This window comes from Geobacillus zalihae (assembly GCF_030414215.1).
In the GTDB taxonomy this organism is placed as follows: Bacteria; Bacillota; Bacilli; order Bacillales; family Anoxybacillaceae; genus Geobacillus; species Geobacillus zalihae.
In genome coordinates this window covers 1,031,251-1,088,921 of the sequence record NZ_CP129217.1, presented here as the reverse complement: position 1 = coordinate 1,088,921, position 57,671 = coordinate 1,031,251, and the positions used below count along the sequence as shown (strand labels likewise).

56 protein-coding genes (2 of these 56 only partly in view) are annotated in these 57,671 nt (G+C 54.5%); 10 read left to right on the top strand and 46 right to left on the bottom strand.

The window, feature by feature from the left end:
- The 5 genes from recG to QWV57_RS05620 form a co-directional block, all read right to left on the bottom strand.
- On the bottom strand, nucleotides 1-1,648 hold the 5' portion of the coding sequence (recG, locus tag QWV57_RS05640; protein ID WP_015374396.1) for an ATP-dependent DNA helicase RecG. The gene continues 401 nt to the left of window position 1, outside the view; only the first 1,648 of its 2,049 coding nucleotides appear in the window; it begins with the start codon at nucleotides 1,646-1,648; its stop codon lies off the left edge, out of view.
- Nucleotides 1,645-2,529 carry an L-serine ammonia-lyase, iron-sulfur-dependent, subunit alpha gene (sdaAA, locus tag QWV57_RS05635; RefSeq protein ID WP_015374395.1) on the bottom strand — a complete coding sequence of 295 codons (885 nt, stop codon included), beginning with the start codon at nucleotides 2,527-2,529 and terminating at the stop codon, nucleotides 1,645-1,647. The genes recG and sdaAA overlap by 4 nt, the downstream gene beginning before the upstream one ends.
- Nucleotides 2,530-2,583: 54 nt before the next feature.
- Nucleotides 2,584-3,246 (bottom strand): L-serine ammonia-lyase, iron-sulfur-dependent subunit beta, encoded by a 663-nt coding sequence (gene sdaAB / locus QWV57_RS05630; protein WP_015374394.1) that lies wholly within the window; start codon nucleotides 3,244-3,246, stop codon nucleotides 2,584-2,586.
- Nucleotides 3,247-3,319: 73 nt separating this feature from the next.
- Entirely contained in the window at nucleotides 3,320-4,990 is a 1,671-nt protein-coding gene (locus tag QWV57_RS05625; RefSeq protein ID WP_015374393.1) for a DAK2 domain-containing protein, read from the bottom strand.
- A 17-nt stretch (nucleotides 4,991-5,007) separates the two neighbouring features.
- A complete protein-coding gene (locus tag QWV57_RS05620; protein ID WP_015374392.1) occupies nucleotides 5,008-5,370 on the bottom strand; it encodes an Asp23/Gls24 family envelope stress response protein in 363 nt (120 codons plus the stop codon).
- Between the two features lie 228 nt (nucleotides 5,371-5,598).
- Here QWV57_RS05620 and rpmB point away from each other — a divergent pair, with 228 nt between their 5' ends.
- Complete coding sequence (gene rpmB, locus QWV57_RS05615; protein WP_011230681.1) at nucleotides 5,599-5,784, top strand: 50S ribosomal protein L28; 186 nt, start codon at nucleotides 5,599-5,601, stop codon at nucleotides 5,782-5,784.
- 89 nt (nucleotides 5,785-5,873) lie between these two features.
- Here rpmB and spoVM read toward each other — a convergent pair whose 3' ends face one another.
- From spoVM to QWV57_RS05530, 17 genes are all read right to left on the bottom strand, one after another.
- Nucleotides 5,874-5,954, bottom strand: coding sequence for a stage V sporulation protein SpoVM (spoVM, locus tag QWV57_RS05610; protein ID WP_011230680.1), 81 nt, complete (start codon nucleotides 5,952-5,954; stop codon nucleotides 5,874-5,876).
- An 81-nt stretch (nucleotides 5,955-6,035) separates the two neighbouring features.
- Nucleotides 6,036-6,686, bottom strand: coding sequence for a thiamine diphosphokinase (locus QWV57_RS05605; protein ID WP_013145787.1), 651 nt, complete (start codon nucleotides 6,684-6,686; stop codon nucleotides 6,036-6,038).
- A gap of 108 nt (nucleotides 6,687-6,794) precedes the next feature.
- A complete protein-coding gene (rpe, locus tag QWV57_RS05600; RefSeq protein ID WP_013145788.1) occupies nucleotides 6,795-7,451 on the bottom strand; it encodes a ribulose-phosphate 3-epimerase in 657 nt (218 codons plus the stop codon).
- Nucleotides 7,452-7,453: 2 nt separating this feature from the next.
- The gene (gene rsgA, locus QWV57_RS05595) at nucleotides 7,454-8,335 is read right to left on the bottom strand and encodes a ribosome small subunit-dependent GTPase A (RefSeq protein WP_015374391.1); all 882 of its coding nucleotides are present in this window, start codon (nucleotides 8,333-8,335) and stop codon (nucleotides 7,454-7,456) included.
- A 4-nt stretch (nucleotides 8,336-8,339) separates the two neighbouring features.
- The gene (gene pknB, locus QWV57_RS05590; RefSeq protein ID WP_301101172.1) at nucleotides 8,340-10,310 is read right to left on the bottom strand and encodes a Stk1 family PASTA domain-containing Ser/Thr kinase; all 1,971 of its coding nucleotides are present in this window, start codon (nucleotides 10,308-10,310) and stop codon (nucleotides 8,340-8,342) included.
- A 5-nt stretch (nucleotides 10,311-10,315) separates the two neighbouring features.
- Nucleotides 10,316-11,065, bottom strand: a complete 750-nt coding sequence (locus tag QWV57_RS05585) for a Stp1/IreP family PP2C-type Ser/Thr phosphatase (protein WP_033006246.1) — start codon at nucleotides 11,063-11,065, stop codon at nucleotides 10,316-10,318.
- A gap of 5 nt (nucleotides 11,066-11,070) precedes the next feature.
- A complete protein-coding gene (rlmN, locus tag QWV57_RS05580) occupies nucleotides 11,071-12,168 on the bottom strand; it encodes a dual-specificity RNA methyltransferase RlmN (protein WP_011230674.1) in 1,098 nt (365 codons plus the stop codon).
- 4 nt (nucleotides 12,169-12,172) lie between these two features.
- Nucleotides 12,173-13,507 (bottom strand): 16S rRNA (cytosine(967)-C(5))-methyltransferase RsmB, encoded by a 1,335-nt coding sequence (gene rsmB, locus QWV57_RS05575; protein WP_015374388.1) that lies wholly within the window; start codon nucleotides 13,505-13,507, stop codon nucleotides 12,173-12,175.
- Complete coding sequence (fmt, locus tag QWV57_RS05570) at nucleotides 13,494-14,453, bottom strand: methionyl-tRNA formyltransferase (protein WP_015374387.1); 960 nt, start codon at nucleotides 14,451-14,453, stop codon at nucleotides 13,494-13,496. The genes rsmB and fmt overlap by 14 nt, the downstream gene beginning before the upstream one ends.
- Nucleotides 14,454-14,459: 6 nt before the next feature.
- A complete protein-coding gene (def, locus tag QWV57_RS05565; protein ID WP_015374386.1) occupies nucleotides 14,460-14,933 on the bottom strand; it encodes a peptide deformylase in 474 nt (157 codons plus the stop codon).
- Between the two features lie 16 nt (nucleotides 14,934-14,949).
- Nucleotides 14,950-17,355, bottom strand: a complete 2,406-nt coding sequence (priA, locus tag QWV57_RS05560; protein ID WP_015374385.1) for a primosomal protein N' — start codon at nucleotides 17,353-17,355, stop codon at nucleotides 14,950-14,952.
- On the bottom strand, nucleotides 17,352-18,557 hold the full coding sequence (gene coaBC / locus QWV57_RS05555; RefSeq protein ID WP_015374384.1) for a bifunctional phosphopantothenoylcysteine decarboxylase/phosphopantothenate--cysteine ligase CoaBC: 1,206 nt from the start codon (nucleotides 18,555-18,557) through the stop codon (nucleotides 17,352-17,354). Before coaBC ends, priA begins: the two co-directional genes overlap by 4 nt.
- A 49-nt stretch (nucleotides 18,558-18,606) precedes the next feature.
- Nucleotides 18,607-18,807 (bottom strand): DNA-directed RNA polymerase subunit omega, encoded by a 201-nt coding sequence (rpoZ, locus tag QWV57_RS05550; protein WP_011230668.1) that lies wholly within the window; start codon nucleotides 18,805-18,807, stop codon nucleotides 18,607-18,609.
- Between the two features lie 2 nt (nucleotides 18,808-18,809).
- Nucleotides 18,810-19,427, bottom strand: a complete 618-nt coding sequence (gmk, locus tag QWV57_RS05545) for a guanylate kinase (protein WP_011230667.1) — start codon at nucleotides 19,425-19,427, stop codon at nucleotides 18,810-18,812.
- 11 nt (nucleotides 19,428-19,438) lie between these two features.
- Complete coding sequence (remA, locus tag QWV57_RS05540; protein ID WP_011230666.1) at nucleotides 19,439-19,702, bottom strand: extracellular matrix/biofilm regulator RemA; 264 nt, start codon at nucleotides 19,700-19,702, stop codon at nucleotides 19,439-19,441.
- Between the two features lie 56 nt (nucleotides 19,703-19,758).
- Nucleotides 19,759-20,634 carry a YicC/YloC family endoribonuclease gene (locus QWV57_RS05535; RefSeq protein ID WP_013523365.1) on the bottom strand — a complete coding sequence of 292 codons (876 nt, stop codon included), beginning with the start codon at nucleotides 20,632-20,634 and terminating at the stop codon, nucleotides 19,759-19,761.
- An 88-nt stretch (nucleotides 20,635-20,722) separates the two neighbouring features.
- Nucleotides 20,723-23,395, bottom strand: coding sequence for a cation-translocating P-type ATPase (locus QWV57_RS05530; RefSeq protein WP_301101154.1), 2,673 nt, complete (start codon nucleotides 23,393-23,395; stop codon nucleotides 20,723-20,725).
- Nucleotides 23,396-23,709: 314 nt separating this feature from the next.
- Between QWV57_RS05530 and QWV57_RS05525 the strand changes: the two genes are divergently transcribed.
- The 6 genes from QWV57_RS05525 (at nucleotide 23,710) to QWV57_RS05500 (ending at nucleotide 28,206) form a co-directional block, all read left to right on the top strand.
- Nucleotides 23,710-25,449 carry an Rqc2 family fibronectin-binding protein gene (locus QWV57_RS05525; RefSeq protein WP_301101138.1) on the top strand — a complete coding sequence of 580 codons (1,740 nt, stop codon included), beginning with the start codon at nucleotides 23,710-23,712 and terminating at the stop codon, nucleotides 25,447-25,449.
- A gap of 248 nt (nucleotides 25,450-25,697) precedes the next feature.
- Nucleotides 25,698-26,258, top strand: a complete 561-nt coding sequence (locus QWV57_RS05520; protein ID WP_301101135.1) for a Uma2 family endonuclease — start codon at nucleotides 25,698-25,700, stop codon at nucleotides 26,256-26,258.
- A 274-nt stretch (nucleotides 26,259-26,532) separates the two neighbouring features.
- Complete coding sequence (locus tag QWV57_RS05515; RefSeq protein WP_301101129.1) at nucleotides 26,533-26,985, top strand: Hsp20/alpha crystallin family protein; 453 nt, start codon at nucleotides 26,533-26,535, stop codon at nucleotides 26,983-26,985.
- Between the two features lie 180 nt (nucleotides 26,986-27,165).
- Nucleotides 27,166-27,516: a hypothetical protein gene (locus QWV57_RS05510; RefSeq protein WP_301101127.1), complete on the top strand. Its 351-nt coding sequence runs from the start codon at nucleotides 27,166-27,168 to the stop codon at nucleotides 27,514-27,516.
- 29 nt (nucleotides 27,517-27,545) lie between these two features.
- Nucleotides 27,546-27,980: an Hsp20/alpha crystallin family protein gene (locus QWV57_RS05505; RefSeq protein ID WP_301101125.1), complete on the top strand. Its 435-nt coding sequence runs from the start codon at nucleotides 27,546-27,548 to the stop codon at nucleotides 27,978-27,980.
- A 19-nt stretch (nucleotides 27,981-27,999) separates the two neighbouring features.
- Entirely contained in the window at nucleotides 28,000-28,206 is a 207-nt protein-coding gene (locus tag QWV57_RS05500; RefSeq protein WP_301101123.1) for a hypothetical protein, read from the top strand.
- On the opposite strand, the gene QWV57_RS05495 is transcribed toward QWV57_RS05500, so the two are convergent.
- Nucleotides 28,201-28,449: a hypothetical protein gene (locus QWV57_RS05495; RefSeq protein ID WP_301101121.1), complete on the bottom strand. Its 249-nt coding sequence runs from the start codon at nucleotides 28,447-28,449 to the stop codon at nucleotides 28,201-28,203. The two genes, QWV57_RS05500 and QWV57_RS05495, sit on opposite strands and share 6 nt — an antisense overlap.
- 12 nt (nucleotides 28,450-28,461) lie before the next feature.
- A complete protein-coding gene (locus QWV57_RS05490) occupies nucleotides 28,462-28,707 on the bottom strand; it encodes a hypothetical protein (RefSeq protein WP_301101119.1) in 246 nt (81 codons plus the stop codon).
- 96 nt (nucleotides 28,708-28,803) lie between these two features.
- On the opposite strand from QWV57_RS05490, the gene QWV57_RS05485 reads away from it, so the two are divergent.
- Nucleotides 28,804-29,274 (top strand): hypothetical protein, encoded by a 471-nt coding sequence (locus QWV57_RS05485; protein WP_301101117.1) that lies wholly within the window; start codon nucleotides 28,804-28,806, stop codon nucleotides 29,272-29,274.
- A gap of 30 nt (nucleotides 29,275-29,304) precedes the next feature.
- Entirely contained in the window at nucleotides 29,305-29,625 is a 321-nt protein-coding gene (locus QWV57_RS05480) for a hypothetical protein (RefSeq protein ID WP_301101115.1), read from the top strand.
- 97 nt (nucleotides 29,626-29,722) lie between these two features.
- On the opposite strand, the gene QWV57_RS05475 is transcribed toward QWV57_RS05480, so the two are convergent.
- The gene (locus tag QWV57_RS05475; protein ID WP_301101113.1) at nucleotides 29,723-30,835 is read right to left on the bottom strand and encodes a lactonase family protein; all 1,113 of its coding nucleotides are present in this window, start codon (nucleotides 30,833-30,835) and stop codon (nucleotides 29,723-29,725) included.
- A 72-nt stretch (nucleotides 30,836-30,907) separates the two neighbouring features.
- Nucleotides 30,908-33,637, bottom strand: a complete 2,730-nt coding sequence (acnA, locus tag QWV57_RS05470; protein WP_301101111.1) for an aconitate hydratase AcnA — start codon at nucleotides 33,635-33,637, stop codon at nucleotides 30,908-30,910.
- A 208-nt stretch (nucleotides 33,638-33,845) separates the two neighbouring features.
- Here acnA (QWV57_RS05470) and QWV57_RS05465 point away from each other — a divergent pair, with 208 nt between their 5' ends.
- Nucleotides 33,846-34,715 (top strand): LysR family transcriptional regulator, encoded by an 870-nt coding sequence (locus QWV57_RS05465; protein WP_301101109.1) that lies wholly within the window; start codon nucleotides 33,846-33,848, stop codon nucleotides 34,713-34,715.
- Nucleotides 34,716-34,759: 44 nt separating this feature from the next.
- On the opposite strand, the gene QWV57_RS05460 is transcribed toward QWV57_RS05465, so the two are convergent.
- The 20 genes from QWV57_RS05460 to ileS all read right to left on the bottom strand — a co-directional run.
- Entirely contained in the window at nucleotides 34,760-35,371 is a 612-nt protein-coding gene (locus QWV57_RS05460) for an RraA family protein (protein WP_020959283.1), read from the bottom strand.
- The gene (locus QWV57_RS05455; RefSeq protein ID WP_301101106.1) at nucleotides 35,368-35,976 is read right to left on the bottom strand and encodes an MFS transporter; all 609 of its coding nucleotides are present in this window, start codon (nucleotides 35,974-35,976) and stop codon (nucleotides 35,368-35,370) included. The genes QWV57_RS05460 and QWV57_RS05455 overlap by 4 nt, the downstream gene beginning before the upstream one ends.
- On the bottom strand, nucleotides 35,897-36,478 hold the full coding sequence (locus tag QWV57_RS05450) for an MFS transporter (protein WP_301101104.1): 582 nt from the start codon (nucleotides 36,476-36,478) through the stop codon (nucleotides 35,897-35,899). The genes QWV57_RS05455 and QWV57_RS05450 overlap by 80 nt, the downstream gene beginning before the upstream one ends.
- Nucleotides 36,478-36,708, bottom strand: a complete 231-nt coding sequence (locus QWV57_RS05445; RefSeq protein WP_301101102.1) for a hypothetical protein — start codon at nucleotides 36,706-36,708, stop codon at nucleotides 36,478-36,480. The genes QWV57_RS05450 and QWV57_RS05445 overlap by 1 nt, the downstream gene beginning before the upstream one ends.
- A gap of 476 nt (nucleotides 36,709-37,184) precedes the next feature.
- A complete protein-coding gene (gene prpF, locus QWV57_RS05440) occupies nucleotides 37,185-38,342 on the bottom strand; it encodes a 2-methylaconitate cis-trans isomerase PrpF (protein WP_301101100.1) in 1,158 nt (385 codons plus the stop codon).
- A gap of 163 nt (nucleotides 38,343-38,505) precedes the next feature.
- Nucleotides 38,506-41,232 (bottom strand): aconitate hydratase AcnA, encoded by a 2,727-nt coding sequence (gene acnA / locus QWV57_RS05435; protein ID WP_301102017.1) that lies wholly within the window; start codon nucleotides 41,230-41,232, stop codon nucleotides 38,506-38,508.
- Nucleotides 41,233-41,576: 344 nt separating this feature from the next.
- Complete coding sequence (locus tag QWV57_RS05430; RefSeq protein WP_020959278.1) at nucleotides 41,577-42,443, bottom strand: LysR family transcriptional regulator; 867 nt, start codon at nucleotides 42,441-42,443, stop codon at nucleotides 41,577-41,579.
- Between the two features lie 282 nt (nucleotides 42,444-42,725).
- The gene (pyrE, locus tag QWV57_RS05425) at nucleotides 42,726-43,349 is read right to left on the bottom strand and encodes an orotate phosphoribosyltransferase (protein ID WP_301101096.1); all 624 of its coding nucleotides are present in this window, start codon (nucleotides 43,347-43,349) and stop codon (nucleotides 42,726-42,728) included.
- On the bottom strand, nucleotides 43,346-44,065 hold the full coding sequence (pyrF, locus tag QWV57_RS05420; RefSeq protein ID WP_301101094.1) for an orotidine-5'-phosphate decarboxylase: 720 nt from the start codon (nucleotides 44,063-44,065) through the stop codon (nucleotides 43,346-43,348). Before pyrF ends, pyrE begins: the two co-directional genes overlap by 4 nt.
- Entirely contained in the window at nucleotides 44,037-44,978 is a 942-nt protein-coding gene (locus QWV57_RS05415) for a dihydroorotate dehydrogenase (RefSeq protein WP_081133239.1), read from the bottom strand. The genes pyrF and QWV57_RS05415 overlap by 29 nt, the downstream gene beginning before the upstream one ends.
- Complete coding sequence (locus QWV57_RS05410) at nucleotides 44,975-45,748, bottom strand: dihydroorotate dehydrogenase electron transfer subunit (protein WP_081133240.1); 774 nt, start codon at nucleotides 45,746-45,748, stop codon at nucleotides 44,975-44,977. Before QWV57_RS05410 ends, QWV57_RS05415 begins: the two co-directional genes overlap by 4 nt.
- A complete protein-coding gene (gene carB / locus QWV57_RS05405; RefSeq protein WP_301101087.1) occupies nucleotides 45,745-48,942 on the bottom strand; it encodes a carbamoyl-phosphate synthase large subunit in 3,198 nt (1,065 codons plus the stop codon). Before carB ends, QWV57_RS05410 begins: the two co-directional genes overlap by 4 nt.
- Nucleotides 48,935-50,029 (bottom strand): carbamoyl phosphate synthase small subunit, encoded by a 1,095-nt coding sequence (locus tag QWV57_RS05400; protein WP_301101085.1) that lies wholly within the window; start codon nucleotides 50,027-50,029, stop codon nucleotides 48,935-48,937. Before QWV57_RS05400 ends, carB begins: the two co-directional genes overlap by 8 nt.
- A 2-nt stretch (nucleotides 50,030-50,031) precedes the next feature.
- Nucleotides 50,032-51,318 carry a dihydroorotase gene (gene pyrC, locus QWV57_RS05395; protein WP_301101083.1) on the bottom strand — a complete coding sequence of 429 codons (1,287 nt, stop codon included), beginning with the start codon at nucleotides 51,316-51,318 and terminating at the stop codon, nucleotides 50,032-50,034.
- A complete protein-coding gene (locus QWV57_RS05390; RefSeq protein ID WP_033006049.1) occupies nucleotides 51,281-52,207 on the bottom strand; it encodes an aspartate carbamoyltransferase catalytic subunit in 927 nt (308 codons plus the stop codon). Before QWV57_RS05390 ends, pyrC begins: the two co-directional genes overlap by 38 nt.
- Before the next feature lie 166 nt (nucleotides 52,208-52,373).
- Nucleotides 52,374-53,672 carry a solute carrier family 23 protein gene (locus QWV57_RS05385; RefSeq protein ID WP_011230648.1) on the bottom strand — a complete coding sequence of 433 codons (1,299 nt, stop codon included), beginning with the start codon at nucleotides 53,670-53,672 and terminating at the stop codon, nucleotides 52,374-52,376.
- A gap of 156 nt (nucleotides 53,673-53,828) precedes the next feature.
- Nucleotides 53,829-54,368, bottom strand: a complete 540-nt coding sequence (gene pyrR / locus QWV57_RS05380) for a bifunctional pyr operon transcriptional regulator/uracil phosphoribosyltransferase PyrR (RefSeq protein ID WP_301101079.1) — start codon at nucleotides 54,366-54,368, stop codon at nucleotides 53,829-53,831.
- 251 nt (nucleotides 54,369-54,619) lie between these two features.
- Nucleotides 54,620-55,534, bottom strand: a complete 915-nt coding sequence (locus QWV57_RS05375; RefSeq protein WP_011230646.1) for an RluA family pseudouridine synthase — start codon at nucleotides 55,532-55,534, stop codon at nucleotides 54,620-54,622.
- The gene (gene lspA, locus QWV57_RS05370) at nucleotides 55,535-56,026 is read right to left on the bottom strand and encodes a signal peptidase II (RefSeq protein WP_301101076.1); all 492 of its coding nucleotides are present in this window, start codon (nucleotides 56,024-56,026) and stop codon (nucleotides 55,535-55,537) included.
- An 85-nt stretch (nucleotides 56,027-56,111) separates the two neighbouring features.
- Nucleotides 56,112-57,671, bottom strand: partial view of an isoleucine--tRNA ligase gene (gene ileS, locus QWV57_RS05365; protein WP_301101074.1) — the 3' portion only. It continues 1,215 nt past the right edge of the window; only the last 1,560 of its 2,775 coding nucleotides appear in the window; its start codon lies beyond the right edge, outside the window — the gene reads right to left on this strand; the stop codon is at nucleotides 56,112-56,114.

The following is a 57,671-nucleotide window of genomic DNA, read 5'->3' as shown; positions in this document are numbered from 1 at the left end:
CCATCACCGTCGCATTCGGTACATTCACGCCGACTTCAACGACCGTCGTCGAGACGAGCACATGGATGCGGTTTTCGCTGAACGCCCTCATGACGCGTTCTTTTTCGTCGGCCGACAGCCGGCCGTGCATCAAGCCGATCTCATATTTCCCGCGATAATAATGGACAAGCTGGCTATGAACATCGATGGCGTTTTGCACATCCAATTTGTCCGACTCCTCAATGAGCGGACAGATGACATACGCCTGATGACCACGGCGCAATTCCTTTTCGATAAAATCGAGCACGCGGGAGAACTGATGATGCTTCACCCAATACGTCTCGACTTTTTTTCGTCCGGCCGGCATTTCATCGAGCACCGATACGTCCATGTCGCCGAACGCTGTAATGGCGAGTGTGCGCGGAATCGGCGTCGCCGTCATCATCAATACATCCGGTGCATGCCCTTTCTCACGCAAAACGCGGCGCTGTTCGACGCCAAACCGGTGCTGCTCGTCCGTAATCACGAGGCCGAGCCTGTGAAACTGCACTCCTTCTTGAATCAAGGCGTGCGTGCCTACGACGATATCAATTGTTCCTTCTTCCAGTTCGGCAAGCACCGCTTTGCGCTGCTTTCCCTTCACTGAGCTTGTCAAGAGCGCAATCGTCACATCCGTATCGGCAAACAGCTCGGCGAGCGAGCGGGCGTGCTGTTCAGCCAGAATTTCCGTCGGCACCATCAGCGCTCCTTGAAATCCGGACAAAGCGGCGGCGTAAAGAGCGACAGCGGCAACGACCGTCTTGCCAGAACCGACGTCGCCTTGCAAAAGCCGGTTCATTTGCCGCGGCGAGCGCATGTCCGCCAAAATTTCGCCGATGACACGGCGCTGGGCGTTCGTCAAGACAAACGGCAATCCGGAAAGAAAGGACGAAAGCCGCTCTTCAGAAAACGAATGAACGACGCCGCGCCGCTCATCGCGCATCAATCGACGGAGCGCCTGCATTTTCAGCTGGTACAACAAAAACTCCTCATAGATGAGCCGGCGCCGCGCCTGATGCAATTCTTCGCGCGTGCGCGGAAAATGAAGGGCGCGGAGCGCTTCTTGTTTGTCGACAAGGCGATAAGCGCGGCGCAAAGCGGGCGGCAGCGGGTCGGGAATGTGCTCGCCAAACTGTTCGAACGCCGCTTTCATCAACCGGCGCATCGTTTTCACCGTCAGTGGGCTGCGAACGGAGTAAACCGGCTCGATGCCGGTGGTCTCCGGAGCCGGTCCGAACCGAAGCTCGTAGGCGTTGATCGTTTGCCGATGCCGGTCCCATTTGCCGATCACCGTCACCGTCTCGTTCAGGGCGATTTTTTCCTTCAAATAGGGACGGTTGAAACAAACGACGGTGATCAAGTAGCGATCGGCCAGCATGCGGAAGGAAAGGCGCGATTTTTTCTTTCCGTAATACGTCAACAGCGGGGCGCTGTATACTTTTCCTTCCACTGTCACTTTTTCTTCATGGCGGACGACGGCCAAATCTTTTTGTTCGTAATCATCATAGCGGTACGGGGCGTACGCAAGCAGCTCACCGACCGTCGCGATGCCGATGTCGGCAAGCGCGGCCGCCGTCTCTTCACCGATGCCTTTGACCGCCGTCACCGGCTGCTGCATCGCTTCGTTCACTTCGATGCCGCAGAAGCGCCGAAAATGCGAGCCGCAATGGCGCGGCCAGTCGGCGTCGCGGCCACCCCCCCTTGCGCCGTTTCTTTGAGCGCCACCGGCATGGCTGCACCGATGCGATACATCGCTTCAATCACTTCATCGCACGGGATGCGGCTTTTAATGCCGGCTAGCGCCATATCCGCAGCGATCATGGCGTTCGCCGCCCCCATCGCGTTCCGCTTGACGCACGGCACTTCGACCAGGCCAGCAACCGGGTCGCATACTAATCCCAACATATTTTTTAGGGCGATGGCCATCGCTTCGGCCGCTTGGCTCGGCGTCCCACCGGCCAGCTCCACCAACGCCGCGGCCGCCATGCCGGCCGCCGACCCGACCTCGGCCTGACAGCCGCCGGCGGCGCCGGAAATCGAGGCGTTGTTCGCGACGACGTAGCCAAACGCCCCGGCTGTAAACAAAAACTCGATCATTTCCATCCTTGTCGGCCGCAGCTTCTCTTTCACGGCAAACAACGTCCCTGGAACGACGCCGGCCGCCCCTGCCGTCGGGGTGGCGCAAATAACGCCCATCGCCGCGTTCACTTCGTTCGTCGCCATGGCTTTGCTGACGGCGTCCAAAATCGTCTCCCCAGACAAAAAACGGCCGCCCTCAATATAACACTGCATCCGCACCGCATCGCCGCCCGTCAGCCCGGAGCGGGACACAACCCCTTCGAGTCCCCTCTCGACGGCGCGCTCCATGACCGACAAATGGTGATCCATTTGCGCGATCACCTCTTCTCGACTTCTTCCGCTTACCTCCACTTCTTGGCGAATCATCACTTCAGCGATTTTGATGTTGTCCTTTTCTGCCATCTCCACGAGTTCAGCTACATTGCGAAACATATCATTTCCCACCTATCCTCTCTCTATCATGGTGCATCTGAAACCGATTTCTTTTTAATCCACAAGCTTCGCCACTTGAATGATGTTCGGCAGCTGCTCCAATTCTTGAATCAGATCATCGGTCAACGGCTGGTCAACTTCGATCGCCATGAGCGCCTCTTTCCCTTTCTCCTTGCGCGACACTTCCATGTGGCCGATGTTGATCTTCCACTTCGCCAACACGGAAGCCACCGCTCCAATCGTCCCGTACCGGTCGTTATGCATAATGAGCAGCGCTGGATGATGGCCGGACAGCTTCAAGGCAAACCCATTCAATTCGACGATTTCGATTTTGCCGCCGCCGATCGAAATGCCGACGAGCTCAAGCTCGCCTTCATCATCGCCAATCCGCAGGCGTGCCGTATTCGGATGATGCGGAACCGCCTCCTCAGCGGAAAACGACACATCCACACCTTCCGCTTGGGCGATCTCAAGCGCACTCGGAAGACGTTCATCGAACGTGTCAAACCCAAGCAACCCGGCGACAATGGCAACATCGGTGCCATGCCCCCGATACGTTTCGGCAAATGAACCGTAAAACGAAATGCGCGCCCACGTCGGCTTTCGGCCAAACAACTTGCGCGCAACCAAACCGATGCGCACCGCCCCGGCCGTATGTGAACTTGACGGCCCGACCATCACCGGGCCAATGATATCAAAGACGCTTTTGTATTTCATCTCCGCTATTCCTCCACAAAACAGAAAAATAAGAAAAATAGAAGGGAATGCTCCCTTCTATTATTCTAACATATTATTCGACGGAAATGATAAATGGATACAGCGGCTGCTTTCCGTTATGCACTTCCACTTCGACCCCGTCATGTTTCGTTTCCAAATAGGCAACGACTGTTTCCACATCGATCTCCGTTGCGTCTTCGCCGTACAAAATGGTCACGATTTCGCTTTCTTCATCAATGAGCGCATCAAGCAGCCGCTTCGTTACGGTGAGTTTGTCTTTGTCAGCGGCAATAATGCGGTCATCCCATAACCCCATGTAATCGCCCTTTTGAATCTCGATGCCGTCAATCGTCGTATCGCGCACGGAAAATGTCACTTGCCCCGTTTTCACTCGCGACAGCGCCGCCGTCATCGCCCGCTCATTTTGCTCGGCCGATTGCGCCGGATTGAACGCCAAGAGCGCCGCCAGACCTTGCGGAACCGTTTTCGACGGGATGACGACAACCCGCTGTTCGGAAAGCTCCGCCGCTTGTTTTGCTGCCATTACAATGTTTTTGTTGTTTGGCAGCACAAACACCGTTTCCGCGTTGGCGAGGCGGATGGCGTCAGCGATTTCTTCCGTGCTCGGGTTCATCGTTTGCCCACCTTCAATGATGGCGTGGGCACCGATGCTCCGAAACAGTTCAGCCACGCCAGCGCCCATGGCGACGGCGACGATGCCGTACGGCTTTGCTTCCTCTTTGGCAACACCAGTCAGCGTTTTGGCCTCCTTGCCGACGATGTTGGCATGTTGTTCGCGCATGTTTTCAATTTTAATATTGATCAAGCTGCCGTAGCGTTGACCGTATGTCAGCACCTCACCCGGCGTTTCCGAATGGATGTGCACCTTAACAAGCTCGTCATCCGCGACAACAAGCAACGAGTCGCCGAACTGGCTTAACTCGCGGCGGAACGTTTCTTCGGAAAACGGGTGCTCGGCCAGCTTTTCCGGCTCAAAACGGACCATAAATTCCGTACAGTAGCCAAACTCGATCTCATCGGTATGAATATGACTTTGCGCGCTTTGATGGTGCACCATTTTCACTAAATCGTCCATCCGCGCCTCAGCGCGTGCGGCGCTCACGATTTCTCCTTTCAGAGCAGCAAGAAACCCTTCATAGATGTATACGAGCCCTTGACCGCCGCTGTCGACGACACCGACTTCCTTTAAGATTGGGAGCAATTCGGGTGTGCGCTTAAGCGCCGCTTTCGCCTCGGCGAGCGCCGCTTCCATCACGGCGATCACGTCGCGTTCTTTTTTTGCCGCCTCCACCGCCTTGCGCGCCGCTTCTTTGGCAACGGTGAGGATCGTCCCCTCAACCGGCTTCATCACCGCCTTATAGGCTGTGTCCACCCCCGCCTGCAAAGCGGCGGCGAATTCGAAGCTGTTCACCGCTTGTTTGCCTTCGACTGCCTTGGCAAATCCGCGGAACAGCTGCGACAAAATGACGCCGGAATTGCCGCGCGCCCCCATCAACAGCCCTTTCGCCAGCGCCGCGGCGACGTTGCCGATATGGTCGGAGGCATTCGCCTTCACTTCTTTCGCCCCGGACGTCATCGACAAGTTCATGTTCGTTCCTGTATCGCCATCTGGAACCGGAAAGACGTTCAGCGCATCGACCGTCTTGGCGTTGTTCGCCAAATGTGCGGCCCCTTGCTGCACCATATCGGCAAATCGTCTTCCGTCAAGCGTCCTCATTGTCACCGGCTAACTCCTCCTTACTACGGGTTTGACACCCGAACCCCTTGAACGTAAATATTGATCGACTGAACCGCCAGCCCGAGCGTCTGATCGAGCGTGTACTTCACTTTCGACTGCACGTTATGGGCAACTTCGGAAATTTTCGTTCCGTAGCTGACGATGATGTACATATCGATATGTATCTCGCCGTTTTCTTCGCGGACAATAACCCCTTTGGAAAAATTCTCCCGGCGCAAAATTTCCGACAGCCCATCGCGAATTTGGTTTTTCGACGCCATTCCGACAATGCCGTAACAATCGACGGCTGCTCCCCCCGCGATCATCGCAATGACTTCATTGGCGACTTCGATGCGCCCGTATTTCGTTTGCCATTCAATCGACATGCTCGTTCCCCCTTTGCGTATCTCGCACAGCTACCCCTATTGTACTATAACGCTTTCTGTTTTCAAAGCGCTTCCCGTCCGCCCACTAGTATTATTTAGCCGAAAACTGAAATAGATGTCAAGGACAGTTTCTTGAAAGAAAACCGCACGTCTATTGCAATCCCTACGGTTGTATGGTAAATTATAATAGTGTTTTTAGAGGGATGTGAAAGCAAGGAGGGAAAAACGATGGCGAAGTGCTTCATTACCGGCAAGAAGAAATCGTTCGGCAACTCGCGTTCGCATGCCATGAACGCCAGCCGCCGCACATGGAAAGCCAACTTGCAAAAAGTGCGCATTTTAGTTGACGGCAAACCGAAACGCGTCTGGGTTTCGGCGCGCGCGCTGAAATCTGGAAAAGTGAAACGCGTCTAACGGCCTAACGAAAAGAAGCCGCCCCAAAAGGTTGCAACCCTCCTTTTGTTCGGCGGCAACAAAAAAGCACCAAAAATGGTGCTTTTTTCTTATCCTTTTTTAAATGCGTTCAACACCGCCCGCACGATTCCGCCTAAAAATCTCGGCAGCTTGATCGTATAAAACTTCATCCCGATTCCCTCCTCACACCGATCATCACGAGCTTCCCGCCATTTCCTTATCCATTATATTCCGTCATAAGCCAAGCGCGACTACGGGCAGCCGGCAAAATCGCTGCTCCTTATCATCATTAATATGCCTTCTGAAAACGAAAAAGTACCGGAAGATTGGATAAGTTCATTACTAATACATAATGTCGAACCGCGGGAAATATGACAGTTTGTTAACGGATATTTAAATCCCATCAGCGTAAGTTCTGCCACCGTTTCGGAAATCGGGATGTATGACACATAACGGTATCGATCGTCGCGCGCGACCGTATGCACGCCGGGCAGATGGACGGTGAGCACGTTTTGCCGGTCGATGAGTTCAATGGGCCGCCCGGCGTACTTTAACAGCAGCTCAACGTTGCCAAACAAATGGTCAAGCCGCCCGCCGGTCGCCCCAAACAGACGGATGGCCCCATCTGTCTGCCTAACCGCCCAGTCAAGGGCGATCTCCATATCCGTTTTGTCTTTTTCCGCCGGCCAAATGTCAAGCTCCGGCAGCATCTCCCTTAGCCGCTTGACCTCCTCAGCCGGCAAGGAATCAAAATCGCCAAACGCCCGCACCGGGCGGAGTCCGAAATCCAAGAGCGCTTTCGTGCCGCGGTCGACGCCGACCCACTGCACATCGCTCCCATCATACGAGCGCAAATCGGGAAGAAGGTGGGGCGGACCGCCGCCGACAATATGAATCAACACATGCGTTTCCCCCTTTCGGCAAGGGCCGAGGCAGCCATCTTCCGTTCTTTTCTTTGCTCTCATCACCCTGCGGCTCAATAAGATGGCAAAAGCGGCGCTGCCTTTTGGCTAGTTGGCGCACGCTTTGCGAAGCGTGCGAATAGCGGCGGCTCGATCCCGTTCATTGTAGATGGCCGAGCCGGCGACAAGCACGTTCGCTCCGGCTTCCACGCAAAGCCGCGCCGTTTCCGCATTGATGCCGCCGTCGACCTCAATATCGACCTCTTTGTTTTGTTCACTGGCCATCCGGGCGACCTCACGGATTTTTGGCACGACCGCCGGAATGAACGCCTGTCCGCCAAACCCTGGATTGACCGTCATCAACAAGACGAGATCGACATCACCGATCACATGGCGGATCATCTCGACCGGTGTATGCGGATTGAGCACCACCCCGGCTTTGACGCCTTGTTCTTTGATAAAATGAATCGTCCGATGCAAATGCACGCACGCCTCAACATGGACGGAAATCACATCCGCGCCCGCTTTCGCAAACGCCGGAATGTATCGGTCCGGGTCGGCGATCATCAAATGGACGTCAAGCGGCAGCTTCGTCACCGGTCGAATGGCGGCCACGACCGGCGGACCGAACGTCAAATTCGGCACGAAATGCCCGTCCATGATATCGACATGAATCCAATCCGCCCCGCCTTCCTCGACCGAACGAATTTCCTCAGCCAGGCGGGCGAAATCGGCTGATAAAATCGATGGCGCAATTCGAATCATGTTCAATACCTCGGCTTTCGTTCTTTCATTTCGGCAACAAAACTAACGTAGTGGTCATAGCGGTACGATGGAATCTCCCCGGCCTCGACCGCCTCACGCACAGCGCATTTCGGCTCGGCGATATGAAGGCAGCCGCGGAACTTGCACCCTTCCCCGTACATCCGGAATTCCGGAAAATAATGCGGCAATTCATCAAGCTCGATCTGGTCGAACTCAAGCGCGCCAAACCCTGGGGTGTCGGCGACAAGTCCACCGGCGACCTCAAGCAGTTCGACATGGCGGGTCGTATGCTTGCCGCGCCCTAAATGGGTGGAAATGTCGCCCGTTTTCAACCGCAAATCCGGACGGAGCGCGTTTAATAAGGACGATTTGCCGACGCCGGACTGCCCGGCGACGACGGAGACGCGGCCGCGAAGGCGCAACGCCAGTTCATCGAGGCCGCCCTTGGTCACGGCTGACGTTTCAATCACGTCGTAGCCGATGCGCCGGTAATCATGCACGTAGCGGGCGATCTCTTCTTTCGATTCGCCATCTAACAAATCGATTTTGCTGATGACAATGATCGGCGCGATGCGTTTCGATTCAACCAAGACAAGAAAGCGGTCGAGCAGCTTGGCGCTGAAGTCCGGGCTTACAGCCGAAAAGACTAAAATCGCCTGTTCGACGTTGGCAATCGGCGGCCGCACAAGCTCATTTTGCCGCTCGCCAATCTCCAAAATATAGCCTTCCGTTTCGCTCGTCGCCTGAAAAACGACGCGGTCGCCGACGAGCGGCGTCACGTTTTTCTTGCGGAACACACCGCGCCCGCGGCATTGGAACACGCGGCCTTCGGACAAGACGTAATAAAATCCGCTTAATGCTTTAATGATTTGTCCTTCCGCCATAGCCTCACCCCTTTTTTTCGTTATGTTCTGGGTACGGGATCGATCCTTCCTCTTTGACGACATTGTTGACAATGACGCGGTAATAAGCGGTCTCCCCATATGGAATTTCAAACTCGACCATCTCGGTCGCTGGCGCCGTCAGCCGGTATGTTTTGTATGGCGTTGACATATTGTGGGTGGCATCTTGGATGTAAAGCTGAGCTTCAACCATTTGCCCCGGCATCGCCGGTTCATACGGGATCATAATCTCTTTCACTACCGTTTTGGACGGCTTCGGCTCGGGCCCGCGGGAAATGACGACCGTGATGGTTTCCCCTTTTTTTACCTGCTCGTTCGCCGCTGGAGTTTGCGAAATGACAAGCCCTTCTGGCACCTCGTCCGAATACTCGTACTTCACGTCAATGCGCAACCCTTGATCCGCGCCGTAGTCGCGCACGCTTTTTTCCGTATAGCCAGTCAAATCTTTAACGGTGACCTTCTCCGGCCCGAGGCTGACGGTAAAGATAACTTCCGTTTCATCAGGCGCCACTCGATCGCCGGCGTACGGGTATTGATCCAAAATCGTCCCTTCCGGCTTGTCGCTGTGGCGGCCATTGCGCGTAATGCGGGTGAATCCTTCAGCGCGCAGCTCCTCCTCCGCCGCAGCAATATCATCGCCAATGAAGCTTGGAAATTCGATTTTCTTTTTTCCAATGCTTTTATAAATGATGACGCCGGCCCCTTTCTTCACCGTCATGCCGGCTTCCGGATCGGTGCGCACGACTTTTCCTTCTTCGATTTGATCATCTTCCACATCAATCGTATCTTTGATTTCCAAACCGAGCGACGACAGCTGTTCAACAGCGTCATCATAGTTTTTGTTGACCACGTTCGGCATCGTCACTTCTTTTGGAAAAATGAGGTCCGGAATCCATGTGACCGCGCTGACGCCGGCAGCTCCAATGAACAGCAAGGCAGCCACAAGCCAGGCAATCCATACCCGTTTCCGCTTTGGTTTCGGTTCGCCCGTCGTATGAACCGGTTCGCTCGTTTTTTCCTCGTACACAAGCGTCTCTTGCTCCAACGCCGCGCTTTCCGCATGTTTGATCATCGGAATGGCTTTCGTCGCTTCCTCATCGTCATCGGGTATGGTAAATTTCGGCTCGTTGCGCCGCCTTGGATCCAGCGCTGTCCGAATGTCCTCGTTCATTTCGCGCGCGGATTGGTAGCGGTAAAACGGGTCTTTCGCCGTCGCTTTTAAAATAATATTTTCGACGCTTTGCGGAATGTCGGGGTTCCACGCCTTGGGCGACGGCGTTTCCGCCTGCAAATGCTTCAGCACGATCGAAACGGCCGATTCGCCGGAAAACGGCAGCCGACCGGTGACAAGTTCAAACATGACGATGCCAAGCGAATAAATGTCCGACTTTTCGGTGGCAATGCCGCCGCGCGCCTGCTCCGGCGACAAATAATGGACCGAACCGAGCACCGAGTTGGTCTGCGTGATCGTCGTGCCGCTCATCGCCACAGCGATGCCGAAGTCGGTCACTTTCACATTGCCGTGCTCATCAAGCAAAATGTTTTGCGGTTTAATGTCGCGATGGATGATGCCGTTCTCATGGGCATGGGCGATCGCTGATGTCAGCTGGTCCATAATGCCAAGCGCCCGTTCGACCGGAAGCGGAGCGTGCTGCTGGATGTATTGCTTCAGCGTCGCGCCGCGCACATATTCCATGACGATGTAATAGACGCCTTCCTCTTCGCCGACGTCATAAATGGAGACGATATGTTCATGGTTTAAGCTCGTCGCCGCTTGCGCCTCGCGGCGGAACCGTTTGATGAACTGATCATCATTGGCAAAATCAAGGCGGAGCACTTTCACGGCGACATCGCGCTCCAAAATGATGTCGCGGGCCAAATAGACATTCGCCATGCCGCCGCCGCCGATAAGGCTGATGATTTTATAGCGGTCATTCAATCGCTTTCCAATGAGCACGCCGATCACCCACCTTCACGTTCCGCTGAAACATCGATGACCGCCAGCGAAATGTTGTCTTCTCCGCCCCGCCCGTTGGCGAGCTCAATAAGCGCCTCCGCCTTCTCTTCCAGCGTGCCGGCACCCGTCAAAATATGTATCATGTCCGCTTCCGGCACTTTATTGGACAACCCGTCCGAACATAACAACAACATGTCGCCCTCGTCGAGCGCCACTGTTTTCACGTCGATTTTCACCGCCGGTTCCGTGCCGAGCGCCCGCAACAGCACGTTTTTGCGCGGATGATGCTCAGCCGCTTCTTTCGAAAGCTGCCCGCTTTTGACGAGCTCATTGACCAACGAATGGTCGTCGGTCAGCTGCTGAATTCCGCTTTTGTTGAGCACGTAGCAGCGGCTGTCGCCGATATGGGCAACCGTCGCAAACGAATTAGCGCAAACGGCGGCGACGACCGTCGTCCCCATTCCTTGACATTCCGGGTGGGAAAGGGCATGGCGAAACAGTTGTTCGTTCGCCGACGCAATTTGCGTCTTGAGCCATTGCTCCGCCTCAGCCGGTGAAGCAAGGCCACTCTCTTTCTCCCATCGCTCCTGCAAATACGCCACCGCCATGGAACTGGCTACATCACCGGCGCGATGACCGCCCATCCCGTCAGCGACAACCGCTAAATATTGGCCGCTTTGATTGACAAATACGCCGCCATTGTCTTCGTTATGTTCGCGAATTTGGCCGATGTCAGTTCGGAAAACGGCTCGCATCCGATTCACCTCGTCTCCTCTTTTCGCTCCTTCGCGCGAAGCTGTCCGCAGGCGGCATCGATGTCGTGTCCATGTTCGCGGCGAATGGTGACATTGATCCCATGTTTTTTCAACGCCCGTTCAAAGGCGAAAATTTGGCTGCGCGGCGTGCGCACATAGTTGCGCTCCGGCACGTAGTTAACCGGAATCAAATTCACATGGCATTTCAGCCCTTTAATCAGCTCGGCCAACTGCTCGGCGTGCTCAAGCTGGTCGTTCACCCCGCCGAACAATCCGTACTCGAACGTCACGCGCCGGCCGGTTTTTTCAATGTAATACCGAACCGCCTCCATGAGCTTCGGCAGCGGGTACGCTTTATTGATCGGCATGAGTTTCGTCCGCAGCTCATTCGTCGGTGCATGCAACGAAATGGCGAAGTTGATTTGCATTCCTTCATCGGCAAACTGGTAAATTTTTGGGATGATGCCGCTGGTGGAAACGGTGATATGGCGGGCGCCAATGTTCAACCCTTTTGGGTGATTGACGATGCGCAAAAACTTGATGAGCGCATCGTAGTTGTCGAACGGCTCGCCGATGCCCATGACGACGATGCTGCTGACGCGTTCATTCGTGTCATCGAGCGCCTTTTGCACTTGCACGACTTGGGCGACGATCTCGCCCGCCTCTAAATGACGCTTCAGTCCGCCGAGCGTCGAAGCGCAAAACGTGCAGCCGATGCGGCAGCCGACTTGCGTCGTGACGCACACCGAATTGCCGTAGTTATGACGCATGAGCACCGTCTCAATCGAATAGCCGTCATGGAGCTCAAACAAAAATTTGATCGTTCCGTCTTTAGAAGTTTGTTTGACCACGGTTTTCAACGTCGTGATCGAAAACGATGACGCTAGCTGTTCGCGCAGCCGCTTCGGCAAATTCGTCATGTCGGCAAAATCGGTGACGCGGTTTTGATACAGCCACTCGTAAATTTGTGTGGCCCGAAACGGCTTTTCGCCTTGAGCGACAAGCCATTCCTTCAATTCGTCTAGCGTGAGCGAATAAATCGATGGCAACGGAGGCTGCGTTTCGCCGACAGAGCGGCGGGCAGCCGGACGAACCATTTCCATGCTTTTACACCCTCTTTCGCAGTCGGGCGATAAAAAACCCGTCAGAGTCAAAATGATGCGGCAAAAGCTGCAACATGCCGCCTTTCACATGCGGCCGCACCGGTTTCGGCATCCGCTCGGCAAGGCTGGCGTCGAGGAAAAAGTCCGGATGATCCGCTAAAAAGCGGGCGATGGCTTCTTCATTTTCCTCGCGCTCCACCGTGCATGTGCTGTAGACAAGCGTACCGCCTTTTTTCAAAAGCGGGGCGGCCGCCCGCAAAATGGCTTGCTGAATCTCGACAAGCGCGGCGATGGCGTCTTTCCCTTTCGTATATTTGATCTCCGGTTTGCGGCGAATGACGCCGAATCCAGTGCACGGCGCATCGACCAAAACGCGGTCAAACGATTCCGGGGCAAACCGCTCGCCGAGCCGGCGGCTGTCAAGGGCGAGCGTCGCAACGTTGTCAAGCCCGAGCCGCTTGGCCTGCTGTTCGATCAGCATTACCTTATGTTCGTGGATATCAACAGCAACGACCTCGCCGCGCCCGCCCATCCGCTCGGCGATATGGGTCGTTTTCCCGCCCGGCGCCGCGCAGCAGTCAAGCACCCGCTCGCCGGGGGCTGGGTCAAGCGCTCGAGCGACAAGCATTGAGCTTTCATCTTGAATCGTCAGCCAACCGGCGCGAAACGTCTCCGTATGAGCCAAATTCCCTTTTTCCGCCCGGATGGCCTCCGGAGCGACATGGCCAGGGATTGCCTGCATCCCTTCAGCGCGCAGCCGCTCAAGCGCTTCTTCGACAGTCGCACGCAGCCGGTTGACGCGGGCCGTTGATTGCGGCGGGCGCAAATTCGTCTCGCACATGCGCGCCGCTTCTTCATAACCATATTGCTGGATCCAGCGCCGAACGAGCCACTCGGGATGGCTGGTGGCAAGGGCGAGCCGCTTGCCCGCGTCATCAACCGCCTCGATCGACGGCAGCCCCTCGCGGCCGATGGCCCGCAATACGCCGTTGACAAGTGAAGCAATGCCGCGATGGCCGCGCCGTTTGGCGATTTCAACCGCTTCAAAGACGGCGGCGCGGTCGGGAACACGATCCAAATACACCATTTGATACAGCGTCAACCGAAGAAGCACGCGCACCCACGGCTCAAGCCGGCGCGCCTTGCGCAAAAACGGCGCCAAATAATAATCGAGCGTGTCGCGCCGTTGCACCGTGCCGTAGACAATCTCGGTCAACAGCGCCGCATCGCGCCCGTCAAGGCGTCCTTTTTGAATGGCTTCGTTTAATTGCAAATGACTGTACGCTCCTTTTTGTTCAATGGCTAACAGCGTATCTAAAGCAAGTTCACGTACGTCCATGATCCTCTCCTAGCTTCATGCCGACCGAAAGACGGCTGCCGGCGCCGCGCAAAAATTCGCCCGCCGCCATCCGTTTTTTTCCGGCCGGCTGCAATTCGGTGATGCGAATGGCTGTCTCATTGCCGGTGGCCACGACAATGCCGTTTTCCTCAAGCGCCAAAATCGTGCCCGGCGGCGCCGAACGGGGCGCCGGCACTTTTTCACCCCACCAAACCTTCCAAATGTGCCCATCCTGCGTTGTATACGTGACCGGCCACGGATGGAAGGCGCGAATATGGTTGTAAATGGCTTCGCCGGGCTGCGTCCAATTGATCCGCTCCTGCTCGCGGCGAATGTTCGGCGCATACGTCGCTTTCTCCTCATCTTGCGGAACGGGCGTAATGTTTCCTTCCAATAAAAGTGGAAGCGTTTCTGATAGTAGTTTAGCCCCGGCGGCGCTCAATTTATCATGGAGCGTGCCGACCGTATCCGTTTCGGCAATCGGCACTTCGACTTGCGCTAACATGTCGCCGGCGTCCAACCGCTCCACCATATACATGATCGTGACACCCGTTTTCGTTTTCCCTTGCCAAATGGCGTAATGGATCGGCGCCCCGCCGCGCAGCTCGGGCAGAAGCGAGGCATGGACATTGATGCAGCCGTATTTTGGTGCATCAAGCAGCGCTTTCGGCAAAATTTGCCCAAACGCCGCCGTGACAATCAAATCGGGCGCAAACGCCAACACTTGTTCGTATTGCTCCGGCTCGCGAATTTTTGTCGGCTGCAGCACCGGGATGCCGCGGCGCTCCGCTTCCACTTTCACCGGGGGCGGAACGGGCTCGCGCTTCCGCCCTTTTGGCTTATCCGGCTGGGTGACGACCGCTGCAACGCGGTAGCCGTCATGAAGAAGCTGGCGCAAAATCGGCACGGCAAAGTCAGGTGTTCCCATAAACACAATGTTCGTCATTGGCATCTATCCTTCCAATTCTTCAAGATCGCAATACCGAATCACTTTCGACGTAAACAGCACACCGTGCAAATGGTCGATTTCATGTTGCAACGCGCGCGCCAAAAAACCGGTCGCGGAAAGCGTAAACGGGCGGCCGCGCCGGTTTTGCGCCCGCACTTTCACAAATTTCGCGCGCGGCACTTCGCCAAACAAGCCGGGAAAGCTCAAACAGCCTTCCACATCCACTTGTTCGCCGCGCGCCTCGATCACGACCGGGTTGATGAGCTCGATCCGACCGTGTTCATCACCGACATCGATGACGGCGATCTGCTTGGCGACGCCGATTTGCGGGGCAGCTAGGCCCACCCCGTCAGCGGCAAGCATCGTTTCATACATATCGTCAAGCAGCCGCCCGAGCCGACGGTCAAACGCCGTCACTGGCGCGCACGGCTGTTCCAAAATCGGGTCAGGATACGTGACAATCGACAAAACAGACAACGTCATTCCCCCAAGTTCACATCATCATGTATGGGTTTGTATCAATGGTGACCATCACTCCGCCATGGGCGGCATCGGCTTGGTAGCGGTCGATGACCGCCTTGAGCGCCGCGGTCAAATTCGGCTCCCGTTTGTATTTTATCATGCATTGGTAACGATATCTATCGTGAAGACGGGCGATTGGCGAGGCAACGGGGCCGAGAACGACCGCTTCGTGCGACAAATGCTTGCGCAAATAGGCGGCGATTTTCTCCGCCGCTTTGGCTGCAGCCGGCGCTTCCTGGTGGGCGACCGTGATGAGCGTCAAGTAGTAGTACGGCGGATAGCCGTGCGCTTTGCGCAGCGCCATCTCCCGCTGGTAAAAGGCGCGGTAGTCGTGGCGGGCGGCCAGTTCAATGCTGTAGTGCTCAGGCGTATACGTCTGAATGATCACTTCGCCGGGCAGCTCGTGCCGTCCGGCGCGCCCGCTCACTTGCGTCAACAGCTGGAACGTTTTTTCCGCGGCGCGAAAATCGGGCAAATGAAGCATCGTGTCGGCCGCGAGCACACCAACAAGCGTGACATCCGGAAAATCAAGCCCTTTGGCGATCATTTGCGTGCCGAGCAAAATATCGGCTTCCTTGGCGGCAAAACGGGAAAGCAGCTCTTCATGCGCCCCTTTGCGGCCGGTCGTATCGACATCCATGCGGATGACGCGCGCTTTCGGCAGCAACCTCGTCAGTTCTTCTTCCACTTTTTGCGTGCCGGTCCCGAAAAAGCGGATATGTTCGCTGCCGCATGACGGACAGCGAGGGGCAAGCGGCTCTTCATGCCCGCAATAGTGGCATTTCATCCGTTCCCCGGCACGATGGTACGTCAGCGAAATGTCGCAGTGCGGACAGCGGATGACATAGCCGCAGCTGCGGCACATGACAAACGTCGAATAACCGCGTCGATTCAACAGCAACACTGCCTGCTCGCCGCGCTCAAGCCGGCGGCGCAATTCGTCAAGCAATCGGCGTGAAAACATCGAACGGTTGCCGCTTCGCAGCTCCTCGCGCATATCGACGACATGAACGTCCGGCAGGCCGCGGTCGCTGATGCGCTCCGGCAGCTCGAGCAGCTCGTACACCCCTTTGGCGGCGCGGGCGAACGTCTCAAGCGAGGGGGTGGCGCTGCCAAGCACGACCGGGCAGCTGTGGCGGCGAGCGCGGTAAATGGCGACATCGCGCGCATGATAGCGCGGCATTTCTTCTTGCTTGTAGCTCGTCTCATGCTCCTCATCGATGATGATCATTCCCAAGTTTTCAAACGGGGCAAACACCGCCGATCGCGCCCCGACGACAAGCTGCACTTCTTTCCGGTGAATTTTCCGCCATTCGTCATATTTTTCGCCGACCGACAGCCCGCTGTGAAGCACCGCTACTTTCGAGCCGAACCGGCTTTTGAAGCGCTCGACCATTTGCGGCGTCAGCGAAATTTCCGGCACGAGAACGATCGCTTCCTTTCCTTGGCGCAACGCTTCATCAATCGCCTGCATATACACTTCCGTCTTCCCGCTGCCGGTGACGCCATACAGCAAAAACGTGCGATGCTCCCCGGCGCGCACCGAAGCGGCGATCTTCGCCAATGCCGCCTCTTGCGCCCGAGTGAGCGCCGGCGGCTCACTCGGCTGAAACGTGCGATGCTCGTACGGGTCGCGGTACACCTCGACATCGTTCAGCACCACAAATCCTTTGTCGACGAGCGCTTTCAGCGGCGCTGAGGAGACGCCAAGCACCGCTTGCAGCTCGGCAACCGGCGCCGCTTCCTCTTTTTCCAGCAAAAAGGAAAGCACCTCTTTTTGCCTTGCCGGCAGCGACCCGAGCTCCTGTTTCGCTTGTTCCGATGGAATGGCCAAAGCGGCGTGCTTCACCGTTTTCTTGCCCGCTTTTTCTTTCACCTTGTAGACCGCCTCGAGCACACCTTGCTGCACCGCTTTTTGCGCCGCCCGCCATAAACCGGCCGCCTCAACCTCTTTCCAAGGCGCTTCCGTCCGCCCGGCAAACAGCGGCTTTACCTCATCCGGCAACCTCCCTCTCTTCTCTTCATCCGTCAAGCGGAGCGTTTTTTCATATTTCGCCCGCATCGCCGCCGGCAGCATCGCCTGGTACGCCGAAATGGCAAAACAAAGCGTCGTTTCCGTTAAATAGCGGCCAAGATCAAGCAGCTCTTCGTTTAACACCGGCACGACATCAATCACATGCTCAATCGGTTTCAGTTGTTTGATGTCGGAATGGTCTTTCACATCAACGACAAACCCTTGCAAACGCCGCGCCCCAAACGGCACCGTCACCCGCATGCCCGGCTGGATGACGCCTTGCCAGCGCTCCGGAATCCAATAATCGAACGGGCGGTCCGTCTGCCGGGACGGGACATCGACAATCACGGATGCTACTTTCATCGAATCGCCTCGATATACGCGTGAATTTCTTTTAAAATTTCCTCGGCCGCCTCGCGTTTCGTCATGAGCGGCAGCGGCCGAACGACGCCGTCGCGGCGGAAGATGGTGATGATGTTCGTATCGCCGGCAAACCCTGCCCCTTCTTCGGTGACATTGTTGGCGACGACCATATCCAACCGCTTTTCTTCAAGTTTTTTTAACGCATACTGCTCGAGGTTGTCCGTCTCAGCGGCAAATCCAACCAAAATCTGTCCCGTTTTCCGCTCGCCAAGCGCTTTCAAGATGTCCACCGTCCGCTCCATCTCGACGACATAACCGCCCGGCTGCTTTTTAATTTTGGAAGCCGCGACATATTTCGGCCGATAATCGGCGACCGCCGCCGCCTTGATCACGATGTCCGTTTCCGCAAACCGAGACAAAACCGCTTCATACATCTCTTCCGCCGATTCAACCGCCACCGTCTCGACGCCATCGGGTGAAGAAAGCGCCGTCGGTCCGGAGACAAGCGTCACCGAAGCGCCGAAGCGGGCCGCCGCTTCGGCGATGGCGTAGCCCATTTTGCCGCTCGAATAGTTGGAGAAATAACGGACTGGATCAAGCCTCTCCCGCGTCGGCCCAGCGGTGACAAGCACACGCTTCCCGCGAAACAGCGGCGGATCACCGGCAAAAAAGCGCTCGATATGGGCGATGATGTTCTCCGGCTCCTCGAGCCGCCCTTTGCCGATGTAGCCGCACGCCAAATAGCCTTCCGACGGCTCGATGAACCGGTAGCCGAACTTACAGAGCCGCTCCATGTTCGCCTGGACGGCCGGATGCTCGTACATATGAACGTTCATCGCCGGAGCAATCCAGACGGGCGCTTTCGTCGCCAAAATCGTCGTCGTCACCATATTGTCGGCGATGCCGGCGGCCAGCTTCGCCATCGTATTGGCCGTCGCCGGTGCGACCAAAACGAGATCCGCCCAGTCCGCCAAATCGATATGGGCGATGACAGCCGGATCGTTTTCGGCAAACGTATCGACATACACTTCCTGGCGCGACAATGCTTGAAACGTGAGCGGTGTAATGAACTGGCACGCCCCTTCTGTCATGATCACTTTTACTTCAGCGCCGCGCTGGACGAGCTGGCTGGTGAGCGCCGCCGCCTTGTACGCCGCCACCCCCCCGGTCACACAAAGCAAAATATGTTTTCCCTTGATCATGTTGGCCACCCCCCGACATTGAAAAAAATAACAACCTAAAGCTAGGTTGTTATTTTTCCTCCTCCACTAATTCGACCTTGTCACCGGCAATTTCCTCGAGCGCCTGGCCGACAAATTTTTTCGACACCGGCTTTTTCACCATCAGCTCCGCACCGTCCTGCAGCTCGCGCGCCCGTTTGGCCACCACCGTGACGAGCTTGTATTTCGAATCGACTTTTTGCATCAGCAAATCGATGGAAGGATACAGCATCGTCATTCCACCCCCAACATCCGTTTATATCGCTCGGCGACGCGTTCGCGCCGGCAATGTTCGGCGATGACGATCGCCTTGATCCGCTCGCAGGCGAGCTCCACTTCATCATTTTCCACGACATAGTCGTACTCGTCCATCATTTCAAGCTCCTCTTTCGCCGCCCGCAGCCGATTTTCAATCAGCTCTTTCGACTCGGTGCCGCGTCCCATGATCCGCTTTTCAAGCTCCGTGAGGCTTGGCGGAGCAAGGAAAATGAAGAGCGCCTCTGGAAACGCCCGCCGTACTTTCATCGCTCCTTGCACTTCGATCTCTAAAAACACATCTTTCCCTTCGGCAAGCGTCTTCTCCACGTAGTCGATCGGCGTGCCATAGTAGTTGCCGACGTATTCCGCCCACTCGAGCAGCTTGTTTTCCCGAATCATTTGTTCAAACTGCTCGCGCGTGCGGAAGAAGTAGTCGACGCCTTCCACTTCGCCTTCGCGCGGCTTGCGCGTCGTGACCGACACCGAATAATGAAGATTGATGTCCGGCTGCGAAAACAGCGCCTTGCGCACCGTTCCTTTGCCAACGCCGGACGGACCCGACATGACGATCAACAACCCACGTTCGTTCTTCAACGCCCAAAACCCTACCCTTCCTCGGAGAAATCGTCGCTTCCATATAAGCGGTTCGCCACCGTTTCCGGCTGCACGGACGACAAAATGACGTGATCGCTGTCCATGATGATGACGGCGCGCGTCCTCCGCCCGTGCGTCGCGTCAACGAGCTTGCCGCTTTCGCGCGCATCTTGAATGATTCGTTTGATCGGCGCCGAATCAGGGCTGACAATCGTAATGATGCGGGCGGCTGACACCATGTTTCCGTACCCGATATTGATAAATTTCATCATCATGACACGCCCACCTGCCATATCCGATATTGTTGCCGCCAACAAGTCGTTTTAAACCGTTATTCCACGTTTTGCACTTGCTCGCGCATTTTCTCAAGCACGCTTTTCATCTCAACGACTTGCGCGGCAATCAGGCTGTCGTTTGCCTTGGCGCCGATCGTGTTGACTTCCCGGTTCAACTCTTGCACCAAAAAGTCCAGTTTCCTCCCGATCGGTTCGTCCATTTCTAAGGCGTCTGCCATTTGCGCCAAATGGCTGCGGATGCGTTTCAATTCCTCATGAATGTCCGCCTTTTCGGCAAACACCGCCACTTCTGTGAGCAGGCGCGCCTCATCGACCGGAGCGGGCGCCCATTCGCGCAGGCGGCGCGCAAGCCGCTCGCGGTATTGTTCAATCACAAGCGGCGCCCGCTGTTCAATAGCTTCCACCCCGGCTTCGACTTCATGAAGACGGGCGCGCAAATCCGCGGCAAGCGCCTCCCCTTCGCGCCGGCGCATGGCAACAAGTGCCTTTGCCGCTTCATCGACAGCGGCCAAAAGCAGCGGCTCGACCTCCTCGTTCGCTCCTTCCTCTTCCACAACTTCGACCGCCCCATCAAGCCGAAGCAGCTCGGCCGCCGTCACGCTGCCGTCAACGGCAAATCGCTTTGCTGCCTCCTGCAACCCGGCCCAATATTGGCCGAGCAAATCCCAATCAATATGTACGTTCCGCTTTACAAGTCCTTCGCCGGCGATCGTGACGAACACTTCCACTTTTCCGCGCCGCACGTACGGCAAAATTGCTTTCTTTATTTTATCCTCAAACACGAGCCATTGTCTAGGGAGGCGAATGGAAATTTCGCAAAACCGGTGGTTGACCGATTTCATTTCCACCGCCACCATCAAACGATCCGTTTTTTTCGTGCTTGCGCCAAAACCAGTCATGCTGTAAACCATATCATCACATCCGTTGTTGCCTTGATGAAAAAGAAAAGGTCATAGAGCGTTGCTCTATCACCTTTTTTATTATAACATATCCATCCTTTTATTTTCTCGTAAAAAGCGAGCCAGCAAACAAAAATGTCGGCAGGGCGGACAAGCCAATGATGAGCAGCCAATCGACCGCTGCGAGCGGCTTCGTATGGAACACTGCGGCAAGCGGTGGGTAATAGATGACGACAACGAGCAAAAGCAGCGACACGATCACCGCCGCGACAAGGTATATGTTCCCGAACGGACTGCGGTCAAAAACCGAACGATCGCAGCGGCAGTCGAACACATGGATCAATTGGGCCAACACAAGCGTCGCAAACGCCGCCGTCTGGGCGTAAACGAGATCCTCGCCGCTCCGTTCATAGGCGGTCAGAAACGCAGCCAGCGTAACAACGCCGATCAAAAAGCCGCGGCTTACGATTTTCCAGCCGAGCCCGCGGGCGAACACCCCTTCATCGGGACGGCGCGGCGGCCGCTTCATCACGTTTTCTTCTGGTTGGTCGAGCCCGAGCGCCATGGCTGGCAAACCGTCGGTGACAAGATTGACCCATAAAATTTGAATCGGCACGAGCGGCAGCGGCAAGGCAAGCAGCATCGCAAACAACATGACGAGAATTTCCCCGACGTTCGAGGCGAGCAAGTAGCGGATAAACTTGCGAATGTTTTCGTAAATGTTGCGCCCCTCTTCGATCGCGGCCTCAATCGTCGCAAAGTTGTCATCCAACAAAACGAGCGACGCCGCCTCTTTCGCCACTTCCGTCCCCGACCGGCCCATCGCGACGCCGATATCCGCCGCTTTCAACGCCGGCGCGTCGTTCACCCCGTCGCCGGTCATGGCGACAATATGACCGCGGCGCTTAAAGGCGTTGACAATTTTCAGCTTATGCTCCGGGGAGACGCGGGCAAACACGTAAATATTATCGACCTCGCGTTCGAGCTCATCGACCGACAGCTTCGACAACGTCGCCCCATCCATCACTTTTCCGCCAGGCGGCAGCACGCCAAGCTGTTTGGCGATGGCGGTGGCTGTCAACACATGGTCGCCGGTGATCATCACCGTTTTCATGCCTGCCTCTTTGCATCGCGCCACTGCTTGCTTCACCTCAGGGCGCGGCGGATCGATCATGCCGGCGACGCCGAGAAACCGAAGCTTTGTCTCCGCATCCTTCTCCGACTCGATCCGTTCCGTTTCCGCAAGCGGCCGATACGCGACGGCGATCGTGCGCAAGGCGGAAGACGCCATGTGGCGAATCGCCTTCTCAATCGTCTCTTTCCACGCCGGGGTCAGCGCCTGCTCGCGCCCGTTCCATTCCAGGCGGTCCGCCCGCTCAAGCAGCACATCGGGCGCCCCTTTCGTCACAACGAACCGCCGCCCGTTCCGGTCGCGAATGATGACCGTCATCATTTTCCGCTCGGAATCAAACGGAAACTCCTGTTCGATCGTGTACTCACGCAAAAGCATTCCTTTCGCCAATCCAGCTTTGGCCGCCGCGACCAGCAGCGCTCCTTCCGTCGGATCGCCGTCGACGTAACGCCGGCCGTTTTCCTCTTTCAACTCCGAACTATTGCAAAGCACCCCCATTGTCAATAGGCGAGCGAGCTGGGGAACGCGGTTCGGATCAACCGTCCGGCCGCGTTCAGAAAACTCGCCATCCGTTTCAAGACCAACGCCGCTTACCGCAAATGTCCGCCCGCCTGCCCATACTTGCGTGACGGTCATCATGTTTTCCGTCATCGTCCCCGTTTTGTCGGAACAAATGACCGAAGCGCAGCCGAGCGTTTCCACCGCCGGAAGCTTGCGGACGATGGCGTTCCGTTTGATCATCCGCTGCACGCCAAGCGCCAACACAACCGTCACAATGGCCGGCAAGCCTTCCGGAATCGCCGCCACTGCCAGCGATACGCCAGCCAAAAACATTTCGTACAGATCGTGCCCTTGCATAACCCCAACCGCCACCACGGCAGCCGTCAGCGCCAAGGCGACGACAAGCAAAATTTTCCCAAGCTGCTCAAGACGGCGCTGGAGCGGCGTCATACCGGCATCCGCCTCTTCGAGCATCGTCGCGATTTGCCCCATCGCCGTTTTCATTCCCGTTGCGATGACAATGCCAATGCCGCTTCCTCTCGTCACCATCGTCCCCATAAACGCCATATTGTGCAAATCGCCGAGCGACGCCTGTTTCGTATGAAGCGGGGCGGCCGATTTGGCTACGGGCACCGATTCGCCCGTCAAGGCGGATTCCTCGATTTCCATCCCGCTCGTCTCAATCAAGCGGATGTCGGCCCCGACCCGGTCGCCGCTTGCCAGCCTCACGACATCACCGACGACAAGCTCGCGCGCCGGAATTTTCACCCACCTGCCATCGCGCCGCACAACCGCTTGCGGAGCGGACAACCGTTTTAAGGCGGCAAGCGACTTTTCCGCCCGCCGCTCCTGGATAAACCCCAGGATGGCGTTCATGATCACGATGACGACAATCGCCACCGCATCCACATACTCGCCTAAAAACGCGGAAATCACCGTCGCCAAAAGCAACACAAGCACCATAAAATCTTGAAACTGGCGAAAAAAGACAACGATGGCCGACTCCTTCTTCCCTTCCGCCAGCTCGTTGTACCCGAACTGCCGCAGCCGTTTTTCCGCCTCCGCCGCAGTAAGCCCGGTCTTGACATTCGTCTTCGTCTCGTGCGCGACATCGCTTGCCGCGAGCGTATGCCATTGCATCTGTCTCCCTCCGTCCTTCCATTTTTTCGCACGCCGTTCCCGCTTCTCTATGCTTATTCATACATGTCCCAAAAAATGATAGTCCCCGCCATGATGTTTAGCGACACAAACATAAGGAGTCGTGGGGCCCTTTGCCACGCCATCTCCCCCATAAGGGAAAAAATCGTGTCAAAAAAGCGGGCCTCCCCATTTTATGCAACATGTTCGTCGGGCATCTTCGTCCGTCTTCAGGTAATATTCAAAGAAATGTTCAAAACGGCGGGTCGTATGGTAAGATCGAAATAGCAAACAAACGAAATAGAAAGGTGTTTTCCATGTCCTTTGACGGAGTGTTTACGTACGCCATTGTCGGTGAACTCGAAGAGGCGCTTGCGGGCGGGCGGATCACGAAAATCCACCAGCCGTCGGCGTATGAGATCGTGCTGCTTGTGCGCGCCCGGGGCCATAACCATAAAGTGATGCTGTCGGCGCATCCGACGTACGCCCGCGTCCATTTGACAAACGAAACGTACAACAACCCATCCGAGCCGCCGATGTTTTGCATGCGGCTGCGCAAACAGTTGGAAGGAAGCATCATCGAGTCGGTCCGTCAAGTCGATTTCGACCGCATCATCGTCATGGACACAAAAGGCCGCGATGAACTCGGCGATCTGCAGACGAAGCGGCTCATCATTGAAGTGATGGGCCGCCATAGCAACATCATCCTCGTTGATGCATCGACCAACACGATCATCGACAGCCTGAAGCATTTGCCGCCGTCGGTCAACCGCTACCGGACGGTGCTTCCCGGGCATCCGTACGTCGCTCCGCCGACGCACGGCAAGCTGAATCCGCTTGAAGCGACGGAAGAAACGGTGCTGAAAAAACTTGATTTTCACGCCGGCAAGCTCGCCCAACAGCTTGTTTCCGCCTTCAGCGGCATTTCGCCGCTATTTGCCAATGAGGCGGTGTTCCGCGCTGGACTCGCCAACCGGACGACGCTGCCGAAAAGCTTCCTCGCGCTCATCGATGACGTTCGGCGCCGCCGCTTTGCCCCGATGATGTACACGAACGGGGAAAAAGAATGGTTTTACGTTTTGCCGCTTAAGCACTTACAAATCGAAGGCCAACCGTTTGCGAGTGCAAGCGAGCTATTGGACCGCTTTTATTTCGGCAAGGCCGAGCGCGACCGCGTCAAGCAGCAAGCCCATGACATCGAGCGGCTCATGGCGAACGAAAAGGCGAAAAACGAGAAAAAGCTCCTAAAGCTCGAACAGACGCTCGAAGAAGCAAAGAAAGCCGACGTTTATCGACTGTACGGCGAACTGCTCACCGCCCATTTGTACGCCGCAAAGCGCGGCATGACGGAAATCGAGGTCGCAAACTACTACGACGAAAACGGAGGCACGGTCACCATTCCGCTCGACCCGCAAAAATCGCCGTCCGAGAACGCGCAGCAGTACTTTCAAAAATACCAAAAAGCGAAAAACTCGCTCGCCGTCGTGCAACAACAAATCGAGCGGACGAAAGAAGACATCGCCTATTGCGACACGATTTTAAGCCAGCTGGAAACCGCCTCGCCGAAAGATGTCGAGGAAATCCGCGACGAGCTCATCGAACAAGGCTATTTGCGCCCGCGCGCCGCGAAAGGAGCAAAAAAGCGCAAACCAACCGCGCCCGAGCTTGACCGCTACGTCGCAAGCGACGGCACGGAAATACTCGTTGGCAAAAACAACAAACAAAACGATTATCTCACAACAAAGCTGGCCCATAAGGACGATGTTTGGCTGCATGTGAAAAACATTCCCGGCTCGCACGTCGTCATCCGGAACAAGCAGCCGTCTGACGAGACGCTCTTGGAAGCGGCGAATCTCGCCGCCTACTTCAGCAAAGCCCGCCACTCCGGATCCGTGCCTGTCGACTACACGCGCATCCGCTATGTAAAAAAACCGAGCGGCGCCAAGCCGGGATTTGTCATTTACGAACACGAGCAAACGCTCTACGTCACGCCGGATGAAGAACTCGTCCGCGCCATGAAACAACGGCAAAAAGAACAAGCGGCGAAACCATCGTAAACCCGCCCCAATGACCGCCCAACACGGCATCGGGCGATTCGCGCGAACTCCCGCAAACCGAAACAGTCTAGTGCCGCATCAAAGACAACGGGCTGTCTGTAAGACCAGCTGCATTGGCCTTATGGACAGCCCGCTTGGCAAACTTGTCGAGTCAACCACAAGCCGCCATCGCGAATGCAATTTGTTATCTTCAATCATCGTTGCCGTTTTGGATATGGTATAATAATGAAAAAAGCGAGGGAGATCCGATGAATCCAGAACCATCCAAACTGTATACGTATGCCGATTATATTCAATGGGATGGGCGTTGGGAGCTTATTGATGGAAAAGCTTACAACATGAGCCCTTCACCAACGTGGGAGCATCAGTTTACCGTTATGGAACTATCGTTCGCATTTCGTTCGTACTTTCAAAATAAAGATTGCTACGTTGCCATTGCTCCGTTTGATGTTCGTCTCTCCGAAAACGATGACTACACCTATGCAAAACATGTCGTTCAACCCGATATTTCTGTCATTTGCAATCGAAACAACTTAACACCAAACGGCTGTTTAGGCGCACCAACACTCATTGTCGAGGTTCTTTCTCCGCCTACAGCGTTAAAAGATCGAAATGAAAAATTTAAACTATACGAACAATTTGGCGTAAAAGAATATTGGATTGTTGACCCTTTGTATAAAACGATTGAAGTATTTGGATTAGAAGATGGATTTTTTAAAAAAAGAGAAGCATTTGGGGAACATGAAACCATCATCTCTTTTCTATTTGCCGATTTTTCTCTCGAGGCGAGGCGGTTATTTTTTCAATAAAAATAAAAAATGCAGCAAAACAAGCTATATACATCCAAAATTTTAGCATGTTAACCTCTGGTTCACGCAGTGCATCCGATGCGGCGTAAATCCCATTCGTCCTCGATCTTTGCTCGCTTCAGCTGCTCATGGACACGGGACAGTACCTTGGGATTCCACGTTTTCCGCCGCGGCCAACTATCGCCAGTCCAGCCACAGCTCTTGTATTCCGCACCGTATCACAATCGGGCCATCCGCCATACAGTATATGGTAAGCTTGCATAGAAAGCGAGGGATGGCGTTGAACTACAAGCCGCTTCATCCATTTTTTCCATTTTCCCAAGAACCCCCCGACATCGGCGCCAACATTGAAAAATATATTCGCGAAACGCTGTCCACCTATTGGCCCGGCTTCCCGTTATCCGCCCCGGACGCGCCGCCGTGGGCGCCGGAACGCCGCGAACCATCGCCCCCGCGCCGGGGGAAAACGTATGACGTGTTCGAGCTGCACGGGTATGTCATCGTCCGCTTAAACGTTCCCGCCACGGTGAAGGCCGAGGACATCGCCGTCCAATGCGGGCTCGTCTCCTTGATCGTCGAATTCCCAAGCCATTCCGTTTCCATCCCTCTGCCCGCCCTGGTGAAACGGAAAAGAGCGCGGGCGCTTTTCAAAGACGGCGTGCTCGAGGTGCGGCTCCCTAAAGCCGTGGATAGCGACTATGAACCAATTGCCATCGAAACGCCCTAACCCCGTCCTGTTGCCATAAGGAGGGGGGAACAATCAGCAGCCGCTCGCTCGCCCATCTGGGATCACTCCCTAAAAAAACCGCAGGCTGAACAGTCCTGCGGTTTTTTACGGCCTGCGTACAAGCAGGCAGCGACACAATGAATACAATAACTTTACAACCGATGAAAAAGAGGGATGCATATGAAGATCGTCTTTCACAAAATCGAAGTCGACACGATTGAATCGAACGCCGGCATTTACATCGGCCAAAACAACGCCAACGGCTTCCGCGCCCACGCCAAAAACGTGTCGGCCATCCGCTCGATCCGCGGAGTGAAAAATATATTCAAGCAAAATATCATTCTTATTTTTGACGAAGACGGAATTGACATGCCGATCGTTGACAAGGGGGCAAAAACCGTCGTCGAACAACGGACAGACCGCCACGGCCGGCTGGAAATCACGAAGAAAAGCGTCCCTTCGTTCCCGGCCAAGCGGCAGCGGCCATCATATCCGCCTTCCATCGGCCATATAATGACAACAAGGCGATGATGGCTTGCCGCCTAAAGGGGAGAGCGACGATGAAAGCAAAAAAACATTTCCGCACGCTTGAAGAAGCGCGCAAACTGCTCGGCGATGATTTTTGGGAAGTGATGTCCGATGTGTTGCCGTTTGTCGGGCCGCGCGTCGATGTATACCGCGGCGACCGCGAAGTGCTCGTCGCCGCTGAACTGCCCGGGCTGTCGTCCGAACAGGACGTGTCCGTCACCTTGCACGGATACACGCTCGTCATTGAAGGGCAAATTGTGCGCGATTACGCCATCGATGAAAGCCGGTTTTTGCTCGATGAACGGGCGGAAGGATCGTTTAAGCGGAAAATCCGCCTGCCGAAGGACTGCCAGCTCGACGCCATTCGCGCCGACTATTGGAACGGCCTGCTTCTCGTCCGCATCCCGCTCGCTGCCGATGGCGACAGCGGCCCTGGGGAAAAGGTGCACATCCATTTTCACCGTTGACGAAAGGAGGCGACGGCCGTTGGCCAAAATCCGATTCCATTCGTTGGAAATCGGCGTAATCCGCTCCAGCTCCGGGCTCTTCTCCGGCGTCAACATCCAGCGCCACTGGCAGCACTATTCCCGCTCGAGCGACGGCTTCGGCACGGTTGACGGAAATGAAAACCGCATCAGCCGCAACGTGGCGATCGTCAACCAAGCCGCCCCGCCCCTCGGGAAGCGATTATAGCGCCATTGCCCCCGTGCGGCTCGCGATCGGTGTATCGATGACATCGTCGTCGCGGAAAAGATGAATGTTGCGGGAAACGTGATTTCGGTTGCCAAACACTGTGCCGAATCCGGATTTGCTATGGACGTTCGTGCTCCAATTGTTTTGCTCGTTCGTGCCGACGAAAATGCCGGAATTGTCTTCGATCGCATTCACATTGATGTTTTGAAACACAATGTGCGGGGAAGCAAACCGTTTTCGCACCGCTGTCTCTCCCTATATTTGCGACGACAACGTCGGCTCAAGATCGTTATCAAAGATGGGCGTATCAATGTAATCATTGTCGTACATCACATTGAAATTATACGGAAAAGCATTGGCCGTTCCGAACACAAACCCGATGCTCGTTTGGTTTTTATTGTTTGAATCCCAGCCGTTGGCGACGTTTTCTCCGACCATGATCGCCGCATTCGTTTCCATCCCGTTGGCCGCAATCGTATTGAAAATGATCGATGAAGGCATTTCTCGCATCCCCTCCCCGCTGTCGTATACAACAACATATGCCCATACGCCCATAAACGTGCCAAATCCCGCCGATTCGGAAAAGGATGAACGATGATGGACGAACAACAATGGCTTCCGATCTTGCGCCGCATCGAAGAAAAACTGGCCGCGCTCGAACGCGAAGCAGCCAAAGAAAGAGAGAAACCACGGATCGAGATCCACATCCATGAGGCGACGATCGAGACGCTGCAGCTCGAGGAGCTCGTCTACCGCCTCGGCCGCATCGACATTAAAGAACTGAGCGGCATGTTCAATGTCGGCAACACGTTCTCGCCGTCCGTCGAGGCGAAGCCATCCGCTTCCGAAGGAGAACGCAATGGGCGCCAAAGCGAAAGCCAACCAGCCGCTGGCGGCGGGCAGCCGACGGCAAAACCGAAGCCGAAAAAACACACTCCGCCGGCAGAACGAGGCAAAGGAGCGGAAGATAAAACAGCCGGCAACGGGCAAAGCGATGCGATTGTCGTTCGCCTTCACGGCGTCCCGTCGCCTTACCGGTTTGACAAACGACCGGCAGAAACCGACTAACCAGCCGCCTCTGGCGGCCCATAGGGGGTGATGGCCATCGACCGGTTATCGCCGCGCTTTGTCATCGGCTCGATCCATATCGGCACGGTCGAAGGCGCCTCGTGCGTCAATTTCGGCAACAACTTCGTCGGCGGCTTCACAAGCCATATCAAACAAAACCAAGGCTTCGGCAGCATCACCGGCGACCATAACGACATCCACGATTTGCTGTCCCGCCTCGACGAACAAGGCGTATTCGAAATGTTCCAGCCGCCATCCGGCGAAGACGGCCGCTCGATCGAGGCAGCCCTCGCCGAAAACGGGCTGCTTATAGACGACAGCGACATCGAAGACAGCGAATTTCCAAGTTAGACCCGCCGCCAATCTCCCTCGCCCATGATGAAAACACGGGCGAGGGGCGGCTTTATGACGGCCTTTCCCGCTTTATACGCGTAAGAGCATTTGCTCCTCACCTTAAGGAAGAGAAAACAATGCATACCGGGCTTTCTGTCTCCAAAATCCAGCCGGTAGGCTGTAGTTCGCCGGTTTTGCCATCCACTTTAAAGGCCACGATCGTATCGCTGTCCTCATTCGCAACGTACAGGAACGTTCCGAATGGATCAAACGTGAAAAATCGGGGAGTCGCACCTTTGGTAGACTCCCAGCCAATAGGGGAAAGTTCACCTGTTTGTTGATCCACCGCAAAAATGGCGATGCTATTATGCCCCCTGTTTGACGCGTATACGAAACGCCCGCACGGTGAGACAGCGATTTCTGCCGCTGTATTTCCATTAACATGGCTGGGAACGGTCGGTATCGTTTGTTTCATCGTTAGCCGTCCATTTTCTTTTTCAAATGCATATACCGTGACAGTAGAATCAAGCTCATTCACAACATACGCATACGGCAAGACGGGATGGAAAGAGATGTGCCGCGGTCCGGCCCCTTCCTGCGTTGTTCCAAAAGGCAAATGTCTTGAAGTCAGTTCGCCTGTTTCGGCATTCAGTGTAAACAAAATGATCCGGTTAAGCCCTAAATCGGGAACAACGAGGAAACGTCCCGTAGGATCAAATACCGTATGGTGGGGATGAGAAATCCCCTGTTTTTCATATAGATGCGTTGCATTAAATTGAGGGGCATGGGGAAGGGGAACCAAATGACGAATCTCCCCTAAAGAACCATCGCTATGAACAGGCAAGACGGACAACGTCCCAGAGATATAGTTGGCGACAATAAGAAATCGGTTCGTCGGATCAATAACGAGATGAACAGGGTTTTTTCCGCCAGTTGATTGATAATTAAGGAATGTCAGTTCACCTGTCTCTTGGTCAATTCGGAACGCGCTAACTTCGCTGCAATCGCCATGGACCGTATATAGGAAACGTTGGGTAGCATCAAGAGCTAAAAACGATGGATTGACAAGCCCTTGAACAAGCTGCACATGTATCCACTCGCCCGTCACAGGATCAACCCGGTAAACGTTGATTCCTTTTCCACGGGCATTGCGTTGCCATGATGTACGACAGCCAACATAAGCAATTAGTTTTGCATTTGTTTTATTTTCATTTTTTTCGATTGCCATAGTTTTTTCTGCCCCCTTACCCCCAGCGCACTAAAAATGTATCAACCTAGCCTCTTTTTTACTGAGCGGTTTTCAGCGAATTTCCGAATGGACTTGTGCAAGTCGGCGCATGACGGTCTGCATAATCCCGCCATTGCGATAGTATTCCACTTCTATGGCGTTATCAAGACGGACAATCACGTCAAACTCAAAGCAGGTTCCGTCTTCCCGAATCCCCTCTACCTTGATCTTTTGCCCTGGTTTGACTCCTTTGTCCAACCCGATCGTTCTGAACGTTTCTGCTCCTGTGATCCCGAGAGAGGAAGCGTTTATGCCATCGACAAACTGCAAAGGCAACACTCCCATGCCAACTAGATTGCTGCGGTGGATTCTTTCAAAACTCTCGGCAATGACGGCTTTGACTCCTAAAAGATACGTCCCTTTTGCCGCCCAATCCCTCGAGCTTCCTGTGCCATATTCTTTGCCCGCTATAATCAGCAACGGGATGTCCTTTTCCTTATATTTCATCGCTGCATCATAAATAGACATGATTTCTCCCGTTAACCAATTTTTTGTCATCCCTCGCCCCGCTTCTGGAACCATAAGATTCAGCACATTGGCCAGCGCTCCCCTTACCATGACATGATGATTGCCTCTGCGCGACGGATAGGAGTTAAAATCTTTCGGTTCTACTCCGCAACTTTGCAAATACAGCCCAGCAGGACTGTTGAGGAGAATGACTCCCGAGGGGGAGAGATGATCCGTCGTGACGACATCCCCTAACAGCGCAAGGACACGAGCTTCTTTTATGTCTTCCATTTCTTTTACATCCCAACGGAAGCGTTCCAAGAACGGAGGTTTGCGGATGTAACAAGAACGTTCGTCCCATTGATACAGCAATCCTTCAGAAATATCAATACGATTCCATTGCTCATTTGCTTCGTATACGACCTCATACCGTTTACGGAACAATTCAGGTTGAAGTGATTGCTGCAACACTTGCTGGATTTCGGCTGAAGACGGCCAAAGTTCTTTTAAATATACCGGTTGGTGATTTTTATTATATCCGATCGGTTCTGTCGTCAAATCGATATTGACCGTACCTGCCAAGGCATAAGCAACAACAAGCGGAGGCGATGCCAAATAGTTTAATTTCACTTGTGGATGTATACGCCCTTCAAAATTGCGGTTTCCTGACAACACACTAGCTACAGTCAGTTCGTGATCGGCGATGGCCTTACTGACCTCCGGGAGAAGCGGCCCCGAGTTGCCAATACATGTCGCACACCCGTAAGCTGCGATATAGAATCCTAACTCTTCTAAGTAGGACAGCAACCCTGCCCTCTGCAAGTAATCTGTGACCACCCGCGAGCCCGGGCTTAGAGACGTTTTCACATACGGCGGCATCCGAAGTCCTTTCTTAACGGCATTTCTGGCCACAAGTCCAGCCGCCACCAATAACGTGGGATTGGACGTATTCGTACAACTTGTGATTGCTGCTAAAACAATCGCACCGTTTTGCAAAACTGACTGTGTCCCATCTTCATGCGTAATGACCACTGATTTTTGCCAATCCTTCTCCGTGAGTCCATAACCGCCTTGCGGCAATGGGGCTTGAATCATCTCTTGGTAACGTTTCTTCATCTGTCCTAATTCAATGCGATCCTGCGGGCGCTTAGGCCCTGCCAGACAGGGAACAACGGTCGATAAATCCAGCTCAATGATTTCAGAATAGCATGGTTCCGGGCTTTCTTCTTGCTTATACATGCCTTGGATTCGGTAATACGTTTCCACAAGGTCTATTTGTTCCTCATCGCGGCCCATCAGCCGCAAGTAGTTTATCGTTTCCCTGTCGACAGGGAAATAGCCCATCGTGGCCCCATACTCAGGCGCCATATTCGCAATGGTCGCGCGATCAGCTACACTCAGCGTTTGAACTCCTGAACCGAAAAATTCCACAAACTTGCCAACAACCCCTTTTTGCCGAAGAAGATTGGTAATGGTCAAAGCCAAATCGGTCGCTGTCACTCCCTCAGAAAGTGAACCCGTGAGTTTCAGGCCAACGACTTCTGGCATGACGAAGTACACAGGCTGCCCTAATACAGCCGCCTCTGCTTCGATTCCGCCTACTCCCCACGCTACAATTCCCAATCCGTTAATCATCGTTGTATGGGAATCGGTTCCAATCAGCGAGTCTGGAAAAATTACCGTTTCATTGCCATTCTTTTTTAAGGAAATAACCGATGATAGAAACTCCATATTCACTTGATGCATAATGCCGCTCGAGGGTGGAACAACGCGAAAATTAGCGAACGCTTTTTGCGCCCAACGCAAAAAACGAAAGCGTTCCATATTTCGGTTGAAGTTGAGTTGTTCATTTAAGTTGACGGCGTCCGGCTTTCCAAAATAATCAATTGTCACCGAATGATCTACGACAAGGTCTACAGGAATAAGAGGGTTGATTTTACGAACATCTCCTCCCATCTGTGCCATTGTGTCGCGCATGGCTGCTAAATCCACTAATGCCGGTAGTCCGGTCGTATCATGCATAAGAATCCTAGACGGCTTAAAAGGCACTTCCCGGGTTGTCTCGCGCTTTTTTCCCCAATTCGCTAACATGGCGATATGCTCTGCGGTGATCGCGGAACCATCAAATTCACGTACAGCCGCTTCCAACAACACTTTGATGGAATAAGGCAGTCGGGAAACGTTTCCAACTCCATCCTCTTCGAGCGCGTTGATGCGATAGAAAGAGTAGGTTTTTCCACGTAAAGAAAAATGAGATTTCGTTCTCCGTATGCTTTTGAGCACTTTGTCTTCCATTGCCGATAGCCACCTTTTCTCTTTGGTTGATTTCATTTTATTACAAAACTGAAAAGCGAAAGAAATATCAATTTGTTATGAGCAGGTATGAAAATTTTATATGTGCAACACTCTTGGTGCATTTTGGGCGCCACGGTCTTGCCAAAAAGAAAGATAGCGGGTAGATTAAAATAACAACAAGGAATGGATATAGAGGTGTGTAATTATTATGGAAGACCGCGACTGGATGATTTTGCATACCCTTTATAAGGAGAAAAGTATTACGAAAACCGCCCAACGACTATTTATTTCGCAACCAACACTAACAAAACGCCTGCAACAAATTGAAAAAGAGTTGGAAGTCAAAATTGTGGATCGCGGATTCAAAGGAGTGCAATTTACGCCGGAAGGAGAATACCTCGCCAAGTGTGCTGAAGATATGTTGCATCGTCTTCGCGTGATAAAAGAAAATTTAAAGAATTTCCATCATCAAGTAGCGGGAACGTTGCGCCTTGGTGTATCGAACTTCATTAGCAAATACAAACTCCCTGCTCTGCTCAAATATTTTAAAGATCAGTACCCTCAAGTCGAATTCCAAGTGAAAACCGGCTACAGTCGAGATATTTTTGCTTTATTATATAGTCAGGAAGTCCATGTGGCTTTTATTCGCGGGGAATACAACTGGCCTGATCAAAAACACTTGCTGTTTGAGGAAAACATCTGTATTGCCTCTAAGCAAGAGGTAGATTTAGAACAACTCCCCCAACTGCCAAGAATTGATTATAAAACAGACGTCTTATATAGGCAGTTAGTGGATAACTGGTGGGCGGAGCGATATATACATCCTCCGTATATCGCTATGGTCGTCGATCAAGGGGACACATGCAAAGAAATGGTGGCCAATGGATTAGGATACGCGATTATGCCTTCACTATTTTTGGAAAATGTGAAAGGGCTTCATAAAATCTGCCTGACAGATAAAAAAGGGCGTCCTCTCACCCAAAAAACATGGATGATGTACCATCAAGACTCTTTAACATTAAATGTCGTGAACGCCTTTGTTGATGTAGTCAAACAGCTTGATATATATTCCTTATAAAAATAATAAGGAACGGCGGCATCTGCCCCGTTCCCCGTTCCTTTTTATTTATTCAAGACATTTTCCAAATACCGAAGCGCTTCCTCCCTGCTGGATACCCGTTTTGCTCTGTCGAGATCCATTTGCAGTTTTTCTAATGCCTTTTGTAAAATTTCCTGTTCCCGCATTTGTGGTACAACAACAACTCCATCAGCATCACCGACGATCATATCACCCGGATGCACCGTCACCCCACCGCAAGAGACAGGGACATTGATTTCCCCCATACCAGCCTTTCCACTAGCTGCCACAGTCGTTCCGAGGCAGAAAACAGGAATATTCAATTTTCTAATCCCCTCAATGTCCCGTATCACCCCGTGGGCAACAATCCCTTTTATTCCTAACATTTGTGCTACGCCAACTAAAAAATCTCCTGCGATGGCCCGATAGGTGTCCCCTTTGGCGTCTACCACAAGGACACTTCCCGGCGGCGCTTCCTTCAGCGCCTTCAAGAAAACAAGATTGTCCCCTACGGGCATTTTCACTGTAAACGCTCTTCCTGCCACGCGATCATTTTCCTTCAAAGGCTTGATCTGCGAATCAAGATTATTGAGACCTTGCATCACATCAGAAATACAGGTGGTCGGTATCATTTCAAACTGACTGATTATATTCATTTCACCACTTCCCCTTTTAGCTGATTGGATTGTGAAGCCTGATGTTTAGAAAAACCTTGCCTTTTTTCAAGGCGCATCAACAAAACCATGATAAATGAGATAAATAAGAGCACACTTAAAAATACCAAACCTGCTTCCGTGCTCCCTGTAGCATCTTTCAAGGCACCAATCGCATACGGTCCGACAAATCCCCCTAGGTTTCCGACGGAGTTAATCGCGGCAATAGCGACAGCAGCGCTCGACTGCGTTAAAAATAACGAAGGCAAAGCCCAAAACGGAGATTTAAAACTATACATACCGGCCAAAGAAATCGATATGAATAGAAGGGCGAAATAAGGATTTTTCGTGATCCCTGCGCTCACCAACCCGAGTCCGGCCACTAGAAGCGGAATCGCCGAATGCAGTTGTCTTTCTCCCGTACGATCCGAACGACGCGACCAAACAATCATGCCGATCGTAGCGATAATGTAAGGAATCATTCCAATTAAGCCAACTTCCGTATTAGTCAATTTGCCAGAAAACCCTTTAATAATCTGCGGCATCCAATATCCCACACCAAGGCTCCCTGTCTGATAAACGAAATAAATGACAGAGAGAAACAACACTTTCGGATCTGCCAGGGCTTTTAAGGTGCTGAGATGCTTTACATTCTTCCTTGACTCTCTCTTCTTTTAATGAAGATATGAGCCAGCTCTTTTCCTCGTCCGTCAGCCATTTGGCATTCTCGGGGCGTTCAGTCAAATAGAAATAAGTGACAATTCCCATGATCACTGCGGGGGCCCCTTCCAAAATAAGCATCCATCTCCAGCCTTGAATTCCCCACCATTGAATATGATCCATAATCCAAGTACTCAGCGGTGCGCCAATAATATACGAAACGGGGATAGCAGCAGTAAATAACGCTACGGTGGTAGCCTGCTCTTTCGATCGAAACCAATAGGTGAAATATAAAATAATCCCAGGGAAAAATCCTGCCTCCGCTACTCCAAGCAAAAATCTTAAGATGTATAGATGAACCTCATTTTGAGCAAATCCTGTCAATACCGAGACGATCCCCCAAGTAATAAGAATTCTTGCAATCCATACTCGGGCGCCAAACTTCATCATCAATATATTACTTGGCACTTCGAAAAGGAAATAACCAATAAAAAAATACCGGAGACAATTCCAAACACTTCAGCTGAAAGGGCTAAATCCTTATTCATTTGTAAAGCAGCATACCCGATATTTGCCCGATCCAAGTAGGAAATAATGTACAACAAAAATGTAAAAGGAATGATCCGCATTGTCACCTTGCGCATCGTTTGCTTTTCCAACACAGCGCCCGTATCATTCATTCATATTCAGCCTCCTCCAATTGTCATTGAAATCGTTTTCCGAAAATGGCATAAAAATTGATCAACACGTATCCTTAGTGTTATCCCCCCCCTTCCTTTTCAACCTGCTGCGAAACAGGATTGATCCATGAGCAAAAATGGCAAGCAAAACGTCACAGGAAAGCGTTTACCAGAGCTGGCGACCCATCTGAACCAAAAACAACGCCCATGGACGTTTTCTTTTATTACTTCCATCTTAGCGAAAAGTAGCATGGTAGAAGAAATAGTTTTCGTTCATGACGCGGTATTCGAATTTCGAATGTATGACAGACAACGAGGATGGCCAGGGCAAAGTGGAATACATTCAATCATTCAAAGATGCCATGTTTTTCATGATGAACTATAAGAAGATCAGCAACTTACCGAATACAGGCCTCTTTCTCGGCCATACCTGCAGCCAAAAAGGAGAAAGAGGCCCAAAACATAAAACTGGGTGATTAATCGATGATATTAGGTACAAGGACAAACCCTTCCATCAATCGCCGGGCACTGCGGCTCATCACCACTTTTTTTACCATCCAACTATGATGATGTCGTTCGACTGCAGCTCCTACTCTTACAATGCCCGACGGATGCCCGATGCGAATCTCGGATACTGTGCGTCCTAAAATGTTGCTCACGATCGTTCCCGGGATCGCCGCCGCCGCAGCCATCGCCACCGCACCTGTGCCTGTCATGGCATGATGCAGTTTCCCCATCGACAAAATGCGCGCCAACAGGTCAATCTCTTCCCGGCGCACCACTTTGCCGCTCGATGCAGTATAGCTTGCTGGCTCAGCCAAAAAGGCAATTTTCGGTGTATGCTGGCGTTTCGCCATGGCGTACTCGATGTCGTCTGCCACCCCCATAGCGACAGCCCCGTGAGCGCGGATCCATTCCAACCGCGCCAACAAATCCGGATTGCCGTTAATATCTTGTTGCAATTCTGTTCCCGTTAATCCCATTGACGATGCAGAAATAAAGACAGAAGGATTTCCGGCATTGATTAGAGTTGCCTCCACTTCTCCTATTCCCGGAACGTGAAGGATGTCGATGGGATTTCCGGTTGGCAGAACCCCTCCCTCCCCGCCAGGATCAAGGAATTCCAGCTTGATTTCCGACGCTGGAAAGGCTACTCCGTCTAGCACGAAATCGCCAAGCTCTTGCACTTCTCCATCCTTCATCGGGACATGGGCGATGATTTCCTTTCCAATGTTCTCCTGCCAAATATGGACAGTGGCCACCCCATCCTTAGGAGCATCGACGAGCCCGTGATCAATCGCAAAAGGACCAACCGCCGCTGTAAGATTCCCGCAGTTCCCACTCCAATCAATGAGTGGCTGCCCTATGGCTACTTGGCCGAATAAATAATCAACATCACATCCGGGCCGGTTGCTTTTGCTGATGATGACCACCTTGCTCGTGCTTGACGTCGCCGCACCCATGCCATCGATTTGCTGCCCATACGGATCCGGACTTCCCATCACACGCAACAATAGTTTGTCACGTTTCGACGGATCAGAGGGCAAATCTTCTTTCAGAAAAAAAATTCCCTTACTCGTTCCGCCTCGCATATAAACGGCAGGGATTTTGATTTGTTTTCCCCACTGCTTCACTTCGTTCTCTCCTTCCAACTTTATGCGACTGAAAGGCGCGGAGGCGGCATCCTAAATAGCGGCCTGCCTTCCCCGCCCCACCGGCACGATGCTTCCTGAAACAGTGCAACAGCCGATGTCAGCCTTTCAGCCTTTTCTTTTCACAAACGGATCGGCTCCCGCTTCAAGCTAAGGGGGAGTAGTTCACTTTCTTACGAAGAACCATTGGCAATACACCACCATGGCGGTAATAATCAATCTCTATCTCGCTGTCGAAACGGACGATCACGTCAAACACCTTCCGGCAGCCGTATTCATCAGTGGCGATCACCGTTACAAGTTGGCGGGGGCGGATGTGATTGTCAATATGGATATCATATCGTTCGCGCCCAGTTAAGCCAAGGGTATCAGCATTTTCTCCCTCTTGGAATTGAAGAGGAAGCACACCCATCAATGCCAAGTTGCTGCGGTGGATGCGCTCGAAGCTCTGCGCCAAAACCGCTTTGACGCCAAGCAGCGCAGTCGCTTTCGCCGCCCAGTCCCGGGAACTGCCCATGCCGTAATCCATCCCGGCGATCACCAATAATCCCGTTCCATCTTGTTGATATTTCATAGCCGCATCGTAAATGGACATGACTTCCCCGGTTGGGAAATATGTTGTTACGCCGCCCTCTGTTCCCGGCGCTACTTCGTTTCTCAAACGGATATTGGAAAAGGCACCGCGCATCATTACTTCATGATTGCCGCGGCGGGAGCCATAGGAGCTTAAATCCCCCGGCTTTACCCCTTGCGACAACAAGTATTTTCCTGCCACACTATTAGGCGGAATCGTCCCCCCAGCCGGAGAGATGTGATCGGTCGTAACGGAATCACCAAGTTTGACAAGCACCCGCAACCCGTTCAGCGATTCGATTGGCCTAGCCTCTTTGGACATATTTTGGAAAAAGGGCGGGTTGCGAAGAAATGTCGAATCTTCCTCCCATTCATAAAGCAATCCTTTGCCCGTCTGCAATTGATTCCATGCTTCATTCCCGCTGAACATGCTTTTGTTTTGCTGTTCATATAAATCTACTGTAATGGTTTCAGCTATTACCTTTTCGATTTCCGAATGGGTTGGCCATATGTCTTGCAAGTAAACAGCCTTTCCCTCTTTGTCTGTTCCGAGAGGCTCGTTTTGAAGATTGATGTCCACACTTCCGGCAATAGCATACGCAACAACGAGAGGAGGGGAAGCTAAAAAGTTCGCTTTAATGAGCGGATGAATGCGTCCTTCAAAATTGCGATTGCCGGATAACACTCCACAAACAATCAAATCGTTCTGCGTGATCGCCTCCGCCACTTCGTCAGGAAGAGGGCCTGAATTCCCTACACATGTTGTACAGCCATAGCCGACAAGATAGAATCCGAGTTTTTCGAGATAAGGAAGCAGCCCGGCCTTCCGCAAATATTGGGTAACGACCTTCGATCCAGGAGCAAGGCTCGTTTTGACAAACGGCGGAACGGATAGCCCTCTTTCTACGGCCTTTTTTGCCAACAGACCAGCGCCAATCATGACATACGGATTGGAAGTGTTTGTGCAGCTCGTAATGGCCGCAAGCACAATGGAGCCTGTTTTTAACGGATACGTTTGGCCGTCGTGGAAGGCGACAGAACATTGTTTGTCTATCTCCTCTTCGCTGAGGCCATATCCGTGATTCCCCAATGTGTTCGTTAAGGACTTTCGAAAAGCCTCTTTCACCTCAGATAATCGGATCAAGTCCTGTGGACGCTTCGGACCAGCGACATACGATTCAATGGTAGAAAGATCCAATTCGATCACTTCCGTATACATCGGCTCCTCAGCATCCGGTGTAAAAAACAGCCCATTCGCCTTGCAATAAGCCTCTACAAGCTGTACTTGTTCCTCCGTTCGTCCGGTTAGACGCAAAAAGTTCAATGTTTCCTGATCTACAGGGAAGAAGGAGATGGTTGCTCCATTTTCTGGCGACATATTGGCGACCGTCGCCCGATCGGCCACAGATAAATTTGTGACCCCTTCCCCGAAGAATTCCACAAATTTTCCGACAACGTGTTTCTTGCGAAGCAGATGTGTAACATAAAGAGCAAGATCTGTCCCGGTTGCGCCAGCAGGCAATTTGCCTTTTAGACGAATCCCAATTACCTCTGGGGCTGGAAAGTACGAAGGTTGCCCGAGCATCGCCGCTTCTGCCTCAATGCCTCCGACTCCCCATCCAACGACCCCGATCCCATTCACCATTGGTGTATGTGAGTCGGCTCCAAAACAAGTATCAGGGAAGGCGAGATATTCGCCATTTTCTTCCGTTGACTGTACAACCGAAGCAAGATATTCTACATTGGCTTGATGAATGATAGCGGTCGAAGGCGGCACGACGCGAAACTTCTTGAAAGAGTTGGACGCCCATTTAAAAAATTTGTACCGCTCATAGTTGAGCTCAAATCCTCGTTCGACATTATATTTCAATGCATCCGGCGTTCCGAACTTCTCTACTTGTTCGGCATGATCGATGACAAGGTCAACAGGGATTTCCGGGTTGATCATCTCCGGGCTTCCGCCCATATCCGCCATGGCTTGGCGCAAAGACGCGAGATCAACAACAACCGGAACACCCGTAAAATCCTGCAAAACGATTCGCGCAGGCTTAAAAGGAACATCAATCTCTCTTTTCCACTCGTCGGTTCCCCATTTTGCCAAATTCTCAATATGTTCTTTTTTGATTGCCACCCCATCGTATTGGCGGAGCACCGATTCCAATAAAACTTTAATCGAATAAGGAAGCCGAGAAACTTTCCCAACCCCTAATTCTTCCAGACCCATCAGACGATAATAGGTATACCTCTTGCCATTGACCGTAAAAAAGGAACGCGTTCGAAAAATATCATGTTCTGCGATCAACGGTTTCCCTCCCCTTTCATTCCATTCATGCAACTTTCAATTCGATTATAAGTTGGGATAATCTATAATAAAAATATCGTTTTTTGATGGTTAACCATGATGAAATGGAATACCTAACAACAAGAGACCACACACGGTCACAGAGAAGGTTCGTCACGTGGAGGATATCTCAACGCAAAACACCGTGGCGGGGGCCAACCGCACTAACGGTTTTCCCATAGTGCGGCCGTAAAGGAGCAATGATGACGGGGAGACGATGAAGTTAAGAAAAAACGCCCTAGCAAGGGCCTTCCCACTTTCCCATATTCAAAAGGGCTGCACTGCGCAAAGGTGAACGTGTTTCACCAGTCGTCCAAATGTTCCACTAAATCCACAAACAGCTTAGCGATTTTGAGTGCCAACACTTCTTCATGATAAATCATCCACGTTTTCCGGAGGATCGGCGTTCCTTCCCGACCTGTGAGATCGAGCTTGTACAAGTGCGGCGCATCATGAAGGATCCGGCGGGGGACGATCGCATATCCAAGACCATGAATCACCATTTCCTTGCAAGTATCCACTCGGTCGACCGTCATCCCAACGTACGGGGGCTGTTCGAAATGTTCAGCCCACCAGTTATCAATGATGCCTTTAAATAAAGACTCCGTGCGATAGTCAATTCTTGGCAAGCGAGGAAGATCGCCAAGGTCGAATTCTTCCCTATAAGCAACGCAAAGCGTTTCTTCAAATAAGAGATGCTTTTTGCCCGCCCATTGATAGTCTCCCCGAACAAATCCAATATGTACATCCTGATTGTACACCCATTGAAACACTTCCCGGCTCCAACCTGTTTGCACTTGGAATTCAACATGCGGATGTTCATCTTTAAAACGTTTTAATACTCGCGGAAGCTGATACTTGGCAAAGTAATTCGAAACGCCTAGCCGCAGCGTTCCCTCTACGACAGCTGTATTCATATCCTTGACATGTTCTCTAATCTTGCGCAAATGACGCAACATTTGTTCTGCGCTCTTCGCCAAATACTCTCCTTCAGGGGTAAATTGCACTCCTCTTCTCCCCCTTTGCACGATGGTCACGCCAAAATGCTGCTCAATCTCGCGAAGCCGCTTCGAAATCGTTGGCTGGGAAATAAACAGCTCTTGGGCGGCTTTCGTGATGTTTTTATATTTAAATAAGGTTTGCAAAAGTTCCCAATCCCGTTCTTCCATAGTACCACTCTCCAAGAACAGATTGTTGTTTCTATCCGTCTCTGTCAATCATACCATTATTTTATTTAGAACTTGCACAAAAAAACAATAAAATGACAGTGGACAGAGAGGCGTCGTCTATGTTTTTTTGCCCTTCTCTGCATTTTTGGCTTGCAAAAAACAGTTGAACATTGTCGCGCTCCTGTTTTTAATCCGCGGGATGAAGCGGATGACAAGTGAGTCCTCCCCCCGTTTCGCCCATGACAAAAGCGCGAACCATCCTTTGGTCCGCGCTTCTCTCTTCTATTTCCCCCACTCCTCCGGATTCTCCCGCCATTTTCGCAATGTCGCCAAGTCGTGCTCGCTGACGGCGCCAAGGCGGACGGCCGTTTCGATGAGGGTGTTGTAGTCGGTGAGCGTGTAGGCAGGCAAATTCTCTTTGGCAAACGCCTGTTTCGCTTTTTCGAGCCCGTACGTGAAAATGGCGGCGACGCCAAGCACGTCGCAGCCCGCTTCTTTCAAGGCGCGGACGGCCGCAAGCGAGCTGCCGCCCGTCGAGATTAAGTCTTCGATGACGACGACGCGCTGACCCGGTTCGGCTTTACCTTCGATTTGTTTTCCTTTGCCGTGCGCTTTCGCCTGGCTGCGGACGTAGCACATCGGCAGCCCGAGCCGTTCGCTCACCCAGGCGGCGTGCGGGATGCCGGCGGTTGCGGTGCCGGCGATGAGATCCGCTTCGGGAAACTGGGTGCGGATGAGCTCGGCGAGGCCGGCGGCGATCAGGCGGCGCACGTCGGGGTAAGCGAGCGTCAGGCGGTTGTCGCAGTAAATCGGCGATTTCAAGCCCGAGGACCAGGTAAACGGTTCGTTCGGCTGCAGGGCGACCGCCCCGATTTCAAGCAATTTGGCGGCGATGTCGTGTTTCATTCTTTCTCTCCTCCGTTCCATTCGTGCTGCAGGCGTTCGTAGGCTTTCAGCGGATCGGCGGCGCGGGTGAGGCTGCGGCCGACGACAATGTAGTCGGCGCCGAGCTCGCGGGCGCGCTTTGGCGTGACGACGCGCACTTGGTCGTGCGCTGCCTCATCGGCAAAGCGGATGCCCGGGGTGACGGCGAGGAACGAGGCGCCGCACCGTTCTTTGATGAGCGGCGCTTCGTTCGCCGAGCAGACGACGCCGTCAAGGCCGCTTTCGTTCGCCAAGGCGGCGTAATGGCCGACTGTTTCCACAAGCGGGCGGGAAATCCACAGCTCCTCATGAAGCATCCGCTCGTCCGTGCTCGTCAGCTGGGTGACAGCGATGCAGCGCGGTCGGGCGGCGCCGCTTGGCGTGCCGGCGTCAAGCCCCTCGATCGCCGCTTCCATCATGCGCCGGCCGCCGGCGGCGTGGACGTTCACCAAATCGGCGCCGACACGGGCGAGCCCTTTCATCGCCTGTTTCACCGTATTCGGGATGTCGTGCAGTTTTAAGTCTAAAAAGACGGCATGCCCTTGTTCTTTGAGAAACGCGACGATGGACGGCCCTTCCTGATAGTACAGCTCCATGCCGACTTTGACGAACAGCGGCGTTCCGGCAAACGGACGCAAAAACCGCTCCACTTCTTGTTTTGATGGAAAATCAAGCGCGACAATGAACGGCGTGTGCACCGGTCTTCCAGCTCCTTCCTATGCATTCGGAAATGTGGCCGATCCCGAGTTCATCGAGCAGCGCCGGCAAGTCGGCGATGATCGTCGGGCAGACGAACGGGTCGACGAAGTTGGCCGTGCCGATGGCAACCGCGCTCGCGCCGGCGTAGAAAAACTCGAGCACGTCTTCCGCCGTTTGAATGCCGCCCATGCCGATGATCGGAATCGACACCGCTTGGCTCACGTCGTAAATCATGCGGATGGCGATCGGCTTCACCGCCGGGCCGGATAAGCCGCCGGTGCCGTTGGCCAAAACGGGGCGGCCTGTTTTCACGTCGATGCGCATGCCAACGAGCGTATTGATCATCGTCAAGCCATCGGCGCCCGCCTGTTCAATCGCTTTTGCCATCGCCACGATGTCGGTGACATTCGGCGACAGCTTCACGTACACCGGCACGGCGGACACTTCTTTGACAAGCCGCGTCAGCTCGGCGGCTACGTCCGGCACGGTGCCGAACGCAATCCCGCCTTTTTTCACGTTCGGGCAGGAAATGTTAAGCTCCAGTGCATGGACATTGGGCGCTTTGGAAATCGCTTCGGCCACTTCGACGTACTCTTCCACCGTCGAGCCGGCGATGTTGGCGATGATCGGGACGTCAAACTGTTCAAGCCACGGCAGTTCTTCCGCCAGCACTTTGTCAAGGCCTGGGTTTTGCAGGCCGATGGCGTTTAACATCCCGCCCGGCGTTTCTGCCACCCTTGGCGTCGGGTTGCCAAAGCGCGGCTCTTTTGTCGTCGCCTTGATCATAATGGCGCCTAACACGCTTAAATCGTAAAACCGGGCGTACTCGCGGCCAAATCCGAAACAGCCGGACGCCGGCATGATCGGGTTTTTGAGCGAAAGACCCGGCAGTTCAACGGCAAGCCGGTTCATAGCACCACCTCCCCGGCCCGAAACACCGGACCGTCGCTGCATACTTTTTTATACGCCGTCTCGCTCCCTGGCACATGGCAGACGCAGGCAAAACACGCCCCGACGCCGCAGCCCATCCGCTCCTCGAGCGACAAGTACACCGGCCGGCTCGGAAACCGTTCCGCCAGCGCCCGAAGCATCGGCTTCGGGCCGCAGGCGTATAAGACGTCAAACTCGAGCGAACGCGCTTCGATCACATCGGTGACGCGGCCCGGCGTTCCGTGCGAGCCGTCATCGGTTGCGACATACGTCGCCCCAAACGCGGCGAATTCCTCTTCATAAAAGACCGCCGCTTTCGTTTGGAACCCGAGCACGCTCACCACTTTGACGCCGCGCTTCGTGAGCTGTTTCGCCAGTTCATAGAGCGGCGGGACGCCGATGCCGCCGCCGACCAGCAGCGCCCGGCCGCCCGCCGGCGCGGCCTCGAGCGGAAAGCCGTTGCCGAGCGGGCCGAGCACATCGACCGCATCGCCCGGCTGTTTTTGCGCCAACATCGCCGTGCCTTTCCCTTCCTGGCGGTAAATGATCGTGCATTGCCCCTGCTTGTGGTCGATATGGCAAAGGCTGAGCGGGCGGCGCAAAAGCGGATCGGCCGTTGCGGCCACTTTCACATGAACGAACTGGCCCGGCTGTTTCATCTCTTGCACGAGGCGGCCGGAAAGCGTCAATTCATACGTCCGCTCAGCGATCATCCGCTGGCTTGCGACCGTCATTCGTTCACGGCCGATCATGAGCGCACCAGCCCTTCCGTCATCGCCGTTGTCGAGAACGTCATCGATTCGAGCACTTGCAGCATCGCCCTTGCCGTATCAAGCGACGTCAAGCATGGAATGCCGTTTTCGACCGCTTCGCGGCGGATGCGGAAGCCGTCGCTTTCCGGCTGCTTCCCTTTCGTCAGCGTGTTGATGACGACTTGCGCCTTCCCTTGGCGGATGACATCCAAAATGTTCGGCGACGCCGAGTGGATTTTATTGACGACCGTCACCGGAATGCCGGCCGCTTTCAACGTTTCCGCCGTGCCGTTTGTCGCCAGCAGCTGATAGCCGATGTCGGCAAAGCGGCGCGCCAGCTCGACCGCTTCTTCTTTGTCTTTGTCGGCCACCGTCAACAGCACCGCCCCATGCGGCTGGATCTGGATGCCCGAGGCGACAAGCCCCTTATAGAGTGCTTTTTCAAACGTCACGTCCTTGCCGATCACTTCGCCGGTCGATTTCATTTCCGGGCCGAGCGAAATGTCGACGTTGCGCAATTTCGCAAACGAGAACACCGGCACTTTCACGTACACACCAGGGCGCACCGGGCAGACGCCCGTCTCATAGCCCATCTCGGCAAGCTTCGTCCCTAAAATGGCTTTCGTGGCGAGATTCGCCATCGGCACGCCGGTGATTTTGCTTAAAAACGGCACCGTGCGGCTTGAGCGCGGGTTCACTTCCAAGACATAGACGTCGCTTCCCGAGACGACAAACTGAATGTTCAACAGCCCGACAATATGCAGTCCGCGCGCCAGTCGGATCGTGTAATCCGCGATCTTGTCGATCACTTCCGCGCTTAATGTCTGGGGCGGGTAGACGGCAATCGAATCGCCGGAATGGACGCCGGCCCGTTCGATATGTTCCATGATCCCCGGAATGACGACCGTCTCGCCGTCGGCAATGGCATCGACTTCGACTTCCTTGCCGGTGATGTACCGGTCGACAAGAACCGGGTGCTGCGGATTGACGCGCACGGCATGTTCCATGTAATGAAGCAGCTCGCCGCGATTGTACACGATTTCCATCGCCCGGCCGCCGAGCACGTACGACGGGCGAACGAGCACCGGATAGCCGATTTCTTCGGCGATGGCAACCGCTTCTTCGACCGAAACAGCCGTTTTGCCGGCCGGTTTCGGAATGCCAAGCTCTGAGAGCGCCTGTTCAAATTTGTCGCGGTCTTCGGCACGGTCCAAATCTTCAAGCGTCGTCCCAAGCAAGCGGACGCCGCGCGCTTCGAGTTCCGCCGCCAAGTTGATGGCCGTCTGACCGCCGAATTGGACGATGACGCCGACCGGCTGCTCGAGGTCGATGACATGCATCACATCTTCAGCCGTCAACGGTTCGAAATACAGTTTGTCCGATGTGCTGAAGTCGGTCGAGACCGTTTCCGGGTTGTTGTTGATGATGATCGCCTCATAACCGGCCTGCTTAATGGCCCAGACGCAATGGACGGTCGCATAGTCAAATTCGATCCCTTGGCCGATGCGGATCGGGCCGGAGCCAAGCACGATGACGCTCGGTTTTTCCGTCACGATCGATTCGTTTTCTTCCTCGTACGTGCTGTAGTAGTACGGCGTTTCCGACGTGAATTCGGCTGCGCACGTATCGACCATTTTGTACACCGGCACGATGCCTTCCTGGCGGCGCAGCGCGTAAACGTCGCGCTCCGTTTTGTTCCATAACGCCGCTATCGCCGCATCGGAGAAGCCGAGCGCTTTCGCTTTCTTTAATACGTCAAGGTCGCCCGGGCGGCTTTTCAACACTGTTTCCATCTCGATGATGTTTTGGATTTTATACAGGAAAAAGCGGTCGATTTGGCTCCATTCATGCAAGGTGTCGACCGTTACCCCGCGGCGGAGCGCCTCGGCGATGTAAAAGAGCCGCTCATCGCCCGCCTTGCGGATCCGTTTTTCGATCACGTCGTCGGCCGCGTGTTTCACTTCCTTCAATTCGAGATGATGCACGCCGATCTCGAGCGAACGAACGGCTTTTAACAGCGATTCTTCGAACGTCCGGCCGATCGCCATCACTTCGCCGGTTGCTTTCATTTGCGTGCCAAGGCGGCGGTTCGCCGATTCAAATTTGTCAAACGGAAAGCGCGGAATTTTTGTGACGACATAATCGAGCGCCGGCTCGAAGCAGGCGTACGTTTTCCCGGTGACCGGGTTGATCATTTCGTCAAGCGTCAGCCCGACGGCGATTTTCGCCGCCAGTTTCGCGATCGGATACCCCGTCGCTTTTGACGCCAGCGCCGACGAGCGGCTGACGCGCGGGTTCACTTCAATGACGTAATAGCGGAAGCTGTCCGGGTCGAGCGCAAGCTGGACGTTGCAGCCGCCTTCGATGCCAAGGGCGCGGATGATTTTCAAGGACGCGTTCCGCAAAAGCTGGTATTCGCGGTCGCTTAACGTCTGGCTCGGGGCGACGACGATTGAGTCACCCGTATGAATGCCGACCGGGTCGATGTTTTCCATGTTGCAGACGACGATCGCGTTGTCATTGGCGTCGCGCATCACTTCGTATTCAATCTCCTTGTAGCCGGCGATGCTCCGCTCGAGCAAGCATTGGTGCACCGGGCTCATCTTCAAGCCAGTTGACACAATCTCGACAAGCTCTTCTTCGTTCGTGCAAATGCCGCCGCCCGTGCCGCCGAGCGTGAACGCGGGGCGGACGATGACCGGATAGCCGATTTGTTCGACAAACGCATACGCCTCTTCCAGGCTGTGAATAATCGCGCTTTCCGGCACCGGCTCGCCAAGCTCGTTCATGAGGGCGCGGAACTGTTCGCGGTCTTCCGCCTTTTCGATCGCCTCGAGCTTCGTGCCGAGAATTTCCACGCCGCACTCTTCAAGCACGCCGGCCTTGGCGAGCTCAACCGCCAAGTTGAGGCCCGTTTGGCCGCCAAGCGTCGGCAAAATCGCGTCCGGCCGCTCTTTGCGGATGATGCGGGCGACAAAATCGAGCGTCAGCGGCTCCATATAGACTTTATCGGCGATTTCCGTATCGGTCATGATCGTCGCCGGGTTTGAGTTCACCAGAATGACTTTGTATCCTTCTTCTTTTAGGGCTAAGCACGCTTGCGTCCCTGCGTAGTCGAACTCGGCCGCCTGGCCGATGACGATCGGCCCCGAGCCGATGACTAAAATCGTTTCAATGTCGCGGCGCTTAGGCATGGATGACTTCTCCTTTCTTGTTGAACTGGCGGATGAGCGCCAAAAACTCGTCAAACAGCGGATTGGCATCTTCTGGCCCCGGCGACGCTTCCGGATGGTATTGCACCGTAAACGCCGGGAAATCGAGATGGCGCAACCCTTCGACCGTGCCGTCATTTAAGGCGATATGCGTCACCTCAAGCCGGGTGCCAGAAAGCGACTCGTGCGTGACGGTATAGCCATGGTTTTGCGACGTGATGGCGACTTTGCCGGTGCGCAAGTCTTTGACCGGATGGTTCGAGCCGCGATGGCCGAATTTCATTTTCTCCGTATTCCCGCCGCACGCCAACGCGAACAGCTGATGGCCGAGGCAGATGCCAAAGAGCGGCACTTTGCCGAGAATCCCGCGGATCATCTCGATCGCTTCCGGCACGTCTTTCGGGTCGCCCGGTCCGTTTGACAGCATCACTCCGTCGGGATGCCAGCTTAATACTTCTTCGGCAGTCGCATTGTACGGCAAGACGATGACATCGCAATGGCGCTTGTTCAGTTCGCGCAAAATGCCGTGCTTCATTCCAAAATCGATCAAGACCACGCGCTCGCCGCGCCCCGGGCTCGGGTAGGCGCTTTTCGTTGAGACGCGCCGCACTTGGTCGCGCGGCCACTCCATCGCCCGCAGCTTGGCTGCTGCTTCCGTCGGATCGACATCTAGCCCACAGATCATCCCTTTTAACGTTCCGTATTGGCGGATAAGGCGCGTCAGTTTGCGCGTGTCGATGCCGGAAAGGCCAGGGATGCCTTTTTCTTTCAAATACTCGTCCAACGTCAGTTCTCCGCGCCAGTTGGACGGCTTCACGCACGCTTCTTTGACGATGAACCCGTGCACATGCGAGCGGATCGCTTCAAAGTCGTCGCGGTTGATGCCGTAGTTGCCGATCAATGGATATGTCATCGTCACGATTTGCCCGCAATACGATGGATCGGTCAAAATTTCTTGATATCCAGTCATCCCAGTGTTAAAGACGACTTCCCCGGTCGTCTCTTTCAAGCTGCCAAACGCTTCGCCGACAAAAAACGAACCATCTTCTAAAATCAGCTGCCGTTTCATCTTTACGCCCTTCCTTTCTCCCATACGAGTGTTCCGCCAACGAACGTCATCACCGGCCAGCCTTGGCACACCCAGCTGGCAAACGGCGTATTTTTCCCTTTGGACGCGAACGTCTCGGGATCAATCGCTTCTTCTGTTTCCAAATCAATGACCGCAATATCCGCCGGCGCCCCGACGGCAAGCCGCCCGGCCTTGAGGCCAAAACATTGCGCCGGCTTGATCGTCAGCCAATCGACAAGCTGCTTTAATGTAAACACGCCTGTTTTGACGAAATGGGTATATAAGAGCGGAAACGCCGTTTCGAGCCCAACGATGCCAAACGGCGCCGCCTCGATGCCTTTCGCTTTTTCCGCGGCTGTATGCGGCGCGTGGTCGGTGGCGATAAAGTCGATCGTGCCGTCGAGCAGTCCTTCAATTAATGCGTCACGGTCCTCTCGGCTGCGCAGCGGCGGGTTCATTTTGTAGTTCGCATCAAGCCCCGGAATGTCTTCATCGCACAAGAGCAGATGGTGCGGCGTCACTTCGGCGGTGACGCGGATGCCGGCCCGCTTCGCGTCGCGGACGACGCGCACCGATTCTTTCGTGCTGATATGGCAGACGTGATAATGGCATCCGGCTGCCTCGGCAAGCAAGACGTCGCGGGCGATGTGCACCGCCTCGCAGACGGATGGAATGCCGCGAAGTCCATAGCGCCGGGCGAACTCGCCGTCATGCACCGCGCCGCCGTTTGTCAGCGTGTCGTCCTCGCAATGGGCGACGATCGCCATATCGAGCGCCGCCGCCTGTTTCATCGCTTCAAACATCATCCCGGCCGACTGGACGCCGACGCCGTCATCCGTGAATGCGAACGCTCCCGCTTCTTTGAGCGCCGCAAAATCGGTCAGCTCTTCCCCTTTTTGCCCGATCGTGATCGCCGCGTACGGAAGCACGTTGACGAGCGCCGTTTCGCGGATGCGGGCTTGCAGCCGTTCCATCTGCTCTTTCCGGTCCGGCACCGGGTTGGTGTTCGGCATGGCGGCAACGGTCGTAAAGCCGCCTTTCGCCGCGGCGAGCGTGCCTGTCTCAATCGTTTCTTTCGCTTCGCCGCCCGGTTCGCGCAAATGAACGTGCAAGTCGATCAGGCCAGGAACGATGAGACGGCCGCCGACGTCGATCACGTCCTCCTCATTCGCTTCCAGCGGCTGTTCATAGAGGATCGCTGCAATGGTTCCGTGTTCGATTTTGAGATGTGTCCGCACCAATTCCCCATCTTTATTGAACGACATGCCATTTTTCAGCCATACGCCCATGCTCCATTCTCCCTTCCATTGCCCGTTTTAAGACCGCCATCCGCACGTAGACGCCGTTTTCCATTTGTTTAAAAATGCGCGATGCCTTCGCTTCGACGAGTTCGCTGGCGATTTCGACCCCGCGGTTGACCGGCGCTGGATGCAAAATGACAGCCCCTGGTTTCATCCGCCGCGCCCGCTCAAGCGTCAGCCCGTACCGCGCATGGTACTCTTCTTTCGTCAGCCCCATCGTTTCCGCATGGCGTTCATGTTGGATGCGCAACAGCATCACGACATCGGCGCAGGCGATGGCCTCATCGAGTTCGACGTACGTCCCGTGCGGATTCGTTTCGTCTTTCCACTCTTCCGGTCCGGAAAACAGGACGTTCGCGCCCAATCGTGTCAACACTTCCGCATTCGAGCGGGCGACGCGGCTGTGGCGGATGTCGCCGATAATCGCCACCGTCAAGCCAGTGAAAGCGCCAAACTCTTGGCGAATCGTCAATAAGTCCAAGAGCGACTGGGTCGGATGATGCCCGCAGCCGTCGCCGGCGTTGATGACCGGGATGCCGACCGCATGGCGGAGCGCTTCGAAATACGCATCTTCGTGGTGGCGGATGACAACGGCGTCGACGCCGATCGCCTCAAGCGTCTTGACCGTATCGTACAGCGTCTCCCCTTTTTGCACGCTCGAGCGTTCCGGGTCAAACGGGATGACATGAAGCCCAAGCTTCCGTTCCGCCATCTCGAAGCTGCATTTCGTGCGCGTGCTCGGTTCGAAAAACAAATTGGCGACATACATCGGCGCGGCCGGGCGCCAAGCGCGGCCGCGGCGGAACGCTTCCGCTTCATCAAGCAGCCGGGTGATGTCGGAAAGCGGCAGTTCGCTCAATGTAAAAAGATGGGTCATTGGCCTCTCTCCCTTTCTTTTTTTGCAAAAAAACACCTTGCCGGCTGGGCAAGGTGTGACGATCAGCGCATGGCAGAACCGGAGAAGGTGCACTCCGGCCCTGGATGCGCCTGTTTTCACACCTTTTTAAGCCTCGCGGGACTTAATTAAAAGGTGCTTTCTCCTATTAGGCGACATGGTCGCTCTGGTTTTCTTCAAATAGGTTTTCCGCGGCTTGTGGACGCCCCGGCAAAATCAAGTTGAGGAGGACGCCGACAATGGCCGAGAGCGCCATCCCGGTAATTTGGAAGCTGTCGCTGATTTTCAGCACCGCTCCGCCGATGCCGATGACCAAGATGACCGAGGCGATGACTAAATTGCGCGTCTGGCCGAAATCGACGCGGCTGTCGATCAACATGCGCAGTCCGGACGAGGCGATGATGCCAAACAGCAAGATCGACACACCGCCCATGACCGGCGTCGGAATCGAGCTGATCAGCGCCGTGATTTTGCCGACGAAGCCGAAAGCGATCGCGATGACCGCCGCGCCGGCCAGCACGTAGACACTGTAGACGCGGGTGATCGCCAGCACACCGATGTTTTCCCCGTACGTCGTTTTCGGCGGACCGCCAAGCAAGGCGGAAATCATCGTCGCCGTTCCGTCCCCTAAAATCGAGCGGTGCAGCCCCGGTTTTTGAATGAGGTCGCGGCCGACGACTTTGCTTAAGACGAGCTGGTGGCCGATATGCTCGGACAAGGTGACGATCGCCACCGGCACCATGAGCATCACGATCTCCCATGTGACGCGCACCGGATAATCGGCAAACGGGATCAAGAAATCCGGCCATTCGAACCATTTCGCCGCCGCCACTTTCGACAAATCGACGAGCCCGACCGCCAACGCGTAGAGATAGCCGACGACAATGCCGACAAGCACCGGAATCAAGCTCAACATGCCGCGCGCGAGCACGGAGCAGACGATCGTGGCCGCGAGCGTCACGAGCGCCACCGAGAAATGGAGCAAGCTGTATTTGCCGTCCGGGCCGTTCATCGCCATCCCGACCGCCGTCCCGGCCAAGCCGAGGCCGATGACGATGATGACCGGGCCGACCACAACCGGCGGCAACAGTTTCATCACCCAGCGGTAGCCGGCTTTTTTAATGATGAGGGCGACAACCCCGTACACCAATCCGGCGAGGAAGCTGCCGATCATGGCCGCTCCCGGGCCGCCAGCCGTTTTCGCCGCGATGATCGGCGCGATGTAGGCGAACGACGAGCCAAGATACGCCGGCACTTGCCATTTCGTAATGAGCAAAAACGCCAATGTTCCAAGCCCGCTTGTCAGCAAGGCGATCGACGGATCCAACCCGACTAAGTACGGCACTAAAATCGTCGCCCCGAACATGGCGAATAAATGCTGAAGGCTTAGCGTGATCCATTGCCCAACGGTCGGGCGGTCTTGAATGTCCAACACCGGTTTGTTCATCTTTCGTCACTCCTTTTGGAAAATGAGCCAACTTGTTTTTTAGTGTGCACAAAAACACCCTCTTTGCCCATGAAGGCGCAAAGAGGGTGCAGAAACAGCCGAAACGATTCCGCCCCTTTTGCAGCCTCACGGGACTGCGCTTAAAAGGGAGCTGCTTTATTTTTCATGAATCGACACTTGGTCAACGCCGTCCACTTCGGAAAGCTCCACGACGATCAGTTCCGAACGGGAGGTCGGCACGTTTTTGCCGACGAAATCAGCGCGGATCGGGAGTTCCCTGTGGCCGCGGTCAACAAGCACGGCGAGCTGGATGCGCGCCGGGCGGCCCAAATCCATGACCGCATCCATCGCCGCCCGCACCGTCCGGCCGGTAAAGAGCACATCATCAACTAAAATGACATTCCGCTCGGTCACCGGAAACGGCACGTTCGTTCCTTTCACAAGCGGTTCATGGTCATCCGTCTTCACGGTCAAATCGTCGCGGTACAAGGTGATGTCAAGCTCACCGACGGGAACGGACGCCCCTTCGATTTGCTCGATCCGCTCCGCCAAACGGCGCGCCAAGTAAATGCCGCGCGTTTTAATGCCGACCAATACGCAATTCTCAATGCCTTTGTTTCGTTCGATGATTTCGTGGGCGATGCGCGTCAAAGCGCGGCGAATCGCCTGTTCGTCCATCACGACCGCCTTTTGCATTCCGTCCACCTCCTAACAGCGCATGCACGCAGCGAGCGCGTTCCCACAGGCGGCCCGCCAACAGAGGACGTTCGCCTGTTTTCATAAAAAAATCCCCCGCCTGTGAAGCGGGGGCATGGCGCGCTTATCGCCAAACAAGATGGGCATACATCGCCCTTCTTTGTCATTCCGACCCCTTTTCAGCCTCACAGGACTGAACTTAAAGGTTCCTGTTCACCTGTTTTCATTGTAAAGGGGGGCGTGTTCGTTTGTCAATCGTTTTTTCGCAGCCAATCAAGCAGCTCGGCAAACTCCGGCGGCAGCGGCGCTTCGAATTCCAAATACTCGCCGCTTCTTGGATGACGGAAGCCGAGCACCCCGGCGTGCAGCGCCTGGCCGTCGATGGCGAGCGTTTTTTTCGGCCCGTATTGCGGGTCGCCAGCGAGCGGGTAGCCGATGTATTTCATATGGACGCGAATTTGGTGCGTCCGCCCCGTTTCCAGCTGGCACTCCACATACGTATAATGGCGAAACCGCTCGAGCACGCGGAAATGGGTGACGGCTTCCTTGCCGTTTTCCTCGGTAACGGCCATTTTCTTTCGATCGCGCTTGTCGCGGCCGATCGGGGCATCGATCGTGCCATAATCGTGCGGAATGACGCCGTGGACGATCGCCTTGTAGCGGCGCGTCACCGTTTTGTTCACCAGCTGCTCGACGAGCGAGCGGTGGGCGGCGTCGTTTTTCGCCACCATCAATAGTCCTGATGTGTCTTTGTCAATCCGATGGACGATGCCGGGGCGAAGCACGCCGTTGATCCCAGACAGGTCGCGGCAATGGGCAAGAAGCGCGTTCACAAGCGTGCCGCGCATATGCCCGGGCGCCGGATGGACGACCATGCCGCGCGGCTTGTTGACGACAAGGACATCCTCATCCTCATAATAAATGTCCAGCGGAATCGGCTCCGGCTCGACATGAAGCGGCTCCGGCTCAGGAGGCGAAACGGCGACCGAGTCGCCCGCCTCGCATTTGTAGTTCGCTTTCACCGTCTGGCCGTTCACGGTCACAAGCCCGTTTTTGATCCATTGCTGCACTTGCGAACGCGACCATTCCTCATTTAACGCCGCGATCACTTTATCAATTCGTTCGCCGTCATATTCGTCTTCGATGTGAAACGTGATCGTGTCCATCTACTCATTCCCTTTCTCTGGTGTCGCGAAAAAAAACATATGGACAAACAGCAAGATGACGCCGACCGTCAACGCCGAATCGGCGACATTGAACACCGGAAAACTGTACGTGCCGATGTACGTATGAATAAAGTCGACCACTTCTTTCCGGAACACACGGTCGATAAAGTTGCCGACCGCCCCGCCGAGCATCAGCCCAAGCCCTACGCCCGCCAGGCGTTCAGAAGGCTTCAGGCGGCGGATGTAGATCACGATCGCCGCCACGACAATAACCGTAATCAAATAAAAGAGCCAAAACTGCCCTTCGAGCATGCCCCACGCCGCGCCGCGGTTGCGGTGCGACGTAATGTAAAGCACATTGTCAATGATCGGGATGCTTTCCCCAAGCCGCATATAGCGGACGACAAGCCATTTCGTCCATTGGTCGAGGATGACGACCGCCGCTGCAATCCAATAGTATGCCACCGTGCCAAGTCCCCCTGTCCTTCTCATTCATCCTTTTTGCATTGTAGCATAATTCGCCATGGCAAACAAATGAAGCGGCAAGGCCGCCCCAAGGCAGCCTTGCCGCTTTTCGTTATGCGGAATAATGTTCGTTCACAATGTGCGCGCAGCGCGGGCAAAGCGTCGGGTGGGACGGATCTTGTCCGACAGCTGGAGTCACCGTCCAGCACCGCTCGCACGTCTCGCCTTCCGCCGGGCGGACGAGGACGGCCACGTGGTCGAGCCGCTCGGCTTCGGCCGGCGCGGCGTCATACGGCTCATCGGCGATCGAAAAGGCGGAAACGATGAGAAGCTGGCGCAAATCAGCGTCCAGCGACGCCAACAGCTTCCGCGCCTCGTCTTTCGGATAGATCGTGACACTCGCGGTCAGCGATTTGCCGATCACTTTTTCATTGCGGGCGTTCTCGAGCGCTTTTAATATATCATCGCGCACGTCCATAAACGCATCCCATTTCGCCAGCAGCGCTTCTTCGCCGTCGATCGCGATCGGCTCCGGCATATCGGTGAGCTGGACGCTTTCGACGTTTTCTTTTCGGTTCGGGATATGCTCCCACACTTCATCGGCGGTATGCGGCAAAATCGGCGCGATGAGCTTCGCCAACGCGACGACCGTTTCATACAGCACCGTCTGCACGGCGCGGCGGGCGCGTGAGTCGGCCGCTTCGATGTATAAAATGTCTTTCGCCATATCCAAGTAAAACGCGCTCAGCTCGACGGTGCAGAAATGGTTCATCTCATGGTAAACCGCGGCGAAATCGTAGCGGTCATAGGCCTTTTTCACTTTGGCGATCAGCTTGTTCAACTTCGCCAGCATATAGCGGTCGACTTCGCCAAGCTCCCCAATCGGCACGGCGTTTTGGTTCGGGTCAAAATCGAACAAGTTGCCGAGCATAAACCGGAACGTGTTGCGGATTTTCCGGTACACTTCGGACACTTGTTTTAAAATATGATCGGAGATGCGCACGTCCGCTTGGTAGTCGACTGACGAGACCCAAAGCCGCAAAATGTCGGCGCCGAACTGTTCCATCACTTTCGCCGGCACGACGACGTTGCCGAGCGACTTGCTCATTTTCCGCCCTTCGCCGTCCAAGACAAAGCCGTGGCTCAACACGCCTTTATACGGCGCTTTGCCGGTGACGGCAACGGCGGTGGACAGCGATGAGTTGAACCAACCGCGGTATTGGTCGGACCCTTCCAAGTACAAATCAGCCGGACGCACGAGATCGTCGCGTTCAACGAGCACGGCTTGGTGCGACGAACCGGAGTCAAACCAGACATCCATAATGTCCGTTTCTTTCGTAAAGATGCCGTTCGGGCTCGACGGATGGGTGAATCCTTCCGGCAGCAAGTCTTTCGCCTCGCGCTCAAACCAGACGTTCGACCCGTATTGGCGGAACAAGTTCGACACATGCTCAATCGTCTCATCGGTGATGATCGGTTCGCCGTTTTCGCCGTAAAAGACCGGAATCGGCACGCCCCAGGCGCGTTGGCGGGAAATGCACCAGTCGCCGCGGTCGCGCACCATGTTGTGGATGCGGATTTCCCCCCACTCCGGAATCCATTTCGTTTCCTTAATCGCTTGAAGCAGCTCGCTGCGGATTTTATCGATCGATGCAAACCATTGCGTTGTCGC

Bases quoted from the DNA above. Each gene is read 5' to 3' on its own strand.
- QWV57_RS05450 (WP_301101104.1), bottom strand. From the start codon at position 36,478: ATGATGAAGTTTGGCGCCCGAGTATGGATTGCAAGAATTCTTATTACT.
- QWV57_RS05490 (WP_301101119.1), bottom strand. From the start codon at position 28,707: ATGCCTTCATCGATCATTTTCAATACGATTGCGGCCAACGGGATGGAA.
- rpe (WP_013145788.1), bottom strand. From the start codon at position 7,451: ATGATTCGAATTGCGCCATCGATTTTATCAGCCGATTTCGCCCGCCTG.
- QWV57_RS05520 (WP_301101135.1), top strand. From the start codon at position 25,698: ATGAATCCAGAACCATCCAAACTGTATACGTATGCCGATTATATTCAA.
- QWV57_RS05585 (WP_033006246.1), bottom strand. From the start codon at position 11,065: ATGCGAGCCGTTTTCCGAACTGACATCGGCCAAATTCGCGAACATAAC.
- QWV57_RS05525 (WP_301101138.1), top strand. From the start codon at position 23,710: ATGTCCTTTGACGGAGTGTTTACGTACGCCATTGTCGGTGAACTCGAA.
- QWV57_RS05480 (WP_301101115.1), top strand. From the start codon at position 29,305: ATGGCCATCGACCGGTTATCGCCGCGCTTTGTCATCGGCTCGATCCAT.
- QWV57_RS05385 (WP_011230648.1), bottom strand. From the start codon at position 53,672: ATGAACAAACCGGTGTTGGACATTCAAGACCGCCCGACCGTTGGGCAA.
- QWV57_RS05410 (WP_081133240.1), bottom strand. From the start codon at position 45,748: ATGATCGGCCGTGAACGAATGACGGTCGCAAGCCAGCGGATGATCGCT.
- QWV57_RS05460 (WP_020959283.1), bottom strand. From the start codon at position 35,371: ATGAATATAATCAGTCAGTTTGAAATGATACCGACCACCTGTATTTCT.
- QWV57_RS05510 (WP_301101127.1), top strand. From the start codon at position 27,166: ATGAAGATCGTCTTTCACAAAATCGAAGTCGACACGATTGAATCGAAC.
- QWV57_RS05445 (WP_301101102.1), bottom strand. From the start codon at position 36,708: ATGAATGATACGGGCGCTGTGTTGGAAAAGCAAACGATGCGCAAGGTG.
- QWV57_RS05505 (WP_301101125.1), top strand. From the start codon at position 27,546: ATGAAAGCAAAAAAACATTTCCGCACGCTTGAAGAAGCGCGCAAACTG.
- pyrC (WP_301101083.1), bottom strand. From the start codon at position 51,318: ATGGGCGTATGGCTGAAAAATGGCATGTCGTTCAATAAAGATGGGGAA.
- sdaAA (WP_015374395.1), bottom strand. From the start codon at position 2,529: ATGTTTCGCAATGTAGCTGAACTCGTGGAGATGGCAGAAAAGGACAAC.
- QWV57_RS05415 (WP_081133239.1), bottom strand. From the start codon at position 44,978: ATGAACCGGCTTGCCGTTGAACTGCCGGGTCTTTCGCTCAAAAACCCG.
- carB (WP_301101087.1), bottom strand. From the start codon at position 48,942: ATGCCTAAGCGCCGCGACATTGAAACGATTTTAGTCATCGGCTCGGGG.
- priA (WP_015374385.1), bottom strand. From the start codon at position 17,355: ATGAAAGTAGCATCCGTGATTGTCGATGTCCCGTCCCGGCAGACGGAC.
- QWV57_RS05515 (WP_301101129.1), top strand. From the start codon at position 26,533: ATGGCGTTGAACTACAAGCCGCTTCATCCATTTTTTCCATTTTCCCAA.
- rlmN (WP_011230674.1), bottom strand. From the start codon at position 12,168: ATGGAAATGGTTCGTCCGGCTGCCCGCCGCTCTGTCGGCGAAACGCAG.
- rpoZ (WP_011230668.1), bottom strand. From the start codon at position 18,807: ATGCTGTATCCTTCCATCGATTTGCTGATGCAAAAAGTCGATTCGAAA.
- acnA (WP_301101111.1), bottom strand. From the start codon at position 33,637: ATGGAAGACAAAGTGCTCAAAAGCATACGGAGAACGAAATCTCATTTT.
- rsgA (WP_015374391.1), bottom strand. From the start codon at position 8,335: ATGGCGGAAGGACAAATCATTAAAGCATTAAGCGGATTTTATTACGTC.
- rsmB (WP_015374388.1), bottom strand. From the start codon at position 13,507: ATGGACGTACGTGAACTTGCTTTAGATACGCTGTTAGCCATTGAACAA.
- sdaAB (WP_015374394.1), bottom strand. From the start codon at position 3,246: ATGAAATACAAAAGCGTCTTTGATATCATTGGCCCGGTGATGGTCGGG.
- lspA (WP_301101076.1), bottom strand. From the start codon at position 56,026: ATGAGAAGGACAGGGGGACTTGGCACGGTGGCATACTATTGGATTGCA.
- QWV57_RS05620 (WP_015374392.1), bottom strand. From the start codon at position 5,370: ATGTCGATTGAATGGCAAACGAAATACGGGCGCATCGAAGTCGCCAAT.
- QWV57_RS05535 (WP_013523365.1), bottom strand. From the start codon at position 20,634: ATGGTTTACAGCATGACTGGTTTTGGCGCAAGCACGAAAAAAACGGAT.
- QWV57_RS05390 (WP_033006049.1), bottom strand. From the start codon at position 52,207: ATGACCCATCTTTTTACATTGAGCGAACTGCCGCTTTCCGACATCACC.
- rpmB (WP_011230681.1), top strand. From the start codon at position 5,599: ATGGCGAAGTGCTTCATTACCGGCAAGAAGAAATCGTTCGGCAACTCG.
- coaBC (WP_015374384.1), bottom strand. From the start codon at position 18,557: ATGATCAAGGGAAAACATATTTTGCTTTGTGTGACCGGGGGGGTGGCG.
- QWV57_RS05485 (WP_301101117.1), top strand. From the start codon at position 28,804: ATGGACGAACAACAATGGCTTCCGATCTTGCGCCGCATCGAAGAAAAA.
- QWV57_RS05530 (WP_301101154.1), bottom strand. From the start codon at position 23,395: ATGCAATGGCATACGCTCGCGGCAAGCGATGTCGCGCACGAGACGAAG.
- pyrE (WP_301101096.1), bottom strand. From the start codon at position 43,349: ATGAAACACGACATCGCCGCCAAATTGCTTGAAATCGGGGCGGTCGCC.
- remA (WP_011230666.1), bottom strand. From the start codon at position 19,702: ATGATGATGAAATTTATCAATATCGGGTACGGAAACATGGTGTCAGCC.
- fmt (WP_015374387.1), bottom strand. From the start codon at position 14,453: ATGACGAACATTGTGTTTATGGGAACACCTGACTTTGCCGTGCCGATT.
- spoVM (WP_011230680.1), bottom strand. From the start codon at position 5,954: ATGAAGTTTTATACGATCAAGCTGCCGAGATTTTTAGGCGGAATCGTG.
- QWV57_RS05465 (WP_301101109.1), top strand. From the start codon at position 33,846: ATGGAAGACCGCGACTGGATGATTTTGCATACCCTTTATAAGGAGAAA.
- QWV57_RS05430 (WP_020959278.1), bottom strand. From the start codon at position 42,443: ATGGAAGAACGGGATTGGGAACTTTTGCAAACCTTATTTAAATATAAA.
- QWV57_RS05475 (WP_301101113.1), bottom strand. From the start codon at position 30,835: ATGGCAATCGAAAAAAATGAAAATAAAACAAATGCAAAACTAATTGCT.
- QWV57_RS05375 (WP_011230646.1), bottom strand. From the start codon at position 55,534: ATGGACACGATCACGTTTCACATCGAAGACGAATATGACGGCGAACGA.
- QWV57_RS05400 (WP_301101085.1), bottom strand. From the start codon at position 50,029: ATGAAACGGCAGCTGATTTTAGAAGATGGTTCGTTTTTTGTCGGCGAA.
- pyrR (WP_301101079.1), bottom strand. From the start codon at position 54,368: ATGCAAAAGGCGGTCGTGATGGACGAACAGGCGATTCGCCGCGCTTTG.